At 60.7% G+C, this 57517-nt stretch carries 51 protein-coding genes, 1 other RNA gene and 1 riboswitch (2 of these 53 cut by a window edge); of the genes, 21 read left to right on the top strand and 31 right to left on the bottom strand.

What is annotated here, in order from left to right; all coding sequences use genetic code 11:
- From metK to dusB, 3 genes are all read right to left on the bottom strand, one after another.
- On the bottom strand, window positions 1-394 hold the 5' end (the start) of the coding sequence (gene metK / locus GSQ73_RS00940) for a methionine adenosyltransferase (protein ID WP_158880020.1). It extends 806 nt beyond the left edge of the window; the window shows 394 of its 1200 coding nt (coding positions 1-394); it begins with the start codon at window positions 392-394; its stop codon lies off the left edge, out of view.
- A 193-nt stretch (window positions 395-587) separates the two neighbouring features.
- The gene (metE, locus tag GSQ73_RS00935; RefSeq protein ID WP_158880017.1) at window positions 588-2882 is read right to left on the bottom strand and encodes a 5-methyltetrahydropteroyltriglutamate--homocysteine S-methyltransferase; all 2295 of its coding nucleotides are present in this window, start codon (window positions 2880-2882) and stop codon (window positions 588-590) included.
- Window positions 2883-3073: 191 nt separating this feature from the next.
- Window positions 3074-3285: riboswitch (cobalamin riboswitch) on the bottom strand.
- 74 nt (window positions 3286-3359) lie between these two features.
- Window positions 3360-4346: a tRNA dihydrouridine synthase DusB gene (gene dusB / locus GSQ73_RS00930; RefSeq protein ID WP_158881642.1), complete on the bottom strand. Its 987-nt coding sequence runs from the start codon at window positions 4344-4346 to the stop codon at window positions 3360-3362.
- A gap of 94 nt (window positions 4347-4440) precedes the next feature.
- Between dusB and GSQ73_RS00925 the strand changes: the two genes are divergently transcribed.
- Entirely contained in the window at window positions 4441-6222 is a 1782-nt protein-coding gene (locus tag GSQ73_RS00925; protein ID WP_158880015.1) for a GGDEF domain-containing protein, read from the top strand.
- Between the two features lie 15 nt (window positions 6223-6237).
- Here the strand turns inward: GSQ73_RS00925 and GSQ73_RS00920 are convergent, their stop codons facing one another.
- The 11 genes from GSQ73_RS00920 to GSQ73_RS00870 form a co-directional block, all read right to left on the bottom strand.
- Window positions 6238-7512, bottom strand: coding sequence for a nucleoside permease (locus GSQ73_RS00920; RefSeq protein WP_158880012.1), 1275 nt, complete (start codon window positions 7510-7512; stop codon window positions 6238-6240).
- Between the two features lie 116 nt (window positions 7513-7628).
- Window positions 7629-8219, bottom strand: coding sequence for a uracil-DNA glycosylase family protein (locus GSQ73_RS00915; protein WP_158880010.1), 591 nt, complete (start codon window positions 8217-8219; stop codon window positions 7629-7631).
- Window positions 8220-8293: 74 nt separating this feature from the next.
- On the bottom strand, window positions 8294-10153 hold the full coding sequence (locus GSQ73_RS00910; protein ID WP_158880007.1) for a S8 family serine peptidase: 1860 nt from the start codon (window positions 10151-10153) through the stop codon (window positions 8294-8296).
- A 183-nt stretch (window positions 10154-10336) separates the two neighbouring features.
- Window positions 10337-11650 (bottom strand): alpha/beta fold hydrolase, encoded by a 1314-nt coding sequence (locus GSQ73_RS00905; RefSeq protein WP_158880004.1) that lies wholly within the window; start codon window positions 11648-11650, stop codon window positions 10337-10339.
- A gap of 771 nt (window positions 11651-12421) precedes the next feature.
- Entirely contained in the window at window positions 12422-13789 is a 1368-nt protein-coding gene (locus GSQ73_RS00900) for an FAD-linked oxidase C-terminal domain-containing protein (protein WP_158880001.1), read from the bottom strand.
- Window positions 13790-13956: 167 nt separating this feature from the next.
- Window positions 13957-15669 (bottom strand): XVIPCD domain-containing protein, encoded by a 1713-nt coding sequence (locus tag GSQ73_RS00895; RefSeq protein WP_158879998.1) that lies wholly within the window; start codon window positions 15667-15669, stop codon window positions 13957-13959.
- Entirely contained in the window at window positions 15666-16463 is a 798-nt protein-coding gene (locus GSQ73_RS00890) for a hypothetical protein (protein ID WP_158879995.1), read from the bottom strand. Before GSQ73_RS00890 ends, GSQ73_RS00895 begins: the two co-directional genes overlap by 4 nt.
- A 106-nt stretch (window positions 16464-16569) precedes the next feature.
- On the bottom strand, window positions 16570-17886 hold the full coding sequence (locus GSQ73_RS00885; protein WP_158879992.1) for a peptidoglycan-binding domain-containing protein: 1317 nt from the start codon (window positions 17884-17886) through the stop codon (window positions 16570-16572).
- Window positions 17887-17920: 34 nt separating this feature from the next.
- Entirely contained in the window at window positions 17921-18391 is a 471-nt protein-coding gene (locus tag GSQ73_RS00880) for a lysozyme inhibitor LprI family protein (RefSeq protein ID WP_254063229.1), read from the bottom strand.
- Between the two features lie 139 nt (window positions 18392-18530).
- A complete protein-coding gene (locus GSQ73_RS00875; RefSeq protein ID WP_158879990.1) occupies window positions 18531-19838 on the bottom strand; it encodes a peptidoglycan-binding domain-containing protein in 1308 nt (435 codons plus the stop codon).
- A 53-nt stretch (window positions 19839-19891) separates the two neighbouring features.
- Window positions 19892-20482 (bottom strand): hypothetical protein, encoded by a 591-nt coding sequence (locus GSQ73_RS00870; RefSeq protein ID WP_158879987.1) that lies wholly within the window; start codon window positions 20480-20482, stop codon window positions 19892-19894.
- Between GSQ73_RS00870 and GSQ73_RS00865 the strand changes: the two genes are divergently transcribed.
- The gene (locus GSQ73_RS00865) at window positions 20481-20636 is read left to right on the top strand and encodes a hypothetical protein (RefSeq protein ID WP_158879985.1); all 156 of its coding nucleotides are present in this window, start codon (window positions 20481-20483) and stop codon (window positions 20634-20636) included. The genes GSQ73_RS00870 and GSQ73_RS00865 overlap by 2 nt on opposite strands.
- Before the next feature lie 144 nt (window positions 20637-20780).
- On the opposite strand, the gene GSQ73_RS00860 is transcribed toward GSQ73_RS00865, so the two are convergent.
- From GSQ73_RS00860 to GSQ73_RS00785, 16 genes are all read right to left on the bottom strand, one after another.
- Window positions 20781-21140 (bottom strand): hypothetical protein, encoded by a 360-nt coding sequence (locus tag GSQ73_RS00860; protein WP_158879982.1) that lies wholly within the window; start codon window positions 21138-21140, stop codon window positions 20781-20783.
- Window positions 21141-21226: 86 nt separating this feature from the next.
- On the bottom strand, window positions 21227-21541 hold the full coding sequence (locus GSQ73_RS00855; RefSeq protein ID WP_158879979.1) for a hypothetical protein: 315 nt from the start codon (window positions 21539-21541) through the stop codon (window positions 21227-21229).
- A 305-nt stretch (window positions 21542-21846) separates the two neighbouring features.
- Window positions 21847-22368, bottom strand: coding sequence for a DUF4189 domain-containing protein (locus GSQ73_RS00850; protein WP_158879976.1), 522 nt, complete (start codon window positions 22366-22368; stop codon window positions 21847-21849).
- A 2-nt stretch (window positions 22369-22370) separates the two neighbouring features.
- Window positions 22371-23504, bottom strand: coding sequence for a type IV secretion system protein (locus GSQ73_RS00845; protein WP_158879974.1), 1134 nt, complete (start codon window positions 23502-23504; stop codon window positions 22371-22373).
- A gap of 143 nt (window positions 23505-23647) precedes the next feature.
- On the bottom strand, window positions 23648-24478 hold the full coding sequence (locus tag GSQ73_RS00840) for a hypothetical protein (RefSeq protein WP_158879971.1): 831 nt from the start codon (window positions 24476-24478) through the stop codon (window positions 23648-23650).
- A 43-nt stretch (window positions 24479-24521) separates the two neighbouring features.
- Complete coding sequence (locus tag GSQ73_RS00835; RefSeq protein ID WP_158879968.1) at window positions 24522-26993, bottom strand: VirB4 family type IV secretion/conjugal transfer ATPase; 2472 nt, start codon at window positions 26991-26993, stop codon at window positions 24522-24524.
- 57 nt (window positions 26994-27050) lie between these two features.
- Complete coding sequence (locus GSQ73_RS00830) at window positions 27051-27356, bottom strand: VirB3 family type IV secretion system protein (RefSeq protein WP_158879965.1); 306 nt, start codon at window positions 27354-27356, stop codon at window positions 27051-27053.
- Window positions 27357-27373: 17 nt separating this feature from the next.
- Window positions 27374-27646, bottom strand: a complete 273-nt coding sequence (locus GSQ73_RS00825) for a TrbC/VirB2 family protein (RefSeq protein ID WP_256371880.1) — start codon at window positions 27644-27646, stop codon at window positions 27374-27376.
- Between the two features lie 461 nt (window positions 27647-28107).
- Entirely contained in the window at window positions 28108-29001 is an 894-nt protein-coding gene (locus GSQ73_RS18135; RefSeq protein ID WP_174236059.1) for a transglycosylase SLT domain-containing protein, read from the bottom strand.
- Between the two features lie 49 nt (window positions 29002-29050).
- Window positions 29051-30094, bottom strand: a complete 1044-nt coding sequence (gene virB11, locus GSQ73_RS00815; protein ID WP_158879959.1) for a P-type DNA transfer ATPase VirB11 — start codon at window positions 30092-30094, stop codon at window positions 29051-29053.
- Between the two features lie 29 nt (window positions 30095-30123).
- Window positions 30124-31296, bottom strand: a complete 1173-nt coding sequence (locus GSQ73_RS00810) for a TrbI/VirB10 family protein (protein WP_158879956.1) — start codon at window positions 31294-31296, stop codon at window positions 30124-30126.
- Window positions 31293-32051 (bottom strand): TrbG/VirB9 family P-type conjugative transfer protein, encoded by a 759-nt coding sequence (locus tag GSQ73_RS00805; RefSeq protein WP_158879953.1) that lies wholly within the window; start codon window positions 32049-32051, stop codon window positions 31293-31295. Before GSQ73_RS00805 ends, GSQ73_RS00810 begins: the two co-directional genes overlap by 4 nt.
- Entirely contained in the window at window positions 32048-32992 is a 945-nt protein-coding gene (locus tag GSQ73_RS00800; RefSeq protein ID WP_158879950.1) for a type IV secretion system protein, read from the bottom strand. The genes GSQ73_RS00805 and GSQ73_RS00800 overlap by 4 nt, the downstream gene beginning before the upstream one ends.
- A 46-nt stretch (window positions 32993-33038) precedes the next feature.
- Window positions 33039-33518 carry a hypothetical protein gene (locus GSQ73_RS00795; RefSeq protein ID WP_254063228.1) on the bottom strand — a complete coding sequence of 160 codons (480 nt, stop codon included), beginning with the start codon at window positions 33516-33518 and terminating at the stop codon, window positions 33039-33041.
- A 439-nt stretch (window positions 33519-33957) separates the two neighbouring features.
- Complete coding sequence (locus GSQ73_RS00790; protein ID WP_158879947.1) at window positions 33958-34320, bottom strand: YraN family protein; 363 nt, start codon at window positions 34318-34320, stop codon at window positions 33958-33960.
- Complete coding sequence (locus GSQ73_RS00785) at window positions 34320-36254, bottom strand: penicillin-binding protein activator (RefSeq protein WP_158879944.1); 1935 nt, start codon at window positions 36252-36254, stop codon at window positions 34320-34322. The genes GSQ73_RS00790 and GSQ73_RS00785 overlap by 1 nt, the downstream gene beginning before the upstream one ends.
- A gap of 81 nt (window positions 36255-36335) precedes the next feature.
- Here GSQ73_RS00785 and rsmI point away from each other — a divergent pair, with 81 nt between their 5' ends.
- From rsmI to lpxC, 17 genes are all read left to right on the top strand, one after another.
- Window positions 36336-37163: a 16S rRNA (cytidine(1402)-2'-O)-methyltransferase gene (gene rsmI, locus GSQ73_RS00780; protein ID WP_158879941.1), complete on the top strand. Its 828-nt coding sequence runs from the start codon at window positions 36336-36338 to the stop codon at window positions 37161-37163.
- Window positions 37164-37191: 28 nt separating this feature from the next.
- Window positions 37192-37558, top strand: an RNA gene (rnpB, locus tag GSQ73_RS00775) — RNase P RNA component class A.
- 322 nt (window positions 37559-37880) lie between these two features.
- On the top strand, window positions 37881-38327 hold the full coding sequence (mraZ, locus tag GSQ73_RS00770; protein ID WP_158879939.1) for a division/cell wall cluster transcriptional repressor MraZ: 447 nt from the start codon (window positions 37881-37883) through the stop codon (window positions 38325-38327).
- Between the two features lie 40 nt (window positions 38328-38367).
- A complete protein-coding gene (gene rsmH / locus GSQ73_RS00765; RefSeq protein ID WP_158879936.1) occupies window positions 38368-39339 on the top strand; it encodes a 16S rRNA (cytosine(1402)-N(4))-methyltransferase RsmH in 972 nt (323 codons plus the stop codon).
- 5 nt (window positions 39340-39344) lie between these two features.
- The gene (gene ftsL / locus GSQ73_RS00760) at window positions 39345-39605 is read left to right on the top strand and encodes a cell division protein FtsL (protein WP_174236058.1); all 261 of its coding nucleotides are present in this window, start codon (window positions 39345-39347) and stop codon (window positions 39603-39605) included.
- Complete coding sequence (locus tag GSQ73_RS00755) at window positions 39605-41419, top strand: penicillin-binding protein 2 (RefSeq protein WP_158879930.1); 1815 nt, start codon at window positions 39605-39607, stop codon at window positions 41417-41419. Before ftsL ends, GSQ73_RS00755 begins: the two co-directional genes overlap by 1 nt.
- Window positions 41416-42921, top strand: a complete 1506-nt coding sequence (locus GSQ73_RS00750) for a UDP-N-acetylmuramoyl-L-alanyl-D-glutamate--2,6-diaminopimelate ligase (protein ID WP_158879927.1) — start codon at window positions 41416-41418, stop codon at window positions 42919-42921. Before GSQ73_RS00755 ends, GSQ73_RS00750 begins: the two co-directional genes overlap by 4 nt.
- On the top strand, window positions 42918-44300 hold the full coding sequence (gene murF, locus GSQ73_RS00745; protein WP_158879924.1) for a UDP-N-acetylmuramoyl-tripeptide--D-alanyl-D-alanine ligase: 1383 nt from the start codon (window positions 42918-42920) through the stop codon (window positions 44298-44300). Before GSQ73_RS00750 ends, murF begins: the two co-directional genes overlap by 4 nt.
- The gene (gene mraY / locus GSQ73_RS00740; RefSeq protein ID WP_158879922.1) at window positions 44290-45390 is read left to right on the top strand and encodes a phospho-N-acetylmuramoyl-pentapeptide-transferase; all 1101 of its coding nucleotides are present in this window, start codon (window positions 44290-44292) and stop codon (window positions 45388-45390) included. Before murF ends, mraY begins: the two co-directional genes overlap by 11 nt.
- Entirely contained in the window at window positions 45390-46631 is a 1242-nt protein-coding gene (ftsW, locus tag GSQ73_RS00735) for a putative lipid II flippase FtsW (RefSeq protein WP_158879919.1), read from the top strand. Before mraY ends, ftsW begins: the two co-directional genes overlap by 1 nt.
- A complete protein-coding gene (gene murG, locus GSQ73_RS00730) occupies window positions 46628-47716 on the top strand; it encodes an undecaprenyldiphospho-muramoylpentapeptide beta-N-acetylglucosaminyltransferase (protein ID WP_158879915.1) in 1089 nt (362 codons plus the stop codon). The genes ftsW and murG overlap by 4 nt, the downstream gene beginning before the upstream one ends.
- Window positions 47713-49152 (top strand): UDP-N-acetylmuramate--L-alanine ligase, encoded by a 1440-nt coding sequence (gene murC / locus GSQ73_RS00725; RefSeq protein ID WP_158879912.1) that lies wholly within the window; start codon window positions 47713-47715, stop codon window positions 49150-49152. Before murG ends, murC begins: the two co-directional genes overlap by 4 nt.
- A gap of 11 nt (window positions 49153-49163) precedes the next feature.
- Window positions 49164-50114: a D-alanine--D-alanine ligase gene (locus GSQ73_RS00720; protein WP_158881633.1), complete on the top strand. Its 951-nt coding sequence runs from the start codon at window positions 49164-49166 to the stop codon at window positions 50112-50114.
- The gene (locus GSQ73_RS00715; RefSeq protein WP_158879909.1) at window positions 50111-50848 is read left to right on the top strand and encodes a cell division protein FtsQ/DivIB; all 738 of its coding nucleotides are present in this window, start codon (window positions 50111-50113) and stop codon (window positions 50846-50848) included. The genes GSQ73_RS00720 and GSQ73_RS00715 overlap by 4 nt, the downstream gene beginning before the upstream one ends.
- Window positions 50849-50858: 10 nt before the next feature.
- Window positions 50859-52091: a cell division protein FtsA gene (gene ftsA / locus GSQ73_RS00710; protein ID WP_158879906.1), complete on the top strand. Its 1233-nt coding sequence runs from the start codon at window positions 50859-50861 to the stop codon at window positions 52089-52091.
- A 128-nt stretch (window positions 52092-52219) separates the two neighbouring features.
- Entirely contained in the window at window positions 52220-53413 is a 1194-nt protein-coding gene (ftsZ, locus tag GSQ73_RS00705; protein ID WP_158879903.1) for a cell division protein FtsZ, read from the top strand.
- A 392-nt stretch (window positions 53414-53805) separates the two neighbouring features.
- Complete coding sequence (gene lpxC, locus GSQ73_RS00700; protein WP_158879901.1) at window positions 53806-54720, top strand: UDP-3-O-acyl-N-acetylglucosamine deacetylase; 915 nt, start codon at window positions 53806-53808, stop codon at window positions 54718-54720.
- Window positions 54721-54935: 215 nt separating this feature from the next.
- Here lpxC and GSQ73_RS00695 read toward each other — a convergent pair whose 3' ends face one another.
- On the bottom strand, window positions 54936-55421 hold the full coding sequence (locus GSQ73_RS00695; protein WP_158881631.1) for a DciA family protein: 486 nt from the start codon (window positions 55419-55421) through the stop codon (window positions 54936-54938).
- A 27-nt stretch (window positions 55422-55448) separates the two neighbouring features.
- Here GSQ73_RS00695 and GSQ73_RS00690 point away from each other — a divergent pair, with 27 nt between their 5' ends.
- Window positions 55449-56378, top strand: a complete 930-nt coding sequence (locus GSQ73_RS00690) for a M23 family metallopeptidase (protein WP_158879898.1) — start codon at window positions 55449-55451, stop codon at window positions 56376-56378.
- A 196-nt stretch (window positions 56379-56574) separates the two neighbouring features.
- Window positions 56575-57517 carry the 5' end (the start) of a preprotein translocase subunit SecA gene (secA, locus tag GSQ73_RS00685; protein ID WP_158879896.1) on the top strand. Its footprint extends 1793 nt past the window's final position, so the window shows 943 of its 2736 coding nt (coding positions 1-943); it begins with the start codon at window positions 56575-56577; its stop codon lies off the right edge, out of view.

The following is a 57517-nucleotide window of genomic DNA, read 5'->3' as shown; positions in this document are numbered from 1 at the left end:
TCGTTTCGTTGGTCGCGTAACCGAACATCAGGCCCTGGTCGCCCGCGCCCTGGTCTTCCGGATTCTTGCGGTCCACGCCCTGGTTGATGTCCGGCGACTGCTTGCCGATCAGGTTGAGCACGCCGCAGGTCTCGCCATCGAAGCCGACTTCGCTGGAGTCGTAGCCGATATCGACGATGACCTTGCGGGTCAGCGCTTCCAGGTCGATCCACGCGCTGGTGGTGACTTCGCCGGCGACGATCGCCACGCCCGTCTTCACCATCGTTTCGCAGGCAACGCGCGCACGCGGGTCCTGCGCGATGATCGCGTCGAGCACGGCATCGGAAATCTGGTCGGCGACTTTGTCCGGATGGCCTTCGGAGACCGATTCGGAGGTGAACAGGTAGTTGGACATCGCGGTATATATCCTTTCGTGCGGATAGAGAGATACAACAAACGCGGCATCATACAGGCCCGGGTCCGGATTTGCAGCCTAACGCGGCAGAGATGTCGTTGGAGTTACGGACGCGTTCACGTCTGGACGGCTATCGCGTCGGTGGGCTTCGATCGGTGGTGGCGCGCCGATCGAAGCCGTTTCGACGATCCGATTATCCGACGCTGGCCGCTAGCGTGCTGCGAAGTTGTCGGGCCGTGGCGACCATGTGGCCCAGTGCCTGTTCCACTTCAGGCCAGTCGCGGGTTTTCAGGCCGCAATCGGGGTTGATCCACAGTTGCTCAGGCTGCAGCACGTCGAGCGCCTTGTGCAGCAGGTCGAGCATTTCCGCCGAATCGGGTACGCGCGGCGAGTGGATGTCGTAGACGCCGGGGCCGATGCCGTTGGGATACCGATAACGCACGAAGGCGTCGAGCAGCTCCATCCGCGAGCGACTCGTTTCGATCGAGATCACGTCGGCGTCCATGGCCGCCACGGCCTCGATGATGTCGTTGAATTCCGAGTAGCACATGTGGGTGTGGATCTGCGTGCTGTCGCGTACGCCGCCGGCCGTGATGCGGAAGCATTCCACCGCCCATGCGAGGTAGACCGGCCAGTCAGCGCGACGTAGCGGCAAGCCTTCGCGCAGAGCCGGTTCGTCGATCTGGATCACGTGGAGGCCGGCCGTTTCTAGGTCACGCACTTCGTCGCGCAAGGCGAGCGCGATCTGCCGGCACACGGTTTCGCGCGGCAGGTCGTCGCGTACGAACGACCATTGCAGCATCGTCACAGGACCGGTGAGCATGCCTTTCATCGGCCTGCCGGTGAGCGACTGCGCGTAGCTCGACCACGCCACGGTCATCGGCGCTTGACGGGCGATATCGCCCCAGATCACTGGCGGCTTCACGCAGCGCGAACCGTAGCTTTGCACCCAGCCGAGCTTGGTGAACAGATAGCCGTCCAATTGCTCGCCGAAGTATTCGACCATGTCATTGCGTTCCGGCTCGCCATGCACGAGGACGTCCAGCCCGATGTGTTCCTGGAACCGCACGACACGTTCCACTTCATCCTTCAGCAACTGCTCGTAAGCGTTGTCGTCAAGTCGGCCGGCGCGATGGGCCGCGCGCGCCTTGCGCAAGTCGTCGGTCTGCGGGAAGGAACCAATCGTGGTGGTCGGCAGCAGCGGCAATGGAACCGTCTGGGACTGGATGGCTCGACGCGCCGCATAGCCAGAACGGCGCAGCGATGCCTGCGCGCCGAGCGAACGCAGGCGCGAACGCACGGCGGGATCGGCCACGCCCGACGCCTGCATTTGTGCATCCAGCAACACCTGTTGCGCGACGAGCGCAGCCTCGGCTTCGGGCTGCCCGGCCAGTGCGTCGGCGTAAACACGCAGCTCCTCGATTTTCTGGCGCGCGAATGCCATTGAAGCGCGTCGCGGTGGATCGAGTGAGGTCTCGGGTTCGAGATCGATCGGCGTATGCAGCAGCGAGCACGATGGCGCGATCCACAAACGCTCGTCGCCGAGTCGCGGATGCGCCTTGCGCAACAAAGGCATCACGCGATCAGGATGGCTTCGCCAGATATTGCGGCCATCGACCACGCCCGCACTCAACACCCAGCCTGCGGGCAATGCATCGAGCACGGCATCGAGTTGCGCCGGCGCGCGCACCAGATCGACGTGCATACCGGCCACCGGCAACGACACGGCCAATGCAAGATTGGCGTCCAACGCGCCGAAATAACTGGCGAGCAACACGTGTGGCGAACGCGCTGCGGCGAGCGTCGTGTAAGCATGGCGATAGGCAGCACGATCGTCATCGTCAAGGTCGAGCACAAGACACGGCTCATCCAGCTGCACCCAGTCGACGCCGGCGTCTGCCATGCGTCCGAGCAAGTCGACGTACGGCATGAGCAATGCATCGAGCAATGCAAGTCGATCGCTGCCGTCGACGGTTTTTGATAGCAGCAGAAACGACACCGGACCAAGCAGCACCGGTCGCGCGCGATGACCTTCCGCCTGCGCTTCGAGATATTCCGCCAGCGGCTTGTCGCCGTTGAGGGCGAAACGCTGGTTCGCCGAAAGCTCCGGCACCAGATAGTGATAGTTGGTGTCGAACCACTTGGTCATCTCCAGCGCATGCAGGTCGTGGCCTCCGCGTTTGTGTCCGCGCCCCATGGCGAAATAGCCGTCCAAAGTGTTTTCGGAAAAAACCGGCCGGTAGCGCTCGGGTATCACATCAAACAGCACGGCCGTATCCAGCACGTGGTCATACAGGCTGAAGTCGTTGCACGGCACGACATCGGCACCGGCGTCCGCCATCAGGCGCCAGTGTCGTTTTCTCAAGGTGCGCGCGGTGTCGAGTAAAGCGTCAGCGTCGGTTTCGCCACGCCAGTGTGATTCGAGCGCGCGTTTGAGTTCGCGCTTGATGCCGATGCGCGGAAAGCCGGAACAGGTAACGAGTGACATGGATATTCCTCTTGCATGAAGGGCAAAGAGGAACGAAGGAAAGCCGGCGCAATGCCGGATCATTGACCTTCGCCCCCGCGGGCGAACCGGTATTTTCCGCGGGGCAAAAAGGAGTCGACGCCGTGACCGTGAGGGCAGCCAGACGCAAGCTCGGTGTTCCCCCGCGGAAACGCCAGGTCGGACGGAAACGCATGGGCGCTTCCGGCTGAGGCAGGTATTCGGGCTCGTGGACGTCTTCCTCGTGCCTACTTTCCGCCGCTTCCCGGATGCGAGCACCCAGTGCGTGTGACGGAGTTCGTTTCCACATACCGCTGCGGGGCAGCGCCGGATTGATACCGGCTTCCCTTGAGGTCGCTCGATCATCTGCATGAACGAACGACGTACCATCAGCCAGCGCAACTTAGACGTATGGACGTCCATAGTCAAACGCCTGGCGCGCGGCGATGGCGTGATGTCTTTCGGAAAGCGTGGTGTTGCTCAGGCGGCCAGGCATTCGCCGGCCGCGAGCGCGGCGAAGTAATCGCGGGTCAGCCGCAGTTGTTCACTGGCGGATTCGGCGCGGTTCACCACGTGCCGGAATGCCGCATTCTCTGGGCGATCTTTCGCATACCAGCCCAGGTGTTTGCGCGCGATGCGCACGCCGGCCTGTTCGCCATAAAACGCATAGAGCTGTTCGAGATGGCCGAGCAGAATCTCGCTGACTTCGGCGGGCGTTGGTTCTGCAAGCGGTTCGCCGGTCGCAAGGTAATGCGCGATCTCGCGGAAGATCCACGGGCGTCCCTGCGCACCACGTCCAATCATCAACGCATCCGCGCCGGTGATATCAAGCACGCGTCGCGCCTGCTGCGGCGTGTCGACGTCGCCATTGGCGAGCACCGGAATGTTTACTGCCGCCTTGACCGCGGTGATGGTTTCGTATTCCGCATCGCCTTCGTATTTGTCGGCCCGTGTGCGGCCATGCACGGCGAGCGCGGCGATGCCGCTGTCTTCGGCGATGCGCGCGATGTTCAGCGCATTGCGATTTTGTCGATCCCAGCCCGTGCGGATTTTCAACGTCACTGGCACGTCGACTGCATCGACCACGGCCTTGACGATGCGCGCGACCAGTGGCTCATCCTGCAGCAGTGCGGAACCGGACCACACGTTGCAGACTTTCTTGGCCGGACAACCCATGTTGATGTCGATGAGTTGCGCGCCGTTGGCGACGTTGAAACGTGCCGCCTCCGCCAGCATCGCCGGATCGTAGCCGGCGATCTGCACGCTCACCGGCTCGGGCTCGCCGACATGATCCATTCGCTGCAACGATTTTCGCGTGTGCCATAACCGCGGGTCGGCGTTGGTCATTTCCGATACGGCCAAGCCTGCGCCCAGCCGCTTGCACAGCAGCCGGAACGGCTTGTCGGTGACCCCGGCCATGGGCGCGAGAACCACCGGTGGATCAATGATGTAAGGGCCAATGCGCATTCCGGCATTGTAGCCGGCGGCATATCGCGGAGCTGGAAAGGCCTGTGGCCCGGGCCTTGCATAGTCCTCGGCAAGGTTCATCAGGAGGATGCCCATGCGTGGAATACTTGTTGTCTGCCTTTGTCTCGTGGCCACGCTGGCGCGTGCCGACGGCCCCATGTCCGCGCGCGACACCTTGCGTTACCGCACCGAAAGTGACCCGCAGGGGCTTATTGCCGACGTGCGTCAGCAGCTCGATCACCTTGGCGACAAAGCCACGCCGCGACAGGAGCGCGATCTGCTGTGGCTGCTCGGCGTCACCGCCGTCAACATCAACGACAACACGGCGCTGGCCGAAGCCGAACTTCGGCTGGACAGCCTTGCCGCTGCGCGTCACTACGATCTGGCCGCGGCTTCCGCGGGTTTCCTGCGTTCGCGTCACCTGATCGCCAGCGGCACCGGCGAAGGCATCAGCGAGGCCTTGCGCGCTGCAGCCGCCGTGCAGGGCGATACCAATGCGGACGTGAGCGCATGGGCGAAGTACAACCTGTGCGATGCCTATGCGATGAGCGAAAAAGCGCGCAGCGCGTTTTCACTGTGCCAGCAGGCCATGGACGCCTATCGTGCCCTGGGTGACAACTGGGGGCTGGCCGAATCGGAAAGCGACCAGGGGGTGAACTACGGCAACCTCGATCAACCGAACGAAGCGGTGAGGCTTGATCAAAGTTCGCGTCGACACTTCGCCAGCCTGGGCGCGCAGCAGATGGTCGTGATGGTTGGCGACAACATGGCGCAGATGTATCTCAAGCTCGGTCGCGTGAAGGAAGCGCTGTCGCTGTCGCAAGCTTCACTGGCGCAGGAACAGGCCACCGGTCGGCTCAGCGATGCGCTGATTTCGCGCACCGACATCGCACGCGACTACGCCGCGCTCGGCCAATCCGAAACGGCGCTCGCTTCCATCAGCGCCGCCGTGGCCGATGCGCGCGCGGCACACATGGACGGCATGGTTCCCGACCTGCTCGACGTGCGCAGCCAGCTGGTCGAAAAAGCCGGCCATCCGCAACAGGCGCTGGTGGACGCGCGCGAAGTGATCCGCCTTCTCGGCGAACGCAATGCGACTGCGCAGCGCGCCGATGTCAGTTCGCTTGAATCGCGCTACGCCGCACGCGAAAAGGAACTGCGCATCGAAAACCTCGAGCACCAGAACAATCTGCAGAACATGGCGCTCAAGACCGCCGCCGCGGAAGCGGCCGAACACAACGAAAGCCTGCGCCGCGAGGCACTGGTCAGCCTTGTGACCAAGGGTGTCGCCGCCGCCACACTTTTGATTGCGGTGCTGCTGTTCCTGCTGCTGCGTGCGCAACGTCGCTACGCTGCCGAAATGCGCGTGCAGGCGCTGCGTGACTCACTCACCGGTATCGACAACCGCCGTGCGTTCATGCAGCGCGCGTCGAGCTTGCTGGGCGATGGCCGCGTGTTGCGCGAACCGCATGTGCTGATGCTGATCGACTTCGATCACTTCAAGCGCATCAACGACAGCGCCGGCCATCCGCAAGGCGACAAGGTGCTGGCGATGGTTGCCGACTATTTGAGCGTCGCGGTCGACGGCATCGGCCATGTCGCGCGTATCGGCGGTGAAGAGTTTGCCGTGCTGGGTCCGCGTCTGGGTGCTTCTGCGGGCCTGCGCCTGGCGGAAACCATGCGCGCCGGTGTTGCCGCACTACCGATGCCGGCTGGCGTTCCTGCCGCCAACATCACAGTGAGCATCGGCGTCGCGTTGTTCGATGGCGAGCGCTGCTTCGACCTCAGCAGTTGGATGCGCGCCGCCGACGCGGCGCTGTACTCGGCCAAGTCCTACGGGCGCGATCGCGTGGTCGCGAGTTCCCTGCTGCAGTAATCCCGCCAGCGCGCGTCAGATGTTGACCGGGTTTGCCGGCGGCATCGGCGTTGCATTCCGCGGATCGTGGCGATGCTTGAAGAAGATCGCGAACAGCACCGACACCACGAGCGCGTACAGGGAGAACGTCATCCAGATGCCGTGCCAATCCTTGCTGCCGTCGGCGTGGGTAAACCAGACGTCGATGACTTTGCCGCTGATCAGGCTGCCGAGCACCGCGCCGACGCCGTTGGTCATCAGCATGAACAATCCCTGCGCGCTCGCGCGGATCGCAGGGTCGCTCTGTTCCTCAACGAACAACGAGCCGGAGATGTTGAAGAAATCGAACGCCATGCCGTACACAATGCACGACAGCACGATCATCCACAGTCCAGGCCCCGGGTTGCCGTAGGCAAACAAGCCGAAGCGCAGCACCCACGCCACCATGCTGATCAGCATCACCGTCTTGATGCCGAAGCGCTTGAAGAAAAATGGAATCGCCAGGATGAACAGCGTTTCCGACACCTGCGAAATCGACATCACGATCGCCGGATAACGCACTGCCACCGTCGCCTTGTAGGCATCCACGTTGGCGAAGTCGTGCAGAAACGTGTCGCCGTACGCATTCGTCAGTTGCAGCGCTGCGCCGAGCAGCATGGCGAAGAAAAAGAAGATCGCCATTTTGCTGTTCCTGAAAAGCGAAAACGCTGTGAGGCCCAGCGAATCCAGCCACGAACCGTGCGCCTTGCCGCGCAACCTCGGCGGACAGGGCGGCAGTGTGAACGAGTAGATGCCCAGCAACAGTGCTGCACCCGACGCCACGTAGAACTGCCCGCCCGATGTTTCGAAATGCAACAGGCTCACCGTCCACATCGCCACGATGAAGCCCACCGTGCCCCACACGCGGATCGGCGGAAACACCGTCACGACATCTGCGCCGTTGGTCTTCAGTGCGTTGTACGCCACCGCGATCGCCAGCGAGATCGTCGGCATGTAGCACATCATGTTCAGCAGCATCACCCAGAACAGCGTGTTGGGTGAGTCGATGCTCGGGATGATGAAAAGCACGATCGCGCCGACGATGTGCAACAGACCGTACAACCGCTCCGCGTTGATCCACTTGTCCGCGATCACGCCCATCAGCGACGGCATGAACAGCGAGGCGATGCCCATCGTCGAAAAGATCGCGCCGAACTGCGAACCGGACCAGTGTCGATACTGAAACCAGTACGCGCCGATCGTGATCAGCCACGCGCCCCACACGAAGAACTGCAGAAAATTCATCGCCACCAGGCGGAGCTTGATATTCACGAGCGGCTGTCCAGCATGCGTTTCCCCGGGGTGTGGCGCAGGGTCGATCCCGCGCTCTTGGCGTCAGGGCAGGTTAGAGGAATCCGCCAGCCAGCGGCAAGGCTTGGCGCGGCGATTCAATCCGCAAGCAACGCTGCGACGCGTTCGCGTAACGTCGGCAAAAGTTCTTTTTCGAACCAGGGGTTTCGCATCACCCATGGACGATTGCGTGGGCTTGGATGCGGCAGCGGCAAGATGCCGTTGTCGAGATGCGTGCGCCAATCGCGCACGGTATCCGTCAACGATGCACCACGCGATGCGCCGAGCGCGCCGACTTGCGCGTATTGACCGATCGCCAGTGTCAGCGCCACCTTCGTGAGCATCGGCAGCAACCGCGGATGCCAGGCCGGCGCGCACTCCGCTCGCGGTGGCAAATCGCCGGCTCTTCCGCTGCCTGGAAAACAAAAGCCCCTCGGCACGATCGCGATTCGTTGCGCGTCGTAAAACGTCGCGCGATCGATACCCAACCACTCGCGCAAGCGCTCGCCACTCACATCGTCGAACGGCACGCCACTCGCGTGCACCTTGCGTCCGGGCGCCTGAGCGACCAGCAGCAACCGCGATGTGGCCGACGCCTGCAACACCGGTCGCGGACCGTGTGGCAGATGCGCCTCGCACAGACGACAGGCGCGGATGTCGACAAGAAGTTTGACGAGCGGATCAGGCATGCCGACGAAGTTACCAAATCGGTCAAGCTATCACCGCTCCTCTATGACCTCCGGAGCGAGCGATCACGTCGCCTTCAATGTGTTGTATTGGCGCGATCGTCATGCACCATCACGCTGGACAACGCCGCCTTGGGATTGATCCTGCGGATCGTCGGGCTCTCGCCCGCATCGGAAGTGCGGGTGATGATGTCGATGACCTGTTCCGGCGTCAGCTTCGGGTTCACCGCGAGGATCTTGGCGGCCAAGTTGGTGACTTCGGGCGCGGCCATCGACGTGCCTGACATGCGCACCTTGGCGCCGCCTGGCACGACGCTTTCGACTTGATAGCCGTCGGCGTAGACACCGATGTTCTGGCCGGTACTGGTGAAGTTGGTCCGCTGGCCAGCCTGATCCACCGCGCCGACGACGAGCAGGTTCGGCAGCTTGAAGGACGACGGTATCGTCTCCTCGAACGCGTTATCCGAATCGTTGTTGCCGGCGATCGTCACGAACAAAACATCCGGTGCACCTTTCAGCGCCGCATAGAGACCATCGCGCTCGATGCTGAAATAATGCCGCGCCAGGGTCTTGCGTTCCTCGGCGGTCTTGCCAATGCCGTTTCTTTCGAGGTCATCCTCGTAGTTGGAAGGTCGATTCCACCAACTCATGTTCACCACGCGCACGTGATGCGCGCGGAACCAGGCCACGGTATCGCGATAGGCCGCGGCATTGCGCTTCTGCAAGTCGTCCGTCGGAGGCGCCGGCACGGGCCGGGTGTCGTATGTGATGCGTGCGTTGATCAGGCGAATTGCAGGATTGCCGCGTGCTGCAATACCCGCCACATGCGTGCCATGCATGTATGACTCGCTGCTGTCGAAGGTCTGCATGAAGTCCTTCATCTGGGCAGGCGACATGGTCGCGGCTTGCTGGCGGAACGCTGCTGCTGCCGGACTGTCGATGCCTGTCTGCAGGTCGGAAACGCCGTTGGCTGCGGCCACAACCTTCGGGTAGCTCGCCTTGTCCTGCGCCGACAGAGGCGCGAGTGGCTCGTGCGAAGGCCGATAGTCGATGTCGTAAGTGGGGCCCATCACGGGCTGCTTGTTCGTTCCAAGAAGCAACTGGCCCGGAAACAGCGAAGCGTCGAAGCCCGAATCCCAGATCGCCACCGGCACCGGCGTGAGCTTGGCATCTGGCGGCAACGTCACATCGCGAGCCGCCCAGATATCGGGTTTCTGCACGGCGTGCTGATCAACGTATCGGTTGGTTGCAGTGGCGATCTCGGTGCGACACGTCACCACGACATCCATGTTGGTTCGCGCTGCCATGAGCTTCCACGCAAGCAGACTGGAAAGCGTGTGCGATCGATCCAGCGTTGGTGCGATGTCGCGTTCGGCGAGGCCTGTCATGAAGGTGGCGTTGGCGACCTGAGCCAGGCCTTTCAGGCGCGTTTCGGCAACGCCAACCGTGGCCCACGGAAGGGCGTTCAACTTCTTCGCATAGTTCGCCTGGAAACTTTTGGGGCATGTGCCCGGTGTCGTGCCGTCCGCCATGCGCGCCTCGAGAAAGGCTTGAGGCGCCAGACCCGTGATCAGGCGCGCGTCCGGCTTCTCTTCGTGTGACCGCAGTTGCTCGATCGTCGCCAAGGCTGCCTTGTCTTCCTTGCCCGAGGCAATCTGCGCGCCGAGTTTCGCCTGCAGCAAGCCGCGCAACGTGGCGGTGTCGTGGATGTCGTAATCGTTGAGCACGCGATCGATGTCGGCACGCATCGGTGCCACGGTGGCTTCGAACGCCTGCGGCGATGACTTCAGGATATCGGCGACCGTTCCTTTGACCGCGTAGGAAAACTGCGGGAGATCGTCGATGGATCGGACTTCCTTTTTTGCCTGTCCGTTCGCTGCATTCGATACCGTCAGCACGGTCAACGCGACACCGATCGCCACACTCAACTTCAACATGCCCACACCCCTTTCCAGTGAATGGATCGAAGTAAAACATGCAAGCAAGGCGGCCACGATAGGCCGTCGGTTCTAAGCCGGAAGTTCCTGCGATGCGTGCAAGAAGTCGCTCTAGACAGTCACGTCGTTTGGACGTCCATGTGCTTGTTGATCACAATGCGGCGCACACCGTGGCGTCGTCGACTACGGTGTCGCAGGCGCCTTCATCGGTGGCCGCGGATCGTCAAGACCTTGTCGGGCAGCGAACGGTGCAGGCTGATCGAGCAGAAAAGAGCGAATGAGCGCAGCCAGGCGTTCGGGCTGCGACAGCTTGATGTCGTGGCCGGCGTTCGGAAAATAGTACGACTTGATTCCGATGATCGATTGCAGGTACTGCGCATGCTCTGACCAGGGAATGAAGTCGCACTCGCCTTCGAGCACGATGGCCGGCACGTGGATGTTCACCAATCGGCTGAGCACATTCATCCTGGGCTGCTTCAGCTCATTCGTGGTGACCAGCAGCGGATACATGTTCATGCCAGCCATCTGGACGCCTCCGACATCGGCAATCTGCTTTGCCGACTCGCCGCTGCAGATCAATTGGCGAGGGTCGAGCGTAGTCATGCCCCAGTCGCCCAACTCGCTCTGGGACACGAGGTTCTCCGATGCGTTGACGTTGGCATAGGACAATGCCAGAGCCGCGATAACGCGCGCAGACATCGCCTGGCTGACGTTTCCCTGCGCCGTTCGCTGCATGTCCATCGGCGTGAATTTCGGAAACCAGACCGGCCCCGGCGAATGAAATACGAGTTTGGAAACGTGTTCCGGATAGGCAGCGACATAGTGCGCCGCCAGCGTGCCGCCCCACGAATGTCCGATCAGGATCATGCGTTCCGCGCCGATCCTCTGTCGTATCTGCTCGAGATCGGTGACGAAACGTTCCACCGTATAGTCGCTCGCCTTTGGCAGCTGGTTCGACAATCCGGAACCCGCCTGGTCATACAGGTAGACGCGAAAACCATCACGCGCAAATTGACCGTAGAAGGCATGGTCGAGATCCGTTGCGCGCAAGCCGGGGCCGCCATGCAGAAAGACGATCGGATCAGGCTTGATGGCGACGCCCGCTGGCGGCTCGTAGACGCTGTAAGCGATGTGCGAGCCGGAAGGTAGCGTCCAATATTGCGTATGGGATCGCACCACTGCAGCAACATGTGGATATTGCACGGGACGGAACACTCCCAGTTCAAGCCCTGTGGCAAACAAGACGGTGCAAATCGCGGCGACGACGAACGCGGTTCGCCGCGACTTGCGGCCAGCCCACAGCCGCGCAGCGAGCAAGCCGATGCAGAACGTGCAAAGAAAGCAGGCGACCAGAGTCAGCGCCACCAGCAGCGGGATGTTGGCCGTCATCTTTGCTGCCTGGAATGTCGCAAAAAGAGTGACGCCGAATGCCAGTGGCATGCCCACGAGCAGGACCACCACCGAAAGAATGCGGAAAGCCAAACGCGAAGCCTTCATGACAGCGTCTAGACAAAGAATGTTGTGGAGTGAACGGATCAGCGCGAGGGCCAAGGCTTCCGCTGCGTGCTCCTGAATAGTGCAGCACGACCCGCGCCAGCGTCAGCCCTCGAACTGCATAGCCATATTGGCCGCATTGAAACGAAAGCGGTCGCCGAGCAGTGCCGTCAGCAAGTTCATGCGCGCCAGAAACCGCGCCAGAAATCATCTTCTGCATCCAGGGGACGATTCACCTCACGAACCACTGGAAAAGACGCACGCCATCTGGATGTCCATCTGCGCGCATGAAATGGACGGCCGCGTCGCCACGCCAGACCACTGCGTAATGCTCATCTCCAAAATTCCAGATGAATCCGAGATCATTGCTACAGGAAATCGCTGCAGCCTCCACGCCGGATGCGTGCAGTATGGGAGCGCTTTGAAATTCGGCTGCGGCCAGTCGTACGATTTCGCTCTTTGGTCTACTTTGGGTTACCGAGACTCGGGCCTATGGCGAATAGAAGTATCGAAGCCGCAGCCACGCATAGCAAAAGCAGCCACTCGCGGACATTAAAATCCTTGACAGGAAATTCGAATGGTTTGAATCCGGACCACCACGGCTTTTCAAGTCGTAGATAGTGAAAGGCGACGAGTAAATTCACCCCGACGAACCACGACGCAAAGCCCAGACCGAAGAAGATGATCTGTGTTGATGGCATCTATATTCCAATCAAGTGCATGTCTTGCGCTGCTGTTTTTGTGAGCAGCACAACAGGGCTCACGCCCGCGCCATCAAGGCAGCAGCTTCCCCGGGTTCAAGATACCGTCCGGATCGAACGCCGCCTTGACGTTGCGCATCAGTGCCAGCGTGTTCGGCTCCAGTGCCAGCGGCATGAATTCGCGTTTGACCATGCCGATGCCGTGTTCGCCGGACAGTGTGCCCTCCAGCGACATCACCAGTGCGAACACTTCGGCGAGGCAGGCGTGTGCGCGTTCGCGTTCGGCGTCGTCGCGTGGCAGCAGGTTCACGTGCAGGTTGCCGTTGCCGGCGTGGCCGAACGTCACGATCAGCACATCGTGTTTCGCTGACAGCCGCTTGATGCCGTCCACCAGTTCGGGCAAGTGGCTCACTGGCACCACCACATCCTCGTTGATCTTGTTTGGCGAGATGCGTCGTTGCGCCGGCGAGAGTGCCTTGCGCGCGGACCACAATGCTTGCGTTTCCGCTGCGGTTTCGGCCACGCGCAATTCTTCCAGCCCTTCGCCGCGTGCCGCGCGCGATACCGCTTCCACTGCGGAAGGCAGCGTTGCCTCTTCACCGTCCACTTCGATCATCAGCAACGCGCCGGCGAGCGGCACGCTGTCGCCGCCATGGTCGTGCGCCAGGCGCAGCGCCACGTCGTCGATGAACTCCAGCGCGCATGGCGTCACCGGTTGCGCCATGATCCGCGCCACCGCGCGCGCCGCTGCCCCGACATCCCTGTAAGTCGCGCGCAGCGTACGGATCGCCGATGGTTTTGGTGTCAGCTTCAGCGTCGCCTCGGTGATCATTGCGAGCGTGCCTTCCGATCCGATCAGCAGTCGTGTGAGGTCGTAGCCGGTCGCGCCTTTGCTGGTGTACGTGCCGCAGCGAAACCCTTCGCCCGTGCCCGACACTGCGCGCAAACCCAGCGTGTTCTCGCGCGGGCTGCCGTACTTCACCGTGCGCGGCCCGGCCGAGTTGCACGCGAGGTTGCCGCCGATCGTGCACCACGGCGCCGACGACGGATCAGGCGGCCAGAAAAAACCGTGCGGCAGCAATGCTTGTTGCAGATCGCCGTTCAACACGCCCGGTTCCACCACCGCCATGCGGTTGTCCGGGTCGATGCGCAGGATGCGATTCATCCGCTCGAAGCTCACCACCACACCGCCATCCACCGGCACCGTCGCACCCGTCGTGTTGCTGCCGCGCCCTCGCGCGATCACGGGCACGCGATGCTCGCGACACGCATGCACCAGCGACTCCACCTGCGCATGCTCGGTGGGAAACACCACTGCATCGGGCAACGCGTGCTGGCGGGAATTGTCGTAGGAGTAGGCGATGCGTTCGGCGTCGGCAATCGAGATCGCGTCAGCAGCGAAGAGATGGTTCAGCGAATCGAGTAGCGCGTCGGGGATCATGGATCAAGTCTAGCGCCCAATTCCGATGAAGCCGACGCAACCTCTGTGCGGCCAGAAGTCAGCGCAGGAATTCGGACCTTCGAACGATGCAAGTTTTGGCGTGGCTATTCTTCTCACAACGCTAAAAAGCGTGCACGCCCTCCACTGCATTGGATGGACGCGATGCTTTACATGCCAGCTGTATGTGGCGGCTGCTGGATTCGTTGTTCCGGTGTTACCTGCGCTGCATGCGCAGGCTCCGATTGTTTCTGCTGCGTGACTTGCTGCCACGCCATGCTGCTTTGTTCGATGGTCGTGTTACTTGCCTGAGCCGTTTCCACGTGCGTGACATGCCTGGACGACGAGTTCACCGCACCCTGCACGGCGAACGCATGGGTTGAATCGTCGCTGAGCACGACATGGTTGACCGCGTGCATGCCGTCGCGGCGCGCCGCGACCACGAGAGACGCTGCAAGATTGTCGCTGCGCTGATCCGGCGTTCGATGATGCTCGGCATCGAGTCGATGCACTGCCTCACGCGTCTGCTGAAAGAGCGGGTGATCAGGATGCGTCGCGTGATCCAGTCTTGCGGGCGTGGCCACTGGTGCCGGCTTGCTGTCCAGCCATGAGCCGGGATGCCGCAGCGTATCGAACGCCCGCGATGCGTCACCGCCGATAGACTGGGCGGCATGCTCCACGGAATGGACGCCTTGCGAAACGGCATGCTCGGTGGCATGCAAACCCTGCGAGACATTTTGGTTGACTGTATGCGCGACGCTTCCTGCGGCGTGCTCGACGACTTGCGTCGCGCGCTGCGCGCCATGCTCAATCGCTTGTGCGCCCTGCGATACAGCGTGCTCCGTGACATGTGCCGCTTTCAGCACATCATCGTGCACGGTGTGCGCAACACTCCGGGCCGTGTGTTCGACCGCGTGCGCCGCATGCTGCACGTCACGTTCAACCACATGCACGCCTTGCACGGTTTCGTGCGCGATGTACTGCGCGCCGTGCTCCACGGCATGCACACCTTCCTTTGCTTCATGGATGGCGGCCCGGCCAAGCGCCGTGCCAGCTTGTGCGGCCAGCTTTGGAACCTCCCACTCCGCCGACAGGCCGGTACGCAGATCCAGGACATCGCTTCGATATCGATCGACCATGCCCTGATGCGCGCGATATCGCGCGGCATCCTCCGGGTTGATGATCGAATGGCCAAGCGTCTTGCTGTCAGGCACGAAACTGTCGATGCCGTGAGCACCCAGATCGGCTGCCTTCAACGGATCGCGCAGGCTGAGGATGCCGCCACCGTCGTGGTAGCCGGCATGGTTCAAGCGATCGATATCCTGCTGCGTGGCATACACGCGCACTTCGCCGAAATGGGCACTGCCGGCGCTGACCACGTCGGTGGCGCGCACGTGATCGATAACCTGGTTGCCGCCCTTGGGAATGCCCTCGATCAAACCCGCCGCACCGTACGCGTTGAACGTTTCGCCGTGCAGGCCGTACCGCGACGCGGTGATTTCAGCCAGCGTGCCACCGAGCGAATGGCCCGTCACCGTGACATTGAGCGCGCGATGATTTGCTTCCGCATCCGCTTTGGCTTCGTTGAGCACGCGTTGCGTGAATGACATCGCATCGGGCGTTTGCAGGTTGATGCCGGTAAAAACCATGCCGCCATCGGTGATGATGCCGTCGCGCAGGATCTGCTCGGTGCCGCGATGAGCAATGACGATGTCGTCGGTTCCCACGCGCTGATAGGCGACACCCTGATAGCCGGTGACTGCATCGCTGGTCTGGTCGAGCACTTTGTAATCGACGCCCGCGATCGAGACGACCTGACTGAGCGTGTGGCTCTTGTACGAGTCCTGGGCCAGCAAGGCATAGGTATCGGTGCTCGGGGTCATTGGAAATCTTCCTTCGCTGACAGCGTCACCGAGAACATGTCCTGTTGCCACTCGGGTTTGAAAGCTTCGTATTCGGCTGGCAATACGCCGCTGATCACCGGCGGCGCCAACTCGCCGCGCTCCACCGCGCCAAACTGCTTCTTGCTGAAATAGCGGGTCTGCGATGCCTGTTTCAGGATGCTGTCAGCCAGCAGGTCCGGGCTGAAATCCGCTTTCTTTACTTTCAACGAGACCGTGGCCGCCACGACCGACCAATGGCAGATGCCAAGGCCGTAGTAGTCCTCGTCCTGAAGCAGATCGACGTACAGCGCGCCTTTGTACACGTCGTCGCCGACACGCGACAGCTCAAGCGGAACGCTTTTCTCCGGCGGCAATGTCGCGCCACTGATCGGTGTCAACGGCACACAGCGATCATTGGATACCTTGTATTGCACAAACCCGCTGACCGTATCGAAAGGCCCCGGTGCACCCTGGACAGTCATGGTGATTTCGTAGCGCATCTTCGGATGCGGGTTCTGCTTGATGTCGGGAGTTTTCATGGGTGAACCAAAGGCAGAGGAGATCAGGGTCATGGAAAGGATCAGCGAGGACATCAGTTGACGCAAGGCAGGATCTCGGTTGGCTAATCTGTTGGGCAAGGCAATTGCCAATCCAGAAAAACGACAGTGCGCGTTTCGGTATCTACCAAGCATTACGGTCTCCTTTGACGATCCATGATCGGCGCTTTCAAGCCGGCAACCAGCGCTTCTTGAATCGAAATTCAAAACATTCCGCCAACGCCACACGTCGGCCACTTTCGAAATGATGTCCGTTCGAAGAGCGGCATGCCGGCAACCTCAAGCGGACTTTGCGAGCTTGGATCGTCATCCGGTCCATGGCGTGCGTGTTCATATCGCGCGCCTACATGACCGGGCCAGGTTGCTGCGGCGGCGGGGCTGCCACCGCAATTGGTGACGTGATTGATACGGGTGTCGGCGCCGGGTCCATAGCCTTCGGTGCCATCTGCGCCAATGCCTGACTGCTTTGGTCGATGGGCGTATTCACGGCCTCGGCCGTTTGCACGTGAGCGATTTGCCGCGACGACGAATCAGCCTTGCCTTCTACGGCGAAAGCTCGCGACCCGTCTTCGCTGAGCACAACACTATCGATTTTCGTCATGCCTTCGCGTTTGGCGGCAACAACGAGTCCTGCAGCCAGCTGATCACTTTGCTGATCCGGTTTACGGCCAAGATTCGCATCAAGCTTGTGCACCCCGGCGAGCGCCTGCTCGTATAGCGCGTGATCCGGGTTCTTCGGATCAGCGAGATTGGGCGCGACGTTTTTGGCTTTCGTGTGTTCCAGCGCCTCCAGTGTTTTTTGACCAGCGACGCCGTCCACCTTGAGGTGGTGATCGTGCTGAAAGCGTTCCACTGCGTGGCGTGTGTCGAGGCCAAAGTCGCTGTCGGCTTTCAGCGGCTTGCCGTTGCTGGCGGTGTAGCCGAGTTTGGCGAGGTCGGCTTGCAGATCGTGCACGGCAGTGCCATGTGCGCCTTGTTTGAGAGTGCCACTGGCTGCTTCGGCGACTCGGGCAGGCTGCGGCTGCCCATGACCCGCGGTCTTCCCGTCCGCGAGGTTCAGCAAGTCCGCCTTTTCTTCCTTGGCACGTTCCAGGACCGAGGCTTTGACGGCAGCGCTGCTGTGATGGAAGAGCTGGTCGTTATGCGCGATCTTGTAATCCTGTACTGCGCCGACGACCTCCTTGTCGGACAACTTTGACAGATCGAAATTCGGACCGAATTTTTCTCCCAGGCCTTTCTCGAAGATGCCTGGCGTCAGGCCACGAAACTGAACTGACGTGCTCCATAAGGCGTCCTGTACAGCAGGGCCGCGCTGAGACAAGTCCAGGCCATCTGATTTGAGCCGCGCATTCTGCACATCATAAAATTGCGTTTTGGTGAAATCGTGTTGATCCTGGCTGAAGCCGGTCGGGTCAGCCTTGGCCACCTCATGCCATTTGGCATCGAATGCGGGCGAGCCAAGCTCGAGCCCCTTGAATGCGGCTTCGTATCGGGAGTGGTCAAGATATTCCCGCAACGATCCTGTGTTCAGTGCGAACTGCGAAAGCCCGTAAGAAGGGCCGCCAGGATCGCCAGGTGTGTGGGAAATGCTGCCCGGCCCATGACCTCCCGTCTCGTAATGTTCCGAAGTTTGTCCAAGATGCCAAGGCTGTTGTGCCATGTTTCTTCTCCCTTTTGGCAGAGTTGAAATATATTCAGTGCGCTATGTGCAGACGATCTTCCAAAGCACTTGCTTGCTTGGCTGTTTCCTCTACAGAGCAATCGTACGCATCCAGTTCCGCAGCTTGCCCGCCATTTGGATCAAGGGCGCAATGCGAATCACGATAAGTGATCCAGGTGCGTTCCTCATCACGCAATGTGGCTTGTTGGTCTTTACCCAAGGTTGCCATCAAGGCCTTGTATGCCCTGTTCAGACGTTTGTCCTGATAGGCATATTCCGTTCCCATGCATTGCTTCATGTCGGGCGTCACGCCTGCCGCTTTTGTCACGCACGCCGCGTAAGAGGCGCGGGTTTTGTTGGCGCCAGCGTTGCCCGCTCCGGAGGCATCCTGCGCATAGGTCGCCCCGGCCGAAAAAAACAGCGCAATAAAGATTGTCAAAGTAATGGCATGAGCGGCCAAAAGAGTGCGCGGCTGATTGATCATGTTATGGGTGCTATTCGACATGGGGTGCTCCTTCGATTCGGTTCTGGCGTAATCAGCTATCAGGCAAACCGATCCATTGATCGACCGGTGCCAACATCCCAAGGCCGATGAAGCCGGCCCTGGGCGTCGCCTGATCCATGGCGGGCATCGCCATGTGTGTCTACATTGCCGGGAGCGGGGCAGCCAGTGTCGACGGTGATGCTGCAAGCGGCGCAGCCAGCGTCGGGTCGGCTGGTTTCGCTGCAAGCTGCGCCAGCGCCTGGCTGCTCTGCTCAATCGGCGTATTCACCGCTTGTGCCGTTGGTACATGGGCGATCTGCTTGTTCGGCGAATCCGCCGCACCCTGCACGGCAAAGGCATTCGAACCATCGGCGCTGAGCGTGACAGTGTCGATGCGGCTCATCCCCTCGCGCCGCGCTGCCACCGTCAGCGAGGCGGCCAGCTGGTCGCTTTGCTGGTCGGGCTTGCGACCCAGATGCGCGTCGAGCGCGTGCACGGCGGTGCGTGCCTGTTCGTACAGTGCGTGATCGGGGTTCGCTGGATTGTCCAGACGCAAAGAGTGGCCTTGGGCACGTGCCTGAACCTGTGCATCAAGCGCCTTTTGCGTTTGCGGCCCGACCTTGCCGTCCACGGTCAGATGATGATCGTGTTGAAAGGCTTCCACGGCACGCTTGGTGTCGGGTCCGAAGTTACCATCCACACCGAGTGCCTTGCCCTTGGCGTCGACGTAGCCCAGCGTGGCCAGATTGCTTTGCAGCTTGCTGACAGCCTGGCCGTGGGCCTCCTGCTTGAGGATGGTTTCGCCCGTCGCCGCAGCACCCGGCGCTTTGCTCGGGTTGGCTGGCTGCCGCTTCACGTCCTGGCCCATCAGCTGATTCAGGCCGTCACGGTTGCGCGTGATGTCGTGCAGATAGTCGTAATTGCTGGTGCCGTTGCTGTCGCGGATGACGCGACCGCCGACGACCGCTTCCTTGGCGCCGGCGTAACCGGCGATGTGTCGCGCCTTCAGGAACCCGGCAACCTTCGCGGGATCGTCGCCCTCCTTCAGCACGCCTTGCTTGAGCGCCGTGTGGTAGGCGTTGTCGCTGTTGGTCTTGAACGCCTTGTCCTGCAGCTCGGGCGATGCCTTGTACTTTTCCAGGCTTAGACCGTTTTTCCAGTTGGCCGGATCATTGAGGAACTCGGTCATGTGGCCTTGGGAGGCCCATCGCCATTCGCTCTTCTCGCTGCCCATCGCAGCCGCCAGCTTGTCCTTGTCGATATAGCCCGCATCCGCAAGCCATCCGGCGCCCGCCTGATAGCGGCCGACATAGCCTTGCTTGTTGGTGATGGTGAGATTGCCGCCGTTGCTCTCGGTCATCGCCGTGGATGCAACGAGTCGGCGGGTCATCGCGTCATCCAGACCGGCGATGTTGCCTTGGTTGTAAGCCTGCGCAGTGGCCACTGCGTTTTCGCGTCTATCAGCCATGATGCTTTCCTCTTGGATAGGACGATTGAGTTTTTAAGTGAGACTCGGCGGCTTCAGCTCTCCTTGCAACGCATGGCCGTCATTCGCTGCGTCGGTTTGCTCCTGTAAAAAACAAAGGTGGTCGTGCCCGGCCCTTGGTTGCCGCCCTCGTCATCGACATACGCTTCGGCGTAGATCGTGGGCGCAGTGGCACTCAGGTGGATTTCGTAGAAGGCGTTCTTCTGGGTGTTCTCGGCGGTGGTGCCGTAGTCCAGTGCGCAGGCGCTGGTGATTGGCGCAACCTTCGCCTCGCTGCTCAACTGCCGCTGGATGATGTCCTGGTAATGCTCGCTCGGATAAAACTTCAGTAGTGCGATGGACTGAACCGTTTCGACATCGCCATTCAACGTGACGCCGACATGGCCCTCGTTGTCCTTCTTCGTTCCCGCGTCAGCGCCGGTATTGCCGTCCGGTACTTCCACTTCGCCGAACCCCGACAACAACAGCGTGCCGCTACGGTCGTGCGATGCGGAGGCGTCGCGCGCATCCGGATTGTCCAACGGCTTGGGATCGCGCCACTTCACTCCCGGCACGTTATCGAACGCTGGCCAATGGACCGATTCCTGCGAGGTGAAAACGCCCAGTAGATTCTGCAATGGCGACATGTCGCTCTTCCTTTGCGTGGATGGTGGCGGCATGGTGGAAGCCGCCGTCGCCGAAGTGGCAACCGGAGTCGACGTAGACGAGGCCGGTGACGACGGAGAGCTGCATGCGGTCAGCAGAGTCAGCAGCGACATTACCAACCATTTGTTTGTTTGATTCATGATGACTGCGGAATCCAATGGATGCTGGTCCGTACACCGAGTAAATCTAGGCTGCGAGCAAATTAAATATTAAATGACATTTATAAAAATAATAATGCTTTCTTCATTCTTCGTAGATCAAAAGAAGCTTGATAGCCCGCTATGAAGAGAGAGGAGGCATTTGGTACTTTGCTTTTCGTAGGTCCGGAACAAACGTTTTTACGCAGACCATTACAGCCAATCCCGAAGGAACTTGCATTGTTCGGTCCTTGATCGTTAACTCGTCAGGAACTTTAGACCTATCGACGCAGTCGGCAATAGAGTCAACAGGTATGGAGATACCATTTACTCCAGCACTCGCCTCCATCCTGCTAGTTATCGTTTCAATCAATTGCTTTTTATCAGCTGCGCTGGCGGTGCGCCAGGATGAAATTGGCGCGCCGTCCGTCAGCCCATCCGCGGCTGCGGCAGTAAAAGGCACATACAACGTGATGATAAAAACCAGGTTACGCAAAAGCATCGGGTAACTCCCAAAGCGCTCTGATGCAACGCATCAGCAGCTGGCCTTAAGTAAAAGAGTGGGCAATTCGCCCTAGCGTAGATTCTTCAAGGTTCGCCAAAATGTTCATAGACCACTGCCTCAACAACCGCTGCGTTAGCCGGAGCACCCGGGTCCATGTACAGAAAAACCGTCCGCGCTATTGCCGTCGCAAACGGATCGAAACCCATCTCGTCGTAGACAGCGATGTCATAAAACTCGGCGACGGACGGGATGCAGGCGGGGCCGCCGGTAGTTCCAAAGCCCGATATGCCAGCCATGCACACGAGCACATCGGGTGGCAATTGGGCATGAGCTGGAGGAGTAATGCTGGCTGAAGCAAGGCTAAGAGCAAGAGTTACGGACAAAGCGCGCAATTTCATGAGGAGCCTCCTTGTGATAAGTCGACACAAACGATTGGGCTCGTCGAAAGCCCCATGGGGTCATCGCATGAAACTTCGGCCCATATTAAGTTTGAGCCAATAAAGGTGCTGAAGCAAGAATATCTATTCAGTTGTATAGGCCGTAAAGTTATTTAGTTGCTTAGTCGCGCTCATCACGACTTGTTTTTGTGAAGCAGAAGTGTCGCTCGCTGCATTATTGTATGCTGAAGTGCCATCAGTTCTGTAGGCTGAAGTTAGAAGGCTTGAAACGAGAACGATTGCGTAGATAAATTTCATAGTGCTTGCTACTGAATCCGTTGGGGCAGACTGCAAGCAGAGTAGTAGACCCGGCAATTTGGACTTTCCTTATTGCATTGCTGGGTACCCAGTTTCGTAGCCTCACCAACGGTTGCGGCATTGGCGACATTGAATGCCTTGTCTCCAAGAATCATGACTGCACACTGATTGTCATAGGCAATTTGCAGTTTGCATTGCGTGCCGCCTTTGTTTCGGCAATCGGTCAGTGCTGCCTGTTGAGCAGCTTCTTTGCTTGAGCGATCTGTGATGCCGCTGAGAATTGCTTTATCCGCGTCTGTTGCTATTGCCCCCCATCGAGTCGCCCATTGCATCGGTGGCTGCTGCGAAACTTGAGATTGTTGCCCTTGGGTCGGTGGCTGTGATGGGTTGATTGGAGCGCAGCCTGACCAGCCTTGGCCTTGAATGGGTGCGCAATCCACACCGGGCTGTTGCGCATGCACGAGGGTTAAAATCAACAGGCCGCTGAGCAGCAGGCCGGCCTGGAGATAGGAACGAGAGACGAAGTTCATCATCAGTTTCCTGCTGACGGGGGAGCGGTGGGTGCGTTGCCATACTGCGTATTTGCCCGGACGCCTAGATCGGTGGCGGCCCCTTTTTGGGCCTGGCCAAGATTGGGATGGTTGAAGCCGCCGGAGCTTTGAGTTGGCGAGACACTTGGCGCAACGTTTCCTTGTGGGGCAGGCCGATACCCGCCCCCCCCGCCCGCATACGACCCCGCCGGTTGTCCTTGCGGACCAGGCCTTGCGCCCGCGCCATTGAAGGCGGAGTAGGCCATGAAGCTGCCGAGGGTGCCGTTGAAGAACTGGGCCGCCATGGGTGGGGCAGAGATGATGAGCATGGTCATGAGCAGGCCAATGCCACCCTGCTCCATTGACTGGGTGGTGAGACCTTCGCTGGTGGTGCCCACCAGGCTGTTGATGAAGGTGGAGGCCCAAAGCGCTTCGGCCACACTCGCGGTCACCTTCAGCACGACGCTCGAGACGAAGCTGAGCATGCCCATGCCGAAGAGGGTGCCGATGCCATACATGAGCCACTTGTTGAACAGCGGTTTGGTTTGCTCAAAGAGCAGGCAGAGAATGAAGATGGGCCCAAGGCCGACGAATAGGGCGATGGCGAGGTTGAACATCAGCAACATGGCGCCAGCGGCCATGGGCGGGCTGGCGGTGCCGAAGATGGCAAAGTCGGAGGCGCGCGCTTTGCCGGCGGCGGTGTCGTTGTCACCGGGCGCGCTCTGCACGGCATCGATAGCGGCCATGGCAAAGGCGGTTTTGGTGAGGTTGTCATCGATGGCCTGGCTGATGCAGTTGGTGTCGTTGCTCGTGTCGCAGGTTTGGCCGGTGAAGACTTGGTTGATATCGTTCTGCAGGGTGCTGGTAAATAGGGTGTGCAGGTCGGTGCCGAATATGCCCAAGGTAGTAGCGAAGGAGACGATGAAGACCACGCGCATGCTGTTGGTCACGTGCGCCATCATCGAATCACGGGACTGGCCTGTGACGATGCGATAGCCTTGGATCAGGATCCAGATGGTCACCAGGATCAACGCGACGCCGCTGGCCACGCCAATGACCTGAGTCTGGAGCGCGGTCAGGAACTTATCGATCTCGTGCTGGATGTATTTGTAGACCAGTACATAGAAAACGAGCATGACCTTCCCCTGTCTCTACTTGATGTCGCAGTTATCCGTAGCTGCCGTTGGGCGGCAAGTTGCACACCGGGTGCGATGGGTCGGCATGGGGACAGGCAACAGTCCCTATCATGCGAATCCGACGCATCCGAGCGCGTCGTACTTTAATCGTTGATGGAAAGAGCGCTTTTCAGCGCGGTGGCCTGAATCGCATCGCCCAAGATGTTCGGATTGCCCTTGAGAGCTATGGCGGAGAGTGTGGATTGCTGCTGGTTCAAAGTCGAAATGATGCTCTCGTCCATTTTCACGCGAGTTTGCCAATCGGTGAGCGTCGTCTGTTGTTGCGCGGTGAAGGCGACTGTTTGTGCTGTGGAGGAACTGGAGTTGCCCATGATGCCGTTCATTTGCTGCACCAAGCCTTGCAAGGCGGTCGAGCTGCTACGAAGTTGAGGTACCTGCTGGTAGAGATCAACGGTGGCGTTGTATTCGTCGACTTGGGCGGTGACGATGCCGGAGCAGATCTGTTGTTGGGTTTGCGTGATATTGCCGCTGAGGTTGATGGATGAGACCGCCGCCGACAGGCCCTGCAGTACGCCGCTGACCATGCCGCCACTGGTGGCGCTATAGCACTTACCCTGGATGAGTTGCTGCTTCGTCGAGTCGCTCAATTCGGTCATGGTGTTTGTATTGGGGATGATCGCACCAATGGGGTTGGAGGCGATGCTGCTTAGGGTGGAGGTGAGCTGCGTAAGCTGGCCCAGCAAGGTTGTGTACTGTGCCCCTGTTTGAAACGCTGACATGGCCGAACTAAATGATGCCGTTGACGTATTAGCGGTTGCCGATGTTGCAGCAGCCGATTCAGCGGGTACATCCGTGACCAGTACCTGGGCGTGCAGGCTGCCGGTGGCAACAATGACGCCGGCCAAAGCGAGGGCAAGCGTCACGCGGAGCGGAACGCGGTGAACAGGGTTGAAGCGAGTGGCTGAGCGTTGCATGGGCTTTCTCCTTGACTGAAGTTGGGAGCTGATTTGCAGTGTGTTACATAGCGCCCGAGCGGGTGGAGCGTGCGGGGCGCGGCGGCTGGTCGGATTTCTGCTTGCCGCTACCCTTGCGGTTTTCGTAGAAGGTTGCCAGCCACTGCTCGGGCGTGAGTTGGTTGACACTGACGCCTTCGGCTTCGGCGCGCTCGGCCAGCACCTGATGCATAATTTCGATGTTGTCGGTGGATGCGGAGATCACCGCGAGGGCATCGTCCATGCCGCGCAGGTTGAGCTGGCAAATGGCTGCGGCGTGACCTTGTTTGACCAGGAAGCAGCGCGAGCGCTCATCCAGGCTGACGACGACGTTGTACTCGGCCTCGGTGAGTTTGAGGCCTTCGATATAGTCTTCGCGGCTGGCGTTGGGATTGGGCAACAGGATCATTGTGGCCGTCTGTTCGATCAGCGACGCGGCGATGTCGCTGGCAAGCGCATCTTCCGGACTCTGCGTGGCAAAGATGCCCAAGCCGTTCTGTTTACGGATGGTTTTCTGCTTGTTCTTGGCGAACTCCTTCAACCCACCCTTGCCATCGAGAATTTTCCAGAATTCGTCCATGACGTAGATCAAGGGGCGACCATCGATGAGTTCTTCCAGCCGATGCAGCAGGTAGTTGATCACCGGTACGCGCACTTCGGAGTTATCGATGAGCTCGGTGTAATCGAAGCCGATGATGTTGGCTTTGGAAAGGTCGATAGTGTCCACGGGGTTGTCGAATACCCAACCGAGCGAGTTGCCCGCGGTCCATTTTTTCATGCGCACGAACAAGCCGTCATCGCCCATGTTGGGCAGACTCTTCATGAAATTGGTGACGTTGCGGAGATGAATCGGGGTATCCAGGATGCTTTCCACCGCGCTGAAGATGTCGTCTTCCTCGCGGGAGGAATACACGCTTTTGCCGGCCATCACCTTGACCAGATCGGACAGGAATTGCACGTTGGCTTCGGTGTATGCGCACTGGAACGGGTTGAAGCCGGTAGGCTTGCCGTTCTCCAGTGCCATGTAGTTGCCGCCGCAGGCGCGCACGAAGATTTCCGCGCCGCGGTCCTTGTCGAAGAAGAAGATGGTCGGCGTGGGCTTCAGCTTTTGCACCTGGCTGAGCAGGAAGTTGATCAGCGCGGTTTTGCCGGTGCCGGACTTGCCGATCACCATGGTGTTGGCGATAGCCTTTTCGCCGAGCGAGTTCTCGGCTGGGTGGGTCGCGTGGAAGTTGAAGTAGTAGGGCTGGCCATTGGTGGCCTGCAACGTAGTAACGCAGTCACCCCAGGGGTTGTTCTCTTTTTTGCCGGCGGCGAAGTTGTGCAGCGGCGACAGGCCCAAGAAATTCAGCGAGCTGAGGTTGGCCAACCGGGTGCGATATTTCCAGTTGCCGGGGAACTGGGCGTAGAACGCGGCGGTGACGGCGATATCTTCCTTCACGGTGACAAAGCCCGCGTTGGATAGCTCGGCCCGTGTGGTTGCGATCTGCTGCGACAAGGTGGCCTGATCCGGTGCATAGACGGCAACGCTGAAGTGGTATTCGCCAAGTACGAAATTGCCCGAGGCCAGTTGATCCATCGCATGATCCAGTTCGGCGATCTGGGTGAAAGACTTGTCGCCGGACGACACCATCATTCCCTTGGTGCGTTCCAGCGCCTTGAGTGCTTCGTGCCGCCCTTTCGGCGTGAACGAATGCGTGATGACGTATTCGAAATCCAGGTACTTGAGCCCGTTAAGAATGCCCGGATAGCTGCCGTCGGCATATTCCTTGAGGTTGAGCATCGCACCAAAATAGTTGACGCCTGTCGGCGTGGTGATGACGTAGTCGCCAGTCTTTGCTGAGAAGCGCTGCTTGCTCACTGGCAGATAGCGGTATATCGGCGCGTCCAGAACCGGCACCGGTTCATCGATGCGATTCAGCAGATAGCCAAAGAATTCCAGGGTCTCGGAAAACACCACGCCGTTGGAGGCCTCGTACATACCCATCCGATACGGTGCGTAGTCCTTCAGCACCGCCTCGACATTGCCTGCCAGCTCCAGGATGGTTTTGACGGCTTCCTCCTGCTCGGCTTGCAGCTGCGACACATCCGAAGACTTTTCAGCGAGGCGCTTGCCACTGACCACAGGGCGATAGACCAGGGTCAGATACAGCTCGTTCTGCATCAACTTCTGTGAAGAGAGCGCGCCATAGTAGGCGTCGGACATCTGCTGATTGAAGGCGTGCTGAAAATGGCTGTGGTCGGTGTGCTTGCGGCGACGGCGGACGTCGTGCACCCAGAAAGCGACGTTGACAAAATCCGGGGCACGCAAGGTCTGCAACAAGCGGTTGAACGTATTGTGCTTGTGTTCCAGCTCCCACTCATCGCGGCCGACAAAGGGCAGGCCGCCCATCCGCCAGCTCAGCATGAAATCACCGCCTGTGGTCTTGAGCACCGTCGGTGAAACGTGCGTGGACAGGGGCAGAAATTCGCTGATGGGCGTGTCAGGGCTGAACATAGTTGGGTGCCAGTTGATCCAATTGAATACCCCGGCGAATCCGCCGGGGGTGCTTCGTCAAGGCTCTTGTTTTTGACCACGATAGCTGTTGGGTGTGAATACCCACATACCATCGTTTTCGGGCAGGTTCCTCATCCTCATGCGAAATTGCAGACGCAAGCCAATCAGTCGAAAGATCATTTCGTCGCGTTTGGCCATGGTCCGCATGATGAAGATGATTACTGGTATCAGAAAGAGGATGAAAAAACTAAAGTAAACGGCCAGCAAGAAACACCCGCCCACACACACGAAGAAGGGGACGTAAGGCACCCCCAAGAACATGGGTGGGCGGGTACAGCCGCGAAATACCGCGTTCTTATGCATGTGCTTTCTTGGTGCGATCAGCAACTGCCCGTGGTTATGAACATACTCGCGATCTCTCCTGCTGCACCAATCAGAACAGCACCGATCAGGACGGGCGCCACCTCAGCAATGCGTTTATGTGCGAAAGCAATTTGATAGCCAGAAAAAATAACGGCAATAGTAACTACGGCAATGGAGATAGCCTTCAGCAACGTCTGCACAGTAGTCATGTAAGTGGTCATGTCAGAACAGGCACTACCTGTTTGAGCAAATGCGATGCAAGGCATCAAGAGTGCGGCCACCACAAGCATCTTGAAAAATGAGTTGAAAAGCACGCGCCTGGATTCGGTGTTTTCGATACTGCCGGCAAACATTTGAATTTTCATCTCGGATTCCTTCTATGGACGATTTAATGAACGCGGGCAGGTGCCGCACCCCTGAAGAAATAGCTGCACTGCGCACAGCTACGACTGTTGCGAAGTACCTCGTTGACCTGAGGCGATACTGCGGCCCTGGTAAGAGCCCTCGTAGCAGGCGACAGGGCGCCTGCATGACGATTACTGCTCCGATTGATCATCGGTATTGTCCGGATTGACGTAAGGGATTTGGAGCTGTTTCCGTCATCCCTGACGAAAGGATCGCGGTTTGCTCACCATACGTCTTGCGCTGAATCGCGCGGAATAACAAATTGCGAACACTGTGCCTGCCGGCCGACCGCAGATTATTCGATTCACCCGATTGCTCTGAAACCAGCAGCCACTTGCAATGTCGCTCAGAAAACGAAGGCATCATCGCCTCCTTTCTGGCGCAGATCGGTCGGGTCTGCGGCAGGCCTGTGTGCCGCGTTTTGCACGACAGCTTGCGGTGTCGCGGGCTGGGACGGTTTGTTGCCGGAAGAAGATGTCTCTGGACGGTCGCCCAAGTGAGTGACTTTGGGTACGAAGATGTCGGTATTCGGCGCCTCGATCTCGGTAGTCGAGGTCGGCGTCACAGATGGTGCATTTTGGGGCGCCGCTTTTGCCTCAGGCTGGGTCGCGGCTGTGACAGCGGCAGTGATCAGTGGTGCAGCGACTGCGTCGAGTACGCTCGTACTGCGAATGGAGACACGATAGGCGGCCGAGTTTTCAAGGGAACCAGTAGTAGCCCCCACGCCGTTGGGTACATTGAAGCGCGAGGCAAGTTGCGGCGTGCGATCGTGGGCTATTTGCAATGGAATAGGTGGCGCGCCGCTGCCGGACCGCATGCTCAGGTTCATCGAGTCGTAAACCTTCTGCACGTAGCCCTGGCTGAAGCCAGTGACAAAGTCACCAGAGTAGTAGCAGCTGAAAGCCTTGCCCCAGTTGCCTCCCGACCGGGCATAGCACTCATTGAGTATGCGCGAGCCTACGGACAGATTGAGGCAGGTATTGAAAGCCTTAGCGTAGGTATCCAAGCCGTATTTCGAAAGATTGTTACGGTTGACCTGTGCCACGCCGAGCGAATAGTTGTAGCCGTTGGCCTCAAGCATTTGCGCCGTCGCAACTGCCTCGTCCAGGTTTTGCGGCTGGCGCACCAGTTGTGCGCCTACCACCCCGATGGCAAATGGGTTGTAGCCGGATTCGACATGCACGATGTGGCGCATGACATCCGCCGGTGCGGTTTGGTTGGGACAGGACATCAGCTCCATTCCGGTCAACATGGGTGTGTCCTCCCGACCCGCGAATTCGATTGAGTCTTCATGCAGCTTCCTGCGACAGGTGTCGATCAGGATTGAAATCGATGCCGGTGATGTAACGGCTTCCGGCGTGTGCCTTGATGTGCACGACGATGTCGATGGTCATCATCAAAAGCCTCTTGATGGTGGCGAATTCCAGACCCGCACCTTCGTTGGATGCCTTGACCATCAGCGCAAGCTGGTCCCACGTCTGTTCCGTGCTGCCGGAGTGACAACTGGTGATCGAGCCTGGATGTCCCGATGCGCAATTGCGTATGAAGTAAAACGATTCGTCGCCGCGCAACTCCGCCAAGATGATGCGGTCCGGTTTCATGCGCAGGCAGGCTTCCATGCAGCTCTTGGCGGTGACATTGCTGGCACTCTGACCACCCTTCGAGTAGAGCAAATGCACCACGTTGGGTTGATCGATGAACAGCTCGCGCGCGTCCTCGATGGTTACCAGTCTCTCGCTGGCTGGAATGTGCTGGACCAGGGATTTCATGAAAGTCGTCTTGCCGCTACCGGTGGCGCCGGAGACGACTACATTTTTTTTGTACAGCACGGCTCTCTTGAAGAATTCTGCATAGTTGCGCTGCGCGCGCAGATCCAGAAGGTCGCGATCATGCTCGCTGAGGCTGTGCGTGTCTTCGAGAATCTGGTCGAAAAAACCGTCTTCCTTGTACTGAGTCAGGGTTTTTGTGTGTTTGGAGGGCAGACGGATGGTGATGGATACCTTGCCTGCCTCTACCGCTGGCGGCATGACGAATTGCGCGCGTTGGCCGGTAGGAAAAGTTAGCGAGACGACTGGGTCCATGTCGGTGATGCGCTGACCTGTCTTGCTTTCGTTGACTACGGAGGTGCAGAACTGTCGCGCGCGATCAAAGGTGAGGCTGGGAACTTCCACGCGCTGCCAGCCATTGCGGTTCTCCAGATACAACTCGCCGGGACGATTGATGCAAATCTCGGTGACTTCGGGCGACGCCATGAATTCCCGCACACCCAGCACTTGGTACTGGTAGTCCAGAAATTCGTTTGAAACTTCGGCGATGGGTACAGCGTCGTCCATTAGGGCAGGGTCTCGATCTCGCGCTTTGGTCAGAATTTGGACACGACGCCACTGAAATCCACGTCCTTGGCGACGTAAACTTCGATGACGGTGCCTTGATTGATGGTGACCGTGGCCGGCCGGTTGGCGGACTGCTGCACGGCCTGGTTGGCCAAACTTTGCAGCGTCTGCGCCGTGTTGCTTTGAAAAGGTTGTTCTACGACCGCACCACTGGCGCCGATGGTATTGGTCGTTGGGCCGTGCTTTTCTCCCTCATAAAGAAAAGCGTCGCTGAGCATGCTGACCAGCAGCGCAGCACTGATCCGGCTGCCCCAGTGCGAATCGAGATAACCCGGGTCGCCGGAACTGCCGAGATCATCGGTACCGGGGCTGGACATGTTCACATCGATGCCTGTGGGCGTGATGATGCGGTCCCAGATGACGAAGAGGCGATTGCCGATGATCGGACTGGATCGATACTTGCCCAGCACCTTTGATCCCTTGGGCAGGAGCAGGCGTTTCCCCGTAAAGGAATAAACGGGCTCCGTCACCCCACAGGAAGCAAAGCCTGGATAGTCGCTGATGATGCGCGTTTGAAGCACGCAGCGGATGAAGGTGCCTCGAACCATGACAGTGTCGGGATTCGTCAGCGGCTCGGCGCTGGTCTTGGCATCTTCCATGTTTCCAATCACATCGCCCGCACCCCTGGGTTGATTGGCAACCGGAGCAGCGGACGTTTCAGGATTGCTGTTGCCTTGATCGGCTACCAAACGACGTTCAAGCAGGCTCGGTCCTTGCGGCCTCGCGGGCTGCGAATTCGCATGTTGGAGAGCAATCGGCGGCAGCGGCGGCGCCGTGTTGAAAGGAATTGCCTGAGTCGATGGCGTTGGGAGAGGCAGTGGTGGAGCCACGGGAGCCACGGGTACTGTAATGGTTTCCGCTTGTTTCGGAGGAGGCGCCTTGCTCGAAGGCCCCTTGATCAGCCAGAAGGCGATCGCGAGCAGAAGCACGACAATGGCCGCCAGGTAAAAAAGCGCGCGCCGATTCATGCGACGCAGATCGCTCGATTTCAACGTCGGCGCATTGGCGTCCAAGTCAGGAGCGGCGCTTTGCTGATATTGAGAGGAGTAAGGATTACTCGCCAACGGGTCTTCGCGACCGTGTAACGGAGTATTTTCGCGGTCAGAGCCGTCACCGGGTTGGTTAGGAGTATTCGAGCTCACTTTTTAGTGTTCCTTCTCAGACCGACGACATTGTTGCCATGGCGAATGACCAGGTAGGGATAAGTGCCGTGGACCACGATATTGTTGCCCTCCACGGTTGTATTAACCACGGTATCTCCTCCGTGCTCAAGCTCACGCATGAAGACTTCGGGGAAATTGCCCGTGGGAAACTGTCTGAGATCGCTCATCTTGATATAGGTGAAGCGGCCGTCGTCATACACGGTTACAGGTATTAGCCAAGGTGCAGTCTTGCTTCGCGCGGCATAGCTGTAATCGAAGTTATAGTCGCGCCCCTTGACCAGCTCGGTATCCAGTTCCGGCGCCTTGGCGATCTTTGCCACCTGATCGGAAAAACTGGTATTGCCTGGATAACCAAACGTAATCTTGTACTGGACACCGGCGCGCTTGGCCTGGTCCAGGGTTTTCCAATCCGTCGCTACCACCTTCAACTCAAAAATATAGGAGTGAGTCTCCGTGCGGATCATCATGTTGGTATCTACATCAACGTTTTTAGGCTTGAGATAGAATACGTTTTCGCGCCGAGTCAAATCCCATCCACTGCTGAAGCCGGTACTGAAGTCGAGGATTTTTTCACTCGGACTCAGTTCGATCTGGGTGGTTATGCCCAATCCGGTACGCACCTGATAAATATGGTCCGGCAAATATTGATACTGCTCGACAACCTGTGCGGATACCGTGCCGAGCGCAGTGGAAGCGATCAGGCTCGCCAAGGTCAACTTGCATACGATGTTCATCGACGACCCGCTCCATTCTCTGCATTGTTCGATGTAGGCACGGCCGTTCCTTGGGGCGTCGGAGCCGTCGCTTGTGTTGGAGGCAGTGCCGGATAAGCGCCCGGTTGTGTGGCTAGCGGCAGGGCTGCATTCGCGTTCGGGGTCGTGCTGGTGGCCGCAGCTGGCTGAACCTGGGAGGGCGTCGGCGATCCTAGAACCTCGGCTACCGCGGATGACTCATAATCATTGTCGACGCGGTAATCGGTAACCTGAAACCCGAGCGGATTCTCAATCCGATATTGGTCATCCATTCGCAAGTCGGGCATATATGTAAATTCCAGAGTGGCAATCTTGCTGTCCAACGGTTTGGTCAAACCATTGGTCTTGTCGTAAACACTTCTTTGAAAACGCACGGTGGCGCTTTTAGGTGTCTGGCCTACTCCCGCACCATGCAAGGAGATGCTTAGAATATTGAGGCGCAAAGCCTTGTCCGGACCATAAATTTTGGCGGGATTATCGGGATTCGTGGTCGAAAGGATTTGATTTTTGTATGCGGTGGCGATTTTGGGTGACGACATCACGATGGAGGTAATCCATCCATTCTGGTACGCCGTTGTTGAGCTGTCGTAAGACTCGCGCGCCATGATGTAATGCGCGACGTTGCTCTTGTTGATGGCTTCGCTGGTGGTGATCTGCCGGTTGGTGAAATCCTCGGTCAGGTGCGCAATCGAGCTGGTGCCCGTGTAGGCGTCGGCCATGACGACGTAAGGTACTTTTTCCTTCAGCGGCAACATGTAGAAGTAACCGCCAGCGAGAATCAATGCCATGACAATGGCGCTACTAGCCACGCGCCATGCGCGACGCTCGCTCCGTTTGGCCAGATCCGCGATCGTCAGTTCAAAATTGACCGATCGGTTGACCGTATCGTCGATTTTCTGACTGGAGTTTTTCCCGCCGGCCATTAGCTAGCATCCCGAGCAACTGTCACCGATGTGCTCTCCGTCTTCATTATTTTGAACTCGCGGGCGCCGCGGCCTTGGGCGAGCCTGTGGCACCTTTGCTTGTGGCTGAATCGGGCGTAATCGCACTGGCTTGCCCGACTACGATCCGCTGGTTTTCTACCGTGATGGAGACGCCTTCCTGGGCAAAGATCGAACTAAGTTGCGCCGCTGCCTCGTTGACGTCCGAGGTATGGATATGGGTGACAGGCGTATAGAGCGTGAAGTCGGAATGGAGTTGGTACGAGAGCGTCATGCCCGTGTCTTTCGACCACCGCGTGAGCATGGTCTTGAGCGTTCCATCCAGTGGCGAAGCAAAATAGGTGTAGGGCCGTTCCAGCGGGATTTCGGTGGTTTCAGTCTGGAACCGGTTTACCGGTTTCCAGGAGCCGCCGAAATCCTTCGCTGCGGGGGTTCCACAGCCAGTCAAGGCAGAGGCCGAAAGGGTCAAAGCGATCACTGCAGCCCGATTGAGAAAGATCGTTTTCACGTATTACCCGCAAAGTGATATGAAACAGTCGAAACTGCACCGGCAGCGCGATTCGCGAGCTGCAACATAGAGGTGCGGCAGTCCGCCCATCGCTGTTTGCAGCGCCGGGATGATGAGTTGTTCGGGATTGGGCTGGATCGGGTGATCCATCCGAAAGAATGGCAGGGATTTATGACAGCTGGATATCTGCTGCAGCCCCGGCTTTCAGCTGTGGCGGGGACCCCGTCTCCCGCGAAATGCTTCGATTCCATTCACGCTCCTTGTTCCAAGCGGGCTTCATGCCTGCCTTTTTTAACCCAACAAACCGAATCGCAGTGCGCTCAACTCCGCGAGCCTGGTGCTCGGCGGGTGTACATGTGCTTTTTCGGGTTGTCCCCTGAACAGATCCCAAATCAATTCTAGAAGCAGGGACGCCTGTTCTGTTAGTGCAACGGACAGATTATGTCGACTGGTTCTCAAATCCGTTTTGCAACCATATCATACGAGTGCTGGCGACCGGACCGTCGTAAGTGACAACGTCGAATCGGCAGTCGGAATTCGCCCATTTCGTGTGGGCCGATAGCCACAACTGCGCAGCCTTGATGAGCTTGGCTTGCTTGGCTGGCGTGATCGAAGCTGCAGCGTCGCCGTGGTATGCGTTTTTTCGGTAGCGCACTTCGACGAACACCACGACGTGGTCGTGAAGCATGACGAGGTCGAGTTCGCCGTAGCGGGTGGTGTAGTTGCGGGTTAGCAGCTTGAGACCGGCGCGTTCGAGTTCGGCGCAGGCGCGCGTTTCGAAGACGTCGCCGGCGGCGCGCATCAGTGGCTGTTGGGCTGGCTGGTGTTGTCCGGCACGGCGCCGGTGGTGGAGGATGCGGGCGCATCGCCGGTCGGCGGTGCATCGGCGGGCACGTCGTTGGTTTGCAGATCGCCGCTGAGTGGGTGCGCGATGCCGTCCTGGAATTTCGCCCAGATGAGGACGCGGCGGATTCGGCCGAACTGGTCGGCGGCAAGTTGGCCGCTGGCGCCGGGCAGGTAGCTGCCGGGGTGCGCGCGCAACCAGTCGAGATAGGGCACCAGATTCCACGCGTCCATGCCAAAGGCGAACAGACGCGCCGCGCCGCCGCTGGCGGATTCCAGCTGCGTGCCGATCTCATCGTGACTGGGCAGGCCGGGCTGAGCGTCGAACATCCATGGCGAGTCGCAGAATTCGACACCATTGAGGTCGCCGTTGGCGGTGGCGTCGTCGCGGCCGTCGTAGATGTGCGAGGTGGCGAACACCGGCAGGTGCACATTGGCGACCGCCAGTTGCGGCAGCAGCAGGCGTGCCTGCTTGGGACGCATGCTGATGAAGATGCCGCGGTCATCGGCAATAGCCGCCACCGGCGCGCTGCCGATGCTGGAACCGCTGGTCGGTGCGCTGCTTGCGCTCGACGCGGGTGTCGGGGTGCTGCCGGTGGGGAGATTGAGGCCGCTGATCGCCTTGGTGAAGCTGGAGATGGTGACCATGGTGTCGAGTTGGCCGCCGCGTGCAGCGAGCTCGGCCTTGAATGCGCCTGCCGCGCGCTGCGCGAAATCGTCGCCGGAGACGAGCACATAAACGTGGCGCAGCCCGCGTTCGATCATGTGATCGGCTGCCTGCGCGCCTTCGGATTCCGGCAGCAGGCCGAATTCGCTGGTGTTGGCGGCGGGCAGGTTCTTGTTGTCGGGATGATTGAGCGTGAGCAGCGCGATGGGCAGGCTGCTCTGTCCGACAACGGCGGCGACTTCGGTGCGTGTGAGTGGGCCGACGACCAGGTTGGCGCCATCGGTCGTGGCTTGCTGGTAAGCAGCGATAGCACCAGCGCCTGTGCCTTTGCTGTCGTAAACGCGCACGGTGGGACGCGGCGCGTGGTTGCGGCCGGCGTCGATATAGGCGGCGAAGAACCCTTCGCGAATGGATGCGCTGGCCGCGGCGAAATCGCCATCGGACGGCAACAGCAACGCGAGTTGCGCGGGTGCCTTGTAGCCCTCGCGCACATTGGCGTTGGCGCCGGGCAATAGCGTGCCGACCGGTTGTTGCAGATCCGGCTGGGGGCGCGCCACGGCAACGCCGAGCTGGGTGAGTGCTTCGTTGATCCAAGGGAGCATCCGGTCGCCGGGTTTCATCGCGGCGGCGCGCTGCTTGAGTGGATCGGCACCGACCCTGGTGAGCAGGCCGATGATCTGCTTGCGGTTCTGTTCGTGATCGAAACCGTTCAACTTGTCGTCCATCTCCACGCGTGTGCGCGCGGCGCCCCAGTTGTCTCCACTGGTGGCCATGGCGCGTGCACGCAGTTCCAGCAGCCGCAATTGCAGCACGGCGGGCACGGCGACATTGGGTTGCGTGGTGAGTCGCAATGCGCTGGCGGCATCGTTCTGGCTGAGCGCAAGTTCGGCGCGCAGCAGGTCAAAGCGCAAGGGTTCGTCGTCGACGAGGTTTTGCCGATTGATCTGCGACAGCACTGACGACGTGCGCTGGATCTGGCCTTCCTGTCGCCATGCTTCGGCGGCCAGCAGGCGGTAGCTGTCGGCGTGGCCGGACGATTGAGAAGCGAGCGTGAGGTAGGCCTGTGCTGCCTGGTCGAGCTGACCTTGTTGCGCGAGCGTTGCGGCGTCCTGCGCAGCGGCGACTTCAGCAGCCGAGCGCGGCGCCACGGTGGGCACACACGCAGCCAGCGCGAGGGAAAACAGCAGTCCGATCGCGGCAGTGCGCGGCAGGCGCGTGAGGCGCATGAGAAATCCCTTGGTCGTCATGGACGTCGATGCGCGATCATAGCCGATCGATTCACCACCTCGCGGCGCAGGAGTTCACGAATGTCATCAGCTCAGCCCGGCGCCCTGTGGGTGGTTGCCACGCCGATCGGCCACCGCGATGACCTGTCGGCCCGCGCCATCGAAACCTTGCGTGCGGTGGATGTGATCGCCGCCGAGGACACGCGCCACAGCCGACCGTTGTTGGTGCATCACGGTGTCGATACGCCACTCATTGCGTTGCACGAACACAACGAACGCGATGCAGTCGACGCGATCGTGCGGCGACTTGTTGCGGGCGAATCGGTGGCGCTGATTTCGGACGCGGGTACGCCGTTGATCAGCGATCCAGGGTTTCGTCTTGTGCGTGCAGCGCTTGCGGCGAATGTGCGCTGCATTCCGGTGCCGGGTGCGTGCGCAGCGATTGCGGCATTGTCGGTGGCAGGTTTGCCGAGTGACCGTTTCGTGTTCGAAGGGTTTCTTCCGCCGAAGGCCACGGGTCGTCGGCAGCGACTGCAGGAACTGGCCGGTGATGCGCGCACGGTCATCTTTTATGAGTCGTCGCATCGCGTGGCTGAAAGTTTGGCCGACATGCGCGATGTGTTCGGCGCCGAGCGCGAAGCGGTGCTCGCGCGAGAACTCACCAAGATGTTCGAGACGGTGCTGGGCGAGCCGCTGGCTGAACTGGCCGCGCGTGTCGCCAGCGATCCCGACCAGCAGCGTGGCGAGTGCGTGATCCTCGTCGCCGGTCGCGGCGAAGAAGCGGATGCGAAGCTGGCCGAAGGGCAGCGCATCTTCGCCATCCTTCGCGATGAACTGCCGCCGGCGAAGGCGGCGAAGATGGCGGCGGCGATCAGCGGCGCGCCGCGCAAGCTGCTCTACGAGGGCTGAGTCGTGCGCGTGGAGTACACTTCGCAGCGGAGTCGGCCGGGCAGTCGCGTCGCACGCAAGTGCATCGAGGAAAGTCCGGGCTCCACAGGGCAGAGTGCCAGGTAACGCCTGGGCAGCGTGAGCTGACGGCCAGTGCAACAGAGAGCAGACCGCCGAACGGCATCTTCGGATGTGCGTGGTAAGGGTGAAAGGGTGCGGTAAGAGCGCACCGCGTACGGGGATAACGTCGTACGGCACGGTAAACCCCACTCGGAGCAAGACCAAATAGGGGAACGATAACGCGGCCCGCGTTGTTCCCGGGTAGGTTGCTGGAGCCAGACGGTGACGTCTGGCCGAGAGGAATGACTGTCGCGTCGCAAGACGTACAGAACCCGGCTTACAGGCCGACTCCACCTCTTTACAGCCTTTCGTCCCCGGCGTGGCGACATCCACGTCGGGGATGCTTGCGTGCTTTGGGCGCTACCGGCATCGATCGTCGCCAAATGAACGTCAAAACCCACACCGCTGTTTGGTGTGGCACTTGAATGTTCTGTGACACGAATCAAAAAATCCCTTGCTTTCAAACACCTTGAACAGGTTCATGAGAAAGCGCTGGAATTACCGTCACAACTTCGCCTTTCTCATTGATTCACAAGCGAAATTCCCTTGACAGTCTCATCTGGCGAGATTATCGTGGGTTCCGGTGTGAAATCGTGGGTTTTAGTGGAGTCTGTCCGAGTGTTTCAAGGCGAAACCGCCATCACTGTTGACGACAAAGGCCGCTTGGCCATTCCGACCGCGTATCGCGAGTCGGTGGCGGGCGAGTGCGGCAATCGTCTGGTGCTCACCTACAACCCGTTCGAATCGGGCTGCCTGTGGCTGTTTCCTCATTCGGTGTGGGAGCAGGTGCGCGATCAGGTGAATGCATTGTCCAAAGTGGTGAAAGCCCATCGCGACATGCAGATGAAACTGGTCGGCGCGGCGGCGGAAGTCGAACCCGACAGCGCCGCACGCATTCTGCTGCCTGCAAGCCAGCGAGCGACGACCGGCATCGACAAAAAAGCCGTGCTGCTGGGCATGGGCGACAAATTCGAATTGTGGAGTGAACAGGAGCACCTGAAGAAGATTCGCCAGACCATCGGGGAAAGCGAGATCACTCAGGCAATGGCGGAATTGCGCCTTTAGGCGCGATCGGCGAATGGCGGGACGGGAGCGGGAGTGCGGCGTGGCCGAGCAGCAATTGCGGCACATCCCGGTGATGCTGGGTGAAGCGGTGGAGGGCCTGTCCGTGCAACCTGGCGGGCGTTATCTCGATGGAACATTCGGTCGCGGTGGCCATGCCCGCGCCGTGCTGGCGTGCCTCGGTTCCGATGGTCGCCTGTTGTTGATGGATCGTGACCCGCAGGCGATCGCCGCCGCACAGGCCGAGTTCGCCGACGATCCGCGCGTGTCGATCCGCCACGCGAATTTCTCCACCCTCGGCGAGTGGAATGAAACCGCGCCCGGTCTTGATGGCGTGCTGCTCGATCTCGGCGTTTCGTCGCCGCAACTGGACGAAGCCGCCCGCGGTTTCAGCTTCATGGCCGACGCCGACCTCGACATGCGTATGGATACATCGCAAGGCGAAAGCGCGGCGGATTTTCTGGCCAACGCGGACGAACGCGAGATCGCGGACGTGCTGTGGCGGTTTGGCGAAGAGCGGCACAGCCGCCGTATCGCTCGGGCCATCGTCGAGGATCGCGAAGCCACGCCATTCACCCGCACGGGTCAACTTGCTGCACTGATCGAGCGCATCGTGGGCCGTCGCGAACCGGGCAAGCATCCGGCCACGCGCAGCTTCCAGGCGCTGCGCATTCGCGTGAATGGCGAACTCGACGCGCTGGATCGGGGGCTGAGCGCCGCGCTCGAACGCCTCAACGTTGGCGGTCGCCTTTCGGTGATCAGCTTCCATTCGCTGGAAGATCGCGCAGTAAAGATGTTCATTCGCGACCAGTCAGGTCGCATCAAGAACAATCGTCGCGGTCCGCCGGTGATGGAATCGCCCGCACGTCTTCGCGCTGTCGGCAAGGCGATTTTTCCATCGGACGATGAAATCGCCGCGAATCCGCGCTCACGTTCTGCCGTGCTGCGGGTGGCTGAGAAATTATCCGTCGCGGATGAATCCGTGCACTCCCCACGTGAGGGGGCGCACGCATGAAGTTCATCGGCGCCGTGTTCCTGCTGATGCTGCTCGCGGCCGTGCTTGGCAGCGCAGTCGGCGTGGTGTGGACGCGCCACGAAAGCCGCGTGCTGTTCGTGAGCCTCACGCAACTGCAGAACCAGCGCGACGAAATCAACATCGAATACGGCAAGCTCGAACTGGAGCAAGCCACGCATGCCGAGCCGCGTCGCATCGACGACGAGGCACGCCAGAAACTAGCCATGTTCAATCCCAATCCACAAGACATCCGGTTGCTGCGTTGATGAGCTGGCGCAACCGCACTCCCGCTCCAAAACAAGGCCGTCGCCACGCGTCCGGACCGAGTGCGCGCAAGCGCATGGTGGTGGTGGTCGGGCTGCTGGCTGCGGCGTCGATCGGGCTGATGGCGCGGGCTTTCGATCTGCAGGTCGTGCGCAAGCAGTTCTATCAGAAACAGGGTGACGCGCGTTTCCTGCGCGAGATGAAAATTCCGGTGTCGCGCGGCACCATCTTCGATCGCAACGGCGAGCCGCTCGCGGTCTCCACGCCGGTGATGTCGATCTGGGCGGACCCGTCGCAGGTGCTGGAAAACGAAGACCGCATTCCGGCACTCGCCACCGCGCTGGGCGTCGATGCCGGCGAACTGAAAGACCGACTGGCCGAACGCTCCGATCGTGAATTCATTTATCTGCGCCGGCAGATGCGACCGGATGCAGCGCAGGCGATCCTCGATCTCAACATTCCGGGCATCGATGGCCAGCGCGAATTCAAGCGCTATTACCCGTCCGGTGACGTGACCGCGCATGTGCTCGGCTTCACCAATATCGACGACCACGGCCAGGAGGGCCTCGAGCTCGCGTACGACGACTGGCTGTCCGGCAAGCCGGGCGCCAAGCAGGTGATCCGCGATGGCAAGGGCCACGTGGTCGAGGATGTCGCGCAGATTCGTGCGCCCAAGCAAGGGCAGAACATCACGCTCAGCCTCGATCGGCGCATCCAGTTTCTCGCGTACAGCGAGTTGAAGGAAGCGCTCGACAAATCGCAGGCCGCGTCAGGTTCGATCGTGATCCTCGACGTGCCGACCGGCGAAGTGCTCGCCATGGTCAACCTGCCGACCTACAACCCCAACGCGGTGAACGGCAGCGACCCCTCGCTGCGTCGCAATCGCGCGATGACCGACGTGTTCGAACCGGGCTCTACCGTCAAGCCGGTGCTGATGGGCGCGGCGTTGTCGAGCGGCAATTTCACGCCGACGAGTCCGTTGATCGACACCACCGGCGGTCACTGGTTTTTCCAAGGCCACGACATCCACGACACGCACAATTACGGACTGCTTTCGCCGACCGGCGTCATCACCAAGTCGAGCAACGTTGGCGCAGCGCATATCGCGATGGGGCTTGATACCGAGCTCATGTACAACACGTATCGCGCGTTCGGTTTCGGCAACAGCACCAACAGCGGGTTTCCCGGTGAGTCAGCGGGCCTGCTGCGCGCCGATCGCGACTGGCGTCCGCTGGACAAGGCGATCATGGGCTACGGATACGGCCTCAACGTGACTGCGCTGCAACTGGCCAATGCGTACGCGACCATCGCCGATGGCGGCGTGATGCATACGCCGACTTTCATCAAGGGCGTCGACAACGACGCGAAGGCGATCATCACGCCGCAGATCGCCGGCGAGATCGTCACCATGATGGAGACGGTCACCGCACCCGGCGGCACCGCGCCGCAAGCGCAGATCGCCAACTACATGGTGGCCGGCAAGACCGGCACCGCGCACAAGGCGTCGCTCGGCGGCTACTCCAAGAACAATTACACGGCGGCCTTCGCGGGTATCGTGCCGGCGAGCAATCCGCGGCTGGTCGGCGTGGTCATCGTCGACGATCCACAGAAGGGCAGCTACTACGGCGCGCTGGTATCCGGCCCGGTATTTTCGCGTGTGATGGACGGCGCGCTGCGCTTGCTTGATGTGCCGCCGGACAACATCGGTCGGTGGTATGTCGGCGGTCCGCTGCAGGGTCAGGGGGGGTTGGTCGGAAGCAAGCCGAAAGCTGACGAGCCTGTTGACGACGATGTGGTGGAGGACCCGACGCCATGACGTTGCGTCCCCTGCATGAGTTGCTTCTTTCTGACGTCATCGGCAACGTCGTCGCAAATCTGCCCGATGTCGGTTTGAAAATTTCCGGGCTGGCGCTCGATTCGCGACAGGTGCAACCGGGCGATGCGTTCTTCGCGCTGCGCGGTACGCGTGATCACGGCATTGTGTTTGCAGCCGGCGCGGTGGCGCGTGGCGCGCGCGTGGTGCTGGCCGAAACGCCGGCACCGGCGGACATATCGCTGGACGTGCCGGTGCTGTGGATCGACAACCTCCAAGCACAGGTCGGCGCGATCGCTGCACGTTTCTATGGTCAACCATCGGGAGCGTTGCGCGTGGTCGGCGTCACCGGCACGAATGGCAAAACTTCGACTGTGCAACTGTTGGCGCAGGCGCTGGAATGGCTGGGTCATCGCGCGGCCACCATTGGCACGCTTGGCGCGGGTCTCTACGGTCAGTTGAACGACGGCGAACGCACCACGCCGGATGCGATCAGCGTGCAGCGCCTGCTCGCCGAATTCCGCGACGCCGGCGCAAGCCATGTGGCGATGGAAGTTTCGTCGCATGCGCTTGAACAGGGACGTGTCGGTGCAGTGGGTTTCGAAGTCGCAGCCTTCACCAACCTCACTCGCGATCACCTCGATTACCACGGCACCATGCAGGCGTATGGCGATGCCAAGGCCAAGTTGTTTGGATGGCCGAATCTGAAAACCGCCGTGATCAACGTCGACGATGCCTTCGGCCAGGAGCTCGTCACGCGACTCTCGCCAGGCGCGACGTTGCTGCGCTTCAGCGCGACAGGCGATCACTCGGCAGACATCACTGCCACGACCATCGTTACTTCGTCCGAAGGTCTTGCGTTCGAGCTCGATACACCGTGGGGATCGCGGCCGATTCGCAGTGCGCTGCTCGGGCGCTTCAACGTGGCGAACCTGCTCGCGGTGGTCGGCTGCCTTGGTGCACTCGGCGCGCCGTTCGAGCGCATCGTCGAAGCAGCCGAAGCGTTGCAGCCAGTGAATGGACGTATGAACCGCCTCGGCGGATCGGGCAACGTTCCACTGATCGTCGTCGACTACGCGCACACGCCGGACGCGCTCGAGCAGGCGCTTTCCGCATTGCGTCCGCATTGCGCCGGCCGGCTGATCTGCGTGTTCGGTTGCGGCGGCGAGCGCGATGCCGGCAAGCGCCCGCTGATGGGCGCGATCGCTGCGCGGCTCGCCGACATCGCGATCGTTACCGACGACAACCCGCGTGGTGAAGATGGCGACGCCATCGTGGCGCAGATCGTGAGCGGTATGGGTGCCGCTACAACGATGAGCGTCGAGCGCGATCGCGCGCGGGCGATCGCGCATGCGTTGACGATCGCCGAGCCGAGCGATGTTGTGCTGATCGCCGGCAAGGGTCACGAAACCTATCAGGACGGTGCCGAAGGCAGGCGTCCGTTCGACGACATGGCCGTCGCAAGAACAGCGCTGGAACGGATGACCGGGGAGGCGCGCGCATGATGCCGTTGAACATGATTGCGGTATGGACGCACGGACAACTGCTCGGTGCCGACGTCGAAGTGACCGGCGTCGCCATCGATACGCGCCAAGTGAAACCCGGCGACATGTTCGTGGCGATCAAGGGCGAACGCGTCGACGGCCACGACTACCTCGCCGAAGCTGCAGCGCGCGGTGCGGTCGCTGCGCTGGTTACGCGCAAAGTGGAAAGCGCGCTTCCGCAAGTACTGGTCGGCGATGCGACGTTGGCGCTGGGCGATCTGGCCAGCGCGGTACGTGCTCAACGCCACGTGCGCGTGGTCGGCATCACCGGCTCCAATGGCAAGACCACGGTCAAGACACTGGTCGCCTCGATCCTGTCGCGTCACGGCCGCACGCACGTCAGCTCGGGCAACTACAACAATGAGCTCGGGCTGCCTCTGACATTGCTTTCCATGCCTCAGGATACCGAATACGCCGTGCTGGAAATGGGTGCCGGCAAGCTCGGCGACATCGCGTACCTCGCAGCCATTGCGCGGCCCGATGTCGGCCTCGTCACGCTCATTGCGCCGGCGCATCTTGCGCGCATGGGCAGCATCGAAGGCGTCGCCGAAACCAAGGGTGCGATGTATCAGGCGCTGCCGGTCGACGGCGTGGCGATCATCAACGCGGATGATGCATTCGCGAATTTCTTCGGTGGTCTTGCTGCCGGACGCACGATGCTTCGTTTCGGGCTGGGTCATCGCGCTGACATCGGCGCGGACATCCTCGAGCAGCGGCTGGACGGCTCGCGTTTCGTGCTGAGCACGCCACAAGGCGATGCCGAAGTCTCGCTGCCTTTGCCGGGCCGGCACAACATCGCCAACGCGCTCGCCGCCGCGGCCGTCGCGCTCGCGCTCAAGGTGCCGCTGGACACGATCGTCACCGGCCTCGAACAGGTCGTCGGCGTTTCCGGGCGGTTACGCCTCGAAACGATGGACGGCGGCTGGACGTTGATCGACGACAGCTACAACGCCAACCCCAGTTCGATGGCCGCGGCGATCGACACCTTGATGCTCGCTGGCGGTGAGCGCTGGCTGGTGCTGGGCGACATGGCCGAACTCGGTGATCACGCGCGTGAATTGCATGCAGACATCGGCAAACTTGCACGCGAACGCGGCGTCGATCGCCTGTTCGCCATCGGTCCGCTCGGCGAAGCCACGGTCGAAGCATTCGGTAACGGCGCTGAACATTTCGGCGACAAGGCCGCACTCATTCACGCGCTCAAGGCGCGCGTGCACGCGGGCGTCACCTGTCTGATCAAGGGCTCGCGCTCGGCCGGCATGGAAGACGTCGCGCGGGCGTTTGGACGTCCAACCGAAAACGGCAGGCAGCACGAGGGGAGGGTATTCGATGCTGCTTGAACTGGCAGACTGGATGGCACGGCATTTCACTGCGCCGCATCTTTTCCAGTACATCACCTTCCGCACGATCATGGCCGCGCTCACTGCGCTTGCAGTGGCATTGCTGCTGGGTCCTGCGCTGATCCGCAAGCTCGCTGCATTGAAGGCGGGCCAGGTGGTGCGCAGCGACGGTCCGCAAACCCATCTGATCAAGGCGGGTACGCCGACCATGGGCGGCGTGATGATCCTGCTGTCGGTCTCGGTGTCGACGTTGCTGTGGGCCGATCTGCACAATCGCTACGTATGGGTGGTACTGGCGGTAATGCTGGCCTTTGGCGGCATTGGTTTCTACGACGACTACAAGAAGCTGGTGCTGAAGGACAGCCGCGGTCTCGCTTCGCGCTGGAAATATTTCTGGCAATCGGTGTTTGGACTCTGCGCTGCGCTGTTCCTCTACTACAGCGCGCCGCACATGACGGGCGCGCTGCCAGCCGCGGAAACCGCGTTGTACGTGCCGTTGTTCAAACATGTCGTGCTGCCGCTCGGCATGTTCTTCGTGGTCGTCGCGTATTTCATGATCGTCGGGTTCTCCAACGCGGTGAACCTCACCGATGGGCTGGACGGTCTGGCGATCATGCCGACGGTGCTGGTCTCCGGCGCGCTCGGCGTCTTCGCGTACCTCGCCGGCAACAAGGTGTTCTCCGAATATCTCGGCATCCCGTCGATTCCCGGCGCGGGCGAGCTCTCGATTTACTGCGGCGCACTGGCCGGGGCGGGACTCGGGTTCCTCTGGTTCAACACCTATCCGGCGCAGGTGTTCATGGGCGACGTCGGCGCGCTGGCGATGGGTGCGGCGCTTGGCTGCGTCGCGGTGATCGTGCGCCAGGAGATCGTGCTGCTGGTGATGGGTGGCGTGTTCGTGATGGAAACCGCGTCGGTGATGATCCAGGTCGCCAGCTTCAAGCTCACCGGCAAACGCGTGTTCCGCATGGCGCCGATCCACCATCACTTCGAACTGAAGGGCTGGCCGGAGCCGCGGGTGATCGTGCGCTTCTGGATCATCAGCGTCGTGCTGGTGCTGGTCGGTCTCGCCACGTTGAAGGTGCGCTGATGTTCGACTTCGACACGACTCAGGCAAAACGCCGGCAGGGTCCGCGCGGCAGCTTCGACATGTGGCTGCTGGTCGCGCTGATCGGGCTGGTGAGCGTCGGCGTGGTGATGGTGACGTCGAGTTCGATCGCGGTGGCCGACAGCCAGCATGTGGGCGCGTTCTATTTTCTGCGCAAGCATCTGCTGTTTCTCAGCATCGGCATGTTCGCCGCGGGAATGGCGATGCGAACCGAACTGAAATTGCTGGAGCGTTACGCGTTCCATCTTTTGCTGCTGTCGTTCGTGCTGCTGCTGGCGGTATTCGTTCCGCACTTCGGCATGCGCATCAATGGCGCACGCCGCTGGCTCAATCTGCTGGTCACTACTTTTCAGCCGGTGGAAGCGGTGAAGCTTTTCCTGGTGATCTATATCGCCAGCTATCTGGTGCGTCATCGCGAAAGCGTGGAGACGCGATTCCTCGGTCTCATCAAACCGATCGCCGTGGCCGGCATGATCGTGCTGCTGTTGCTGGCGCAGCCGGATTTCGGCTCTGCCACGCTGGTGATCGCGGTAACCATCGCCATGGTGTGGCTCGGCGGTGCGCGTCCGATCTTCCTGTTTTTGATGGGCCTGCCGTTGATGCCGCTTTTGTATATCGCAGCGACGGGCGAGAGCTATCGCATGCGTCGCCTGACGACGTTCATGCATCCATGGGATCACCCGTTCGACGACGGTTTCCAGTTGACGCAGTCGCTGATGGCGATCGGTCGTGGGGAGTGGACCGGCGTGGGCTTGGGTTCCAGCGTGCTCAAACTTTCTTACCTGCCCGAGGCGCACACCGATTTCATCTTCGCGGTGATCGGCGAGGAGCTTGGTCTTGCCGGCGTCGCACTGGTGGCCGGCCTGTTCGCGCTGGCGGTCGGGCGTGGACTCTATCTGGGATTGAAGGGTGTCGAAATCGGCCAGCGTTTCGCCGGCTACGTCGCGTTCGGTATTTCGCTGATGCTGGCGATGCAGGCGATCGTGTCGGTCGGCGTGAATCTCGGCGCGCTGCCGACCAAGGGCCTCACGTTGCCGTTGATCAGCTACGGCGGTTCGTCGATGGCTTTGACTTGCCTGATGGCCGGCGTGCTTCTGCGTGCCACTTTCGAAATCAACCGAGCGCTCGATGCGCGTGAAGTGACACGGCGCATGCCGGCCGCCCTGGCGGCTGCCGATGCGGCCGTTGCATCCAGCAAGCCGCGCGAGGCGTTGGCCGCATGACCCCGTCGTCGCCCGTGTTGATCATGGCCGGCGGCACCGGCGGCCATATTTTTCCAGGCCTCGCGGTCGCCGAATGCCTGCGCGCGCAGGGCGTACCCGTCGTGTGGCTGGGTGCGGTGGGCGGCATGGAAACGCGCGTGGTGCCGGCACATCAGATCGAACTGCACACCGTGAAAGTCGGCGGCCTGCGCGGCAAGAATCTGGCCACGCGTGTTCTCGCGCCGCTGATGATTTTCCGCGCGCTGATCGCTTCGTTATCGCTATTGCGAAAGATCAAGCCGCGCAGCGTGCTGTCGATGGGCGGCTATGTCGCCGGCCCCGGTGGTCTCGCCGCGTGGCTGTTGCGCCAGCCGTTGCTGGTGCACGAACAGAATCGTATTGCCGGATTTACCAATCGCAAATTGGCGACGCTGGCTCGACGCGTGCTCGCCGGATTCGCTGGCGTATTGCCGCGTGCGGAATGGGTCGGCAATCCGGTACGCGCGTCGATCGCTGCCTTGCCTGCGCCCTCTGCGCGTATGGCCCATCGCGATGGGCGTCCGCGTTTGCTGGTGCTCGGCGGCAGCCTTGGCGCACGTGCACTCAATCTTTCGATACCGCAGGCGCTGGCGCGGATGCCATTGGCACTGCGACCCGACGTGCTGCATCAATCCGGCGCGCGCGGTTTCGACGAAGCGCGACAGGCGTATGCGAACGCCGGCGTCGAAGCGCAGGTGCTGCCTTTCATCGACGACATGGCTGCGACGTATGGCTGGGCGGATCTCGCAGTCTGCCGTGCCGGCGCATTGACTATCGCCGAACTCACCGCGAGTGGACTGGGTGCCCTGCTGGTGCCGTTTCCGCACGCGGTGGACGACCACCAGATGCGCAACGCGGAAGTACTTGTCGCCGTCGGTGGCGCCGAACTGATCAAGGAACCCGACATCAAAGGAAACAACCTGGACATCGAACATCTGACGCAGCGATTGCAGATGCTGCTGAGCGATCGCAGCGCATTGTTGGCGATGGCTGAATCCGCGCGCACGCTGGCCAAGCCCGATGCCGCGCAAGTCATTGCACGTGCCTGCATGGAGGTGGCCGCATGACGCCGCGTCGTTTGCATGCGCACGAAGACCTGATGAGCACGTTTCAGCGCGTGCACTTCATAGGCATTGGCGGCGTGGGCATGAGCGGTATTGCCGAAGTGCTGCATAACCTTGGCTATGCAGTGTCCGGTTCCGATCGTGCGAATTCCCCGACTGCTTTGCGACTGCAGGAAATGGGCGTCAACGTGCACGTTGGCCACGCCGCCGAACACATTGGCGATGCGGACGTGGTGGTGACGTCCAGCGCCATTGGCGCGGAAAACCCCGAACTCGTCGCTGCGCGCGCCGCACGCATTCCGGTGATTCCACGCGCCGAAATGCTCGGCGAGCTGATGCGTTTTCGTCGCGGCGTAGCCATCGCCGGCACGCATGGCAAGACGACGACCACCAGCCTTACGGCGAGCGTGCTGGCCGAGGCGGGCTACGACCCGACGTTCGTGATTGGGGGCCAGTTGAACGCGGCCGGTGCGAATGCGCGATTGGGAACGGGGCAGTATCTCGTCGCCGAGGCGGACGAATCCGACGGCTCGTTCCTGCTGCTCTCTCCGGTGATTGCCGCGGTCACCAACATCGATGCCGATCACCTGGAGAACTACGGCGGCGATTTCGCGCAGGTGAAAAAAGCCTTCGACGATTTCCTGCATCGCCTGCCGTTCTATGGATTGGCGGTGTTGTGCGCAGACGATCCGGAAGTGGCCGAACTGGCGAAGTCCACCACGCGCCGCGTGATGACGTACGGCATCGACACGCAGGATGCCGACGTGCGCGCAGTGAACCTGAGCCAGCACGGTTTCGAAATGCATTTCGATCTGGTGTTGCCCGGTCGCAAAGAGCCGTTGCCGGTCAAGCTCAACCTGCCGGGCCGGCACAACGTGTTGAACGCGCTTGCTGCCGCCACGATCGGCTGGCAGCTCGGCGTGGAAGCCGAGGCGATGGCGCATGCGCTGGAACATTTCCAAGGCGTCGGTCGTCGCTTTCATCGGCGTGGCGAGATCGCGCTCGATCACGGCAGCGTGTTGCTGGTCGACGACTATGGCCACCATCCGCGCGAACTCGCCGCGGTGTTCGCCGCGGTTCGCGGTGGCTGGCCGGAACGCCGTCTGGTGGTGGGTTTTCAGCCGCATCGTTACAGCCGCACGCGCGATTTGCTGGATGACTTCGCCAACGTGCTGGCCGAAGTCGACGTGCTCGTGCTGACCGATGTGTATCCCGCAGGTGAAGCGCCGATTGCCGGCGCCGATGGCCGCGCACTCGCGCGTGCCGTACGTGCGCGCGGCAAGGTCGATCCGGTGCTGATCGAACATCCGCGCGAATTGAAAGACACGCTGCCCGCGTTGCTGAAGGACGGCGACTTGCTGCTACTGCTCGGCGCTGGCGACATCGGCGCTGCCGCGGTGGAGATGGGGCAGGCCGGACAGTTGAGGACGAACAAGTGAGTGCGACCACGATGAGCGCGAGCAAGATCACCGACCCGGCGCAGTTCGGTCGCGTGGCCGTGGTGATGGGCGGCAGTTCGACCGAGCGCGCGGTGTCGCTCGACTCCGGCCGCAACGTGCTGGCCGCGCTGCAGGCGCGCGGCATCGATGCGCATGCGATCGACGGCATCCCGGCGTTGCTCGATGCGCTGCGTGCCGGTCACTTCGCGCGCGTGTTCAACATTCTGCATGGCCAGCGCGGCGGCGGCGAAGACGGCGTGCTGCAGGGCGCACTCGAATCGTTGAACGTGCCGTACACGGGCTCCGGCGTGCTGGGTTCGGCGTTGTCGATGGACAAGACGCGCTCCAAGCGCGTGTGGCAATCGCTGGGTCTTCCGACGCCGAGATTCGCAGCCTTGCCGCGCGGCACCGACGTGCATGCGGCAGCGAAGCAAGTGGGTTTTCCGTTGATCGTGAAACCCGCCTGCGAAGGTTCCAGCGTCGGCGTGACGCGCGTGTTTGCGGAAAAAGATCTGGATTCCGCGGTCGCGCTCGCGGCGCAATATCCCGGCGACCTGCTGATGGAAACGCTGATCGAAGGCGACGAGCTGACGGTCGCGATCCTTGGACGCGATGTGTTGCCGAGCATCCACATCGTTCCGAAAGCGGCTTTTTACGACTACAACGCGAAGTACGTCGCCGAGGACACGCAATACATCTGTCCCGGGCTCGAAGGCACGGCCGAGGAAGGGCTGCGCACGCTGGCATTGTCGGCATTCGATGCGCTGGGTTGTTCGGGTTGGGGACGCGTGGACGTGATGCGTGATCGCAACGGACGCAACTGGCTGCTCGAAGTGAATACTGCGCCGGGCATGACCTCGCACTCGCTGGTGCCGAAAGCGGCGGCTGCGGCCGCCATCGACTACCAGGAGTTGTGCTGGCGCGTTCTCGAAACCAGCGTGACCGAAGGAGACGCCCGGTGAAGGGAACCTTCCGCCTGATCGCCTGGTGCCTGGCGATCGCCCTCGTGGCGCTGCCGGTCGTCGGCGTGTTGCAGGGATGGTTCGCCGCCAATCGCTGGCCGGTCACGCAGATGACCGTGCAAGCGCCGTTCAAGCATGTTACCGCGGCGGATATTCGCGGCGCGGTATTGCCGCGACTGGGCAAGGGCTTTTTCGCGCTCGATCTCGATGCGGTACAGAAGGCCGTTGCCGCGCTGCCATGGGTGGAATCGGCCGAAGCGCGCAAGCGCTGGCCCGACACCTTGATCCTGCGCGTCTACGAGCGTCAGCCGTTTGCACGCTGGAACGACAAGCAGCTGATCAGCCGTCAGGGTCTGGTGTTCGATGCGCCGAACGCGAGCGACACCGCCGCGCTTCCGGGTTTGAGTGGACCGGATGATCGGCTCGCAGAAGTGGTGAGTTTCTACGCCGAGACACGCAAGGCGTTCGCCGGCACGCATCTGCAGATCACCGGCGTGGCGCTGACCGAACGCGGAAGCTGGAGCGTAAGCACCGACACCGGCGCGCAGATCGTGATCGGCGATCGCGATCAGGCCGGACGTCGGCTGCGTCGCTTCCTCGATGTCTATCCGCAGTTGATGGCCGGCCACACCGACGGCTTCGCTTACGCCGATCTTCGCTACACCAACGGATTTGCCGTGCGTTGGCCGCAGTCGCCAGTCGCCACCCACGCAGGAGGCTCGCCCCGTACATGAGCATGCATCTATGAAGCCGCGCAACGACAAGCAGCTGGTGGTCGGGCTCGATATCGGCACCTCGAAAGTGGTGGCGATCGTCGGCGAGTACGAACCTGGCGAGCCGATCACGGTGATCGGCATCGGCACGCACGTGTCGCGCGGCATGAAGCGCGGATCGGTGGTGGACATCGAGTCGACGGTGCATTCGATCCAGCGCGCCGTCGAGGAAGCCGAGTTGATGGCCGGTTGCGATATCCGCTCGGTCTACGCATCGATCTCCGGCAGCCATCTGGAAACGCGCAACTCGCACGGCAACGCGGCCATTCGCGATCGTGAAGTCACCGCCGGCGATCTGGAGCAAGTGCTGGAAGCGGCCAGCGCGGTGGCGATTCCAGCGGATCGCAAGGTTCTCTACAAGGAGTCGCAGGAATATCGCATCGACGGCCAGGACGGCATCCGTTCGCCGGTCGGCATGAGCGGCGTGCGGCTTGAGGCGAATGTGCATCTCGTCACTGGCGCTGCGGCGGCCGTGCAGAACATCACCAAATGCATCCAGCGCTGTAGTTTGTCGGTGGACGAACTGGTGCCCTCAGCGCTGGCCAGCGCCAAGGCCGTGCTCACTGATGATGAGCGCGAACTGGGCGTGTGCCTGGTCGACATCGGCGCAGGCACCACCGACATCGCGATCTATACGCAGGGTTCGATCCGCTTCACCGCGTCGCTGCCGATCGGCGGCGACCAGGTCACCAGCGACATCGCCTACGGCGTCCACACACCGACGGCGCATGCGGAAGAAATCAAGATCAAGTACGCGTGCGCGCAGACGGGTCTCGCGCACGCGGAGGAAACCATCCAGGTTCCCAGCGTCGGTGATCGTCCGCCGCGTCGGCTGGCGCGTCAGTCGCTGGCGCAGAGCGTGCAGGCGCGCTACGAGGAAATCTTCGAGATGGTGCAGGACCAGTTGCGTCGCTCGGGCTACGAAAGCCTGGTCGCCGCGGGCGTGGTGCTGACCGGCGGCGCTTCGAAGATGGAAGGCGCGCTGGAGCTCGCGGAGGAGATCTTCCACAAGATGGTGCGCATCGGCGTGCCGCAGCAGATCAGCGGTCTGGGCGAAGTTGTTTCCAGCCCGCTGCACTCAACCTGCGTGGGCTTGCTGCTGCATGGCGCGCGCGCCGGTGGCATGCGGGTGAGCGGGCCGGCGGGCGGCAGCGTGGGCAGCATGGTCGACAAGTTGCGCGGCTGGATCACCCGGAATTTTTGAGCCGGACATTTTTAAAGCAGCACACGGACGTGTTGCTTCGGGTCGAAGGATATTGACCCACCACCATCGACCGGCAGGAGCCGCGTTCGCTGGTTACAACGACAACAACTCTTTTAGGAGGACGGGAAATGTTTGAACTGATCGATAAACTCGCACCAAACGCAGTCATCAAGGTCATCGGCATCGGCGGTGGCGGCGGCAACGCCGTGGCGCACATGCTCAATGCCAACATCGAAGGCGTGGAATTCGTCGTCGCCAACACCGACGCGCAGGCCATGAGCAGCTGCGGCTCGCGCACGCATCTGCAACTGGGTGGCAACGTCACCAAGGGCCTCGGCGCCGGCGCCAATCCGGAAGTCGGTCGGCAGGCGGCGCTGGAAGATCGCGAACGCATCGAAGCGATGCTCGAAGGTGCCGACATGGTGTTCATCACCGCCGGCATGGGTGGTGGCACCGGCACGGGCGCTGCACCGGTCGTGGCGCAGCTTGCCAAGGAGAAGGGCATCCTGACGGTTGCAGTGGTCACCAAGCCGTTTCCGTTCGAAGGCCGCCGTCGCATGCAGGTCGCCCTGAAGGGCATCGAGGATCTGTCGCAGCACGTCGACTCGCTGATCACCGTGCCGAACGAGAAGCTGCTGAGCGTGCTCGGTCGGGATGTGACGCTCCTCAATGCATTCAAGGCAGCCAACGATGTGTTGCAGGGCGCCGTGCAGGGCATCGCCGACCTGATCACGGCTCCTGGCCTGATCAACGTCGACTTTGCCGACGTGCGCACCGTGATGTCTGAAATGGGCCTCGCGATGATGGGCTCGGGTACGGCTCGTGGTGACGACCGCGCACAGGCGGCGGCCGAGGCGGCGATCAAGAATCCGCTGCTGGAAGACGTCAACCTCAATGGCGCTTGCGGCATCCTGGTGAACGTTACCGCCGGTCCGAACCTGACCATGCGGGAGTTCGACGAGATCGGCCGGATCATCCACGATTTCGCCAGCGAAGACGCCACCGTAGTGATCGGCACCTCGCTCGACCCGGAAATGAAGGACGACGTCCGCGTGACCGTGGTTGCCACCGGCCTCAACCGCGCCGCGGCATCGCGTCAGCAACCGCCGATGCGCATGGTCGAAACCCAGCAGGTGCAGATGCGCCCGCGCCCGGTGGTGTTGCGTACTGGCACGGGTAACGAAGTGGTCGACTACGCGCAGCCTGATGTCACCGTCACCAGCCACGGCCGTGCCGAAACCGGACCTGTGCCGGCGAAGGGTGCCGAATCGGGTTTCGACTACTTGGATATCCCGGCGTTCCTTCGGCGCCAGGCGGACTGATTGAATCGACTAGGTTAAGGAGGCGCGAAAAAATTGAACAAATGCCCGTTGGGCTTGTCAGTTCTGAGTCGCACCGGTCGGAGCGTGTTTCGGCTTGGTGTTCGGTAAGCATCCACATTTTGGATGCGAGCCGGGTCGACGCAGGCGTTTGAATATGTAGCTTGGCGCCGGTGGCGTAAGGGCGAAAGTGAGGTGCCATGCCGGATTCCCGTCCCAGGCATGACAAATCGATGTATTCACCGCTTGCGAACTGCTTGCTTTATGTTCCTTTCAAGGATGAAAGGAACATAAAGGATTAACAAAACTGAACAGTACGGTTTGCTTATTCACAGGTTAAAACTGTGTTAGCATCCGGACCTGATTGGCTGCTGCCTCCACGGGTACCAACAACAATGATCAAGCAGCGTACGCTCAAGAACATCATCCGGGCCACCGGAGTAGGTCTGCATACCGGCGACAAGGTGTACATGACCCTACGTCCGGCAGCAGCCAACACGGGCATCGTATTTCGACGCACGGATCTCAACCCGCCGGTCGACATTCACGCGCGCCAGGACAACGTCGGCGACACCAGTTGGTCCACTACCCTGGTTAACGGTGATGTGCGTGTATCGACGGTAGAGCACCTGCTGTCGGCAATGGCTGGTCTCGGTATCGACAACGCCTATGTCGATCTGTCCGCGCCTGAAGTGCCGATCATGGACGGCAGCGCGGGTCCTTTCGTGTTCCTGCTGCAATCTGCAGGGATCGAGGAGCAGAACGTCGCCAAGCGCTTCATCCGCATCAAGAAGCCGGTGAAAGTGCAGGACGGCGACAAGTGGGCCAGCATTGAGCCGTTCGAGGGTTTCAAGGTCGGTTTCTCGATCGAATTCAACCACCCCATTATTTCCAAGCGCACGTCGCGGGCCGAAATCGATTTTTCGACCACTTCTTTCGTCAAGGAAGTGAGTCGCGCTCGCACCTTCGGTTTCATGCGGGACATCGAGATGATGCGCGAGCACAACCTGGCGCTCGGTGGATCAATGGATAACGCCGTGGTGCTGGATGACTATCGCGTACTGAACGAAGACGGCCTTCGCTACGAGGACGAATTCGTCAAACACAAGATTCTCGATGCGATCGGCGACCTGTATCTGCTGGGCCACAGCCTTATTGGCGCTTATCATGCACACAAGTCGGGTCACGAGCTCAACAACAAGCTGCTGCGTACGCTGATGGCCGATGTAACGGCTTGGGAAGAAGTCAGCTATCAGGATGATCCGGCTATCTCGCCGATCTCCTACGCCCATCCGGCGCAAGCGATCTGAAAGTCGTTTTCCGGGTATTTGAATAGTCAAAAAGGCCGTGTCGCGAGACACGGCCTTTTTTGTGACCGGCCTCGCAGAGGGAGGCTTTCTTCACGTCTCGATGACATCAAGGATGCATCTCGGCAAAAGCTCGTGCTATAAAACCAAACCCCGAGTTTGAACCGCCCATTGCTGCGGTTCATCGAAAGGGTTCTTCCAAAGATGGCAGGAGACGCTCAGCGCGTACTTTTACCAACGGAATCAGCGGTTTCGGCGAGGGACGCCAACTCCAGGAACAGTACCCGCATTTCGGGGTCTGAGAGTGACGCTGCGGCGGCCCGAAGATGGGTTGCGGCAGCTGGCGAAAGCGGTTTTGGTTGATCGGGCGCTGTTGTTGCAACCGGTGACTGGGGGACCACTTTCACGGTGACTGAACTGGCGCATGTGCCTGTGGCATGTGCGGCGGCAAGGATTTGTGTCTGCATCAAGCGCAGGCGCGATGCCCAAGCCGGTGAAGATGCCAGGAAGACGAGGCGGTCATTGCGCAGGTTGGCGAATCGAACCTGCTCGCGCAATGGCGATGGCAACGTCTGGCGCAGTGCGCGATCGAGCGCTTCCAGCGCGTTGGCCCTGTTGGCCAGCGTCGCGAAAGAGCCGCATTCGACGATGGACTTCGGTCCATGAGTCGCGCGGCGAGAAGTGGCTGGAGTGACGCGCTGCATGGTGCCGGATTTCGACTTTGGAAAGACATGCAAATCATACTCGTCTCACGCTCCAGGAAATTGCCGAAAACTCTTGATCTGGCTGATCGGCGCATACGCGCCAAGCTTTGCCTCATTGCGGGATCTGCACTGGTGGCCGTATTGGGATTGGGGGCAATACTGGCTATGGCGGTCGCCAGTCCGCGTGACCGCGCGTTGGCGCAAATTCGTGAGCTGCAACATCAGATACGCAAGCAGGACACGCAACTGGACGGCGTACGACAGGATTCCCAGCGCGGCCTCGATGCGCTCGCCGTGAAACTGGGCCAGCTGCAGGCTCAATCGACCCGGCTCAACGCGCTTGGCGAGCGACTGATCCAAGTGGGCAAACTGGACGAAGCGGAATTCAGTTTCGACCAGCCACCCGCAGTCGGCGGTGTCGAAGACATCAGCGGTAGTGCTTTTGCCTTGCCACAAACCCTCAACAGCAGCATCGAACAGCTATCGACCCAGTTTGACTCCCAGCAAGCGCAGCTTTCCGCGTTACAGAGCCTGCTGATGGACGCGCGAATCGATTCAAACCTGAAGCCGACCGGGATGCCGGTGCAGGGATATATTTCGTCCTACTTCGGTGTCCGCGCAGATCCGTTCGACGGCCGCTCGGCGCGTCACACGGGCATCGATGTCGCGACGCCGCTGGGTACGCCGGTGCACGCGGTGGCGGAGGGCATGGTCACGTTTGCCGGCGTGCGCAGTGGCTATGGCAACGTGGTGGAGATCGACCACGGCAACGGCTACATGACACGCTATGCGCACAACAGTGCGCTGGAAGTTCGTCCCGGCCAGCACGTCCAGGTCGGCGACGTTATCTCGAGAGCGGGATCGACGGGCCGTTCGACTGGTTCTCACCTGCATTTTGAAGTCTGGTATGGCGGCCGTGTGGTCAATCCGCTCGCCTTTGTGCGCAATCATCGTTGAGGCGATTCCACTCGTCCCTTGAATGAGAGCATCGCGAGCGCCATTCAGGACATCAGGATCGGAGCGCTCGTGTTGAGCGCTGCCTGGACGACCTCATAGACCTTGGTCCGATGAGCGGTGGTCCGATAAGCATGTAGTAATATGCCCGATTGGCTCGCGCGTGCGCGGGCATTCTGTTTCCCAAACCGGAAGATCGATGTTCAATCGTGCCCTGACGAGCCTGTTCGGTAGCCGCAATGAGCGCGTGTTGCGCCAGCTTTCGAAAACCGTTGTGCGTATCAATGCGTTGGAGTCCGAGTTCGAAAAGCTTGGTGACGAAGCCCTGCGCGCCAAGACGGAAGAATTCAAGCAACGCGTCGTAGACGGTGAGTCGCTCGACAAGCTCCTGCCCGAAGCATTCGCGGTGGTGCGCGAGGCCGCCAAACGCACGCTTGGACTGCGTCATTACGACGTCCAGATGATCGGCGGCATGGTGCTGCACTCGGGCAAGATCGCCGAAATGCGCACGGGTGAAGGCAAAACTCTGGTCGGCACCTTGCCGGTTTACCTGAATGCGCTCGCCGGCAAGGGCGTGCACGTGGTTACCGTGAACGACTATCTGGCACGCCGAGATTCGGCACAGATGGGCAAGCTCTACAACTTCCTGGGCCTCAGCGTGGGCGTGGTCTACCCGGGCATGGACCATGCGGACAAGCACGCGGCCTACGCCACCGACATCACCTACGGCACCAACAACGAATTCGGTTTCGACTACCTGCGCGACAACATGGCGTTGAGCAAGGAGCAGCGTTACCAGCGCGGCCTGCAATACGCGATCGTCGATGAGGTCGACTCGATCCTGATCGACGAGGCACGCACGCCGCTGATCATTTCCGGCCCGGCCGAGGATTCCCCGCAGCTCTACCTTGTGGTGAACAAGATCGTTCCGCGCATGATCCGTCAGACGGAAGAAGATGGCGAAGGCGATTACTGGGTCGACGAGAAACAGAAGCAGGTTCATCTGTCCGAAGCGGGCATGCAGCACGCCGACGAACTGCTGCTCGAAGCCGGCGTCATCGATGAAGGCAGCGGGCTTTACGATTCGAAGAATCTGGCGGTGGTGCATCACCTCAACGCGGCGCTGCGCGCCAACGGCATCT

The sequence above is a fragment of the Rhodanobacter sp. L36 genome, from assembly GCF_009765755.1.
Classification (GTDB): domain Bacteria; phylum Pseudomonadota; class Gammaproteobacteria; order Xanthomonadales; family Rhodanobacteraceae; genus Rhodanobacter.
The sequence above is the reverse complement of the archived record's forward strand: the minus strand, read 5'-3'. Positions and strand labels throughout refer to the sequence as shown.

Excerpts from the sequence above, each read along its gene's own strand:
- metE (WP_158880017.1), bottom strand. The coding sequence starts at position 2,882 with ATGTCACTCGTTACCTGTTCCGGCTTTCCGCGCATCGGCATCAAGCGC.
- dusB (WP_158881642.1), bottom strand. The coding sequence starts at position 4,346 with ATGCGCATTGGCCCTTACATCATTGATCCACCGGTGGTTCTCGCGCCC.
- GSQ73_RS00925 (WP_158880015.1), top strand. The coding sequence starts at position 4,441 with ATGCGTGGAATACTTGTTGTCTGCCTTTGTCTCGTGGCCACGCTGGCG.
- GSQ73_RS00915 (WP_158880010.1), bottom strand. The coding sequence starts at position 8,219 with ATGCCTGATCCGCTCGTCAAACTTCTTGTCGACATCCGCGCCTGTCGT.
- GSQ73_RS00910 (WP_158880007.1), bottom strand. The coding sequence starts at position 10,153 with ATGTTGAAGTTGAGTGTGGCGATCGGTGTCGCGTTGACCGTGCTGACG.
- GSQ73_RS00905 (WP_158880004.1), bottom strand. The coding sequence starts at position 11,650 with ATGAAGGCTTCGCGTTTGGCTTTCCGCATTCTTTCGGTGGTGGTCCTG.
- GSQ73_RS00900 (WP_158880001.1), bottom strand. The coding sequence starts at position 13,789 with ATGATCCCCGACGCGCTACTCGATTCGCTGAACCATCTCTTCGCTGCT.
- GSQ73_RS00895 (WP_158879998.1), bottom strand. The coding sequence starts at position 15,669 with ATGACCCCGAGCACCGATACCTATGCCTTGCTGGCCCAGGACTCGTAC.
- GSQ73_RS00885 (WP_158879992.1), bottom strand. The coding sequence starts at position 17,886 with ATGGCACAACAGCCTTGGCATCTTGGACAAACTTCGGAACATTACGAG.
- GSQ73_RS00880 (WP_254063229.1), bottom strand. The coding sequence starts at position 18,391 with ATGTCGAATAGCACCCATAACATGATCAATCAGCCGCGCACTCTTTTG.
- GSQ73_RS00875 (WP_158879990.1), bottom strand. The coding sequence starts at position 19,838 with ATGGCTGATAGACGCGAAAACGCAGTGGCCACTGCGCAGGCTTACAAC.
- GSQ73_RS00865 (WP_158879985.1), top strand. The coding sequence starts at position 20,481 with ATGTCGCTCTTCCTTTGCGTGGATGGTGGCGGCATGGTGGAAGCCGCC.
- GSQ73_RS00870 (WP_158879987.1), bottom strand. The coding sequence starts at position 20,482 with ATGTCGCCATTGCAGAATCTACTGGGCGTTTTCACCTCGCAGGAATCG.
- GSQ73_RS00860 (WP_158879982.1), bottom strand. The coding sequence starts at position 21,140 with ATGCTTTTGCGTAACCTGGTTTTTATCATCACGTTGTATGTGCCTTTT.
- GSQ73_RS00855 (WP_158879979.1), bottom strand. The coding sequence starts at position 21,541 with ATGAAATTGCGCGCTTTGTCCGTAACTCTTGCTCTTAGCCTTGCTTCA.
- GSQ73_RS00850 (WP_158879976.1), bottom strand. The coding sequence starts at position 22,368 with ATGAACTTCGTCTCTCGTTCCTATCTCCAGGCCGGCCTGCTGCTCAGC.
- GSQ73_RS00845 (WP_158879974.1), bottom strand. The coding sequence starts at position 23,504 with ATGCTCGTTTTCTATGTACTGGTCTACAAATACATCCAGCACGAGATC.
- GSQ73_RS00840 (WP_158879971.1), bottom strand. The coding sequence starts at position 24,478 with ATGCAACGCTCAGCCACTCGCTTCAACCCTGTTCACCGCGTTCCGCTC.
- GSQ73_RS00835 (WP_158879968.1), bottom strand. The coding sequence starts at position 26,993 with ATGTTCAGCCCTGACACGCCCATCAGCGAATTTCTGCCCCTGTCCACG.
- GSQ73_RS00830 (WP_158879965.1), bottom strand. The coding sequence starts at position 27,356 with ATGCATAAGAACGCGGTATTTCGCGGCTGTACCCGCCCACCCATGTTC.
- GSQ73_RS00825 (WP_256371880.1), bottom strand. The coding sequence starts at position 27,646 with ATGCTTGTGGTGGCCGCACTCTTGATGCCTTGCATCGCATTTGCTCAA.
- GSQ73_RS18135 (WP_174236059.1), bottom strand. The coding sequence starts at position 29,001 with ATGGAGCTGATGTCCTGTCCCAACCAAACCGCACCGGCGGATGTCATG.
- virB11 (WP_158879959.1), bottom strand. The coding sequence starts at position 30,094 with ATGGACGACGCTGTACCCATCGCCGAAGTTTCAAACGAATTTCTGGAC.
- GSQ73_RS00805 (WP_158879953.1), bottom strand. The coding sequence starts at position 32,051 with ATGAACATCGTATGCAAGTTGACCTTGGCGAGCCTGATCGCTTCCACT.
- GSQ73_RS00800 (WP_158879950.1), bottom strand. The coding sequence starts at position 32,992 with ATGGCCGGCGGGAAAAACTCCAGTCAGAAAATCGACGATACGGTCAAC.
- GSQ73_RS00790 (WP_158879947.1), bottom strand. The coding sequence starts at position 34,320 with ATGCGCGCCGCCGGCGACGTCTTCGAAACGCGCGCCTGCGCCGAACTC.
- GSQ73_RS00785 (WP_158879944.1), bottom strand. The coding sequence starts at position 36,254 with ATGCGCCTCACGCGCCTGCCGCGCACTGCCGCGATCGGACTGCTGTTT.
- rsmI (WP_158879941.1), top strand. The coding sequence starts at position 36,336 with ATGTCATCAGCTCAGCCCGGCGCCCTGTGGGTGGTTGCCACGCCGATC.
- GSQ73_RS00755 (WP_158879930.1), top strand. The coding sequence starts at position 39,605 with ATGAGCTGGCGCAACCGCACTCCCGCTCCAAAACAAGGCCGTCGCCAC.
- GSQ73_RS00750 (WP_158879927.1), top strand. The coding sequence starts at position 41,416 with ATGACGTTGCGTCCCCTGCATGAGTTGCTTCTTTCTGACGTCATCGGC.
- murF (WP_158879924.1), top strand. The coding sequence starts at position 42,918 with ATGATGCCGTTGAACATGATTGCGGTATGGACGCACGGACAACTGCTC.
- mraY (WP_158879922.1), top strand. The coding sequence starts at position 44,290 with ATGCTGCTTGAACTGGCAGACTGGATGGCACGGCATTTCACTGCGCCG.
- ftsW (WP_158879919.1), top strand. The coding sequence starts at position 45,390 with ATGTTCGACTTCGACACGACTCAGGCAAAACGCCGGCAGGGTCCGCGC.
- murG (WP_158879915.1), top strand. The coding sequence starts at position 46,628 with ATGACCCCGTCGTCGCCCGTGTTGATCATGGCCGGCGGCACCGGCGGC.
- murC (WP_158879912.1), top strand. The coding sequence starts at position 47,713 with ATGACGCCGCGTCGTTTGCATGCGCACGAAGACCTGATGAGCACGTTT.
- GSQ73_RS00720 (WP_158881633.1), top strand. The coding sequence starts at position 49,164 with ATGAGCGCGAGCAAGATCACCGACCCGGCGCAGTTCGGTCGCGTGGCC.
- ftsA (WP_158879906.1), top strand. The coding sequence starts at position 50,859 with ATGAAGCCGCGCAACGACAAGCAGCTGGTGGTCGGGCTCGATATCGGC.
- ftsZ (WP_158879903.1), top strand. The coding sequence starts at position 52,220 with ATGTTTGAACTGATCGATAAACTCGCACCAAACGCAGTCATCAAGGTC.
- lpxC (WP_158879901.1), top strand. The coding sequence starts at position 53,806 with ATGATCAAGCAGCGTACGCTCAAGAACATCATCCGGGCCACCGGAGTA.
- GSQ73_RS00695 (WP_158881631.1), bottom strand. The coding sequence starts at position 55,421 with ATGCAGCGCGTCACTCCAGCCACTTCTCGCCGCGCGACTCATGGACCG.
- GSQ73_RS00690 (WP_158879898.1), top strand. The coding sequence starts at position 55,449 with ATGCAAATCATACTCGTCTCACGCTCCAGGAAATTGCCGAAAACTCTT.